Annotated in this window: 49 protein-coding genes and 1 pseudogene (2 of these 50 cut by a window edge); 31 read left to right on the top strand and 19 right to left on the bottom strand. The window is 61.2% G+C overall.

Features of this window, described 5'->3' with window-relative positions:
* From L2D14_16705 to L2D14_16730, 6 genes are all read left to right on the top strand, one after another.
* A protein-coding gene (locus L2D14_16705; protein WNJ99498.1) for a succinate dehydrogenase/fumarate reductase iron-sulfur subunit crosses the window boundary here: on the top strand, positions 1-34 show its 3' portion. The gene continues 695 nt to the left of window position 1, outside the view; the window shows 34 of its 729 coding nt (coding positions 696-729); its start codon lies off the left edge, out of view; the stop codon is at positions 32-34.
* Complete coding sequence (locus L2D14_16710) at positions 34-390, top strand: succinate dehydrogenase (protein WNJ99499.1); 357 nt, start codon at positions 34-36, stop codon at positions 388-390. The genes L2D14_16705 and L2D14_16710 overlap by 1 nt, the downstream gene beginning before the upstream one ends.
* Positions 387-731, top strand: coding sequence for a succinate dehydrogenase (locus L2D14_16715; protein ID WNJ99500.1), 345 nt, complete (start codon positions 387-389; stop codon positions 729-731). Before L2D14_16710 ends, L2D14_16715 begins: the two co-directional genes overlap by 4 nt.
* Complete coding sequence (locus tag L2D14_16720) at positions 721-1,458, top strand: sulfite exporter TauE/SafE family protein (GenBank protein ID WNJ99501.1); 738 nt, start codon at positions 721-723, stop codon at positions 1,456-1,458. The genes L2D14_16715 and L2D14_16720 overlap by 11 nt, the downstream gene beginning before the upstream one ends.
* Position 1,459: 1 nt before the next feature.
* Positions 1,460-3,199, top strand: coding sequence for an FAD-binding protein (locus tag L2D14_16725; protein WNJ99502.1), 1,740 nt, complete (start codon positions 1,460-1,462; stop codon positions 3,197-3,199).
* A gap of 254 nt (positions 3,200-3,453) precedes the next feature.
* Positions 3,454-4,875, top strand: coding sequence for a HAMP domain-containing sensor histidine kinase (locus L2D14_16730; protein WNJ99503.1), 1,422 nt, complete (start codon positions 3,454-3,456; stop codon positions 4,873-4,875).
* A 29-nt stretch (positions 4,876-4,904) separates the two neighbouring features.
* Here L2D14_16730 and L2D14_16735 read toward each other — a convergent pair whose 3' ends face one another.
* The 3 genes from L2D14_16735 to L2D14_16745 form a co-directional block, all read right to left on the bottom strand.
* Positions 4,905-6,080: a hypothetical protein gene (locus tag L2D14_16735; protein ID WNJ99504.1), complete on the bottom strand. Its 1,176-nt coding sequence runs from the start codon at positions 6,078-6,080 to the stop codon at positions 4,905-4,907.
* 128 nt (positions 6,081-6,208) lie between these two features.
* Positions 6,209-8,653 carry an FAD-dependent oxidoreductase gene (locus L2D14_16740; protein WNJ99505.1) on the bottom strand — a complete coding sequence of 815 codons (2,445 nt, stop codon included), beginning with the start codon at positions 8,651-8,653 and terminating at the stop codon, positions 6,209-6,211.
* 36 nt (positions 8,654-8,689) lie between these two features.
* The gene (locus tag L2D14_16745) at positions 8,690-9,289 is read right to left on the bottom strand and encodes a cupin domain-containing protein (GenBank protein WNJ99506.1); all 600 of its coding nucleotides are present in this window, start codon (positions 9,287-9,289) and stop codon (positions 8,690-8,692) included.
* A 118-nt stretch (positions 9,290-9,407) separates the two neighbouring features.
* Between L2D14_16745 and L2D14_16750 the strand changes: the two genes are divergently transcribed.
* Positions 9,408-10,340, top strand: coding sequence for an alpha/beta hydrolase (locus L2D14_16750; GenBank protein WNJ99507.1), 933 nt, complete (start codon positions 9,408-9,410; stop codon positions 10,338-10,340).
* Positions 10,341-10,356: 16 nt separating this feature from the next.
* Here L2D14_16750 and L2D14_16755 read toward each other — a convergent pair whose 3' ends face one another.
* On the bottom strand, positions 10,357-11,862 hold the full coding sequence (locus tag L2D14_16755) for a CoA-acylating methylmalonate-semialdehyde dehydrogenase (protein ID WNJ99508.1): 1,506 nt from the start codon (positions 11,860-11,862) through the stop codon (positions 10,357-10,359).
* Positions 11,863-12,219: 357 nt separating this feature from the next.
* Here L2D14_16755 and L2D14_16760 point away from each other — a divergent pair, with 357 nt between their 5' ends.
* From L2D14_16760 to L2D14_16790, 7 genes and pseudogenes are all read left to right on the top strand, one after another.
* Positions 12,220-13,377 (top strand): extracellular solute-binding protein, encoded by a 1,158-nt coding sequence (locus tag L2D14_16760; GenBank protein ID WNJ99509.1) that lies wholly within the window; start codon positions 12,220-12,222, stop codon positions 13,375-13,377.
* 133 nt (positions 13,378-13,510) lie between these two features.
* A pseudogene (locus L2D14_16765) lies at positions 13,511-14,005 on the top strand (ABC transporter ATP-binding protein).
* Positions 14,006-14,128: 123 nt separating this feature from the next.
* Positions 14,129-14,602, top strand: a complete 474-nt coding sequence (locus tag L2D14_16770) for a TOBE domain-containing protein (GenBank protein WNK01698.1) — start codon at positions 14,129-14,131, stop codon at positions 14,600-14,602.
* Positions 14,595-15,974 (top strand): ABC transporter permease, encoded by a 1,380-nt coding sequence (locus L2D14_16775; protein ID WNJ99510.1) that lies wholly within the window; start codon positions 14,595-14,597, stop codon positions 15,972-15,974. Before L2D14_16770 ends, L2D14_16775 begins: the two co-directional genes overlap by 8 nt.
* Complete coding sequence (locus L2D14_16780) at positions 15,971-16,879, top strand: ABC transporter permease (protein ID WNJ99511.1); 909 nt, start codon at positions 15,971-15,973, stop codon at positions 16,877-16,879. The genes L2D14_16775 and L2D14_16780 overlap by 4 nt, the downstream gene beginning before the upstream one ends.
* A 10-nt stretch (positions 16,880-16,889) precedes the next feature.
* Positions 16,890-17,255, top strand: a complete 366-nt coding sequence (locus L2D14_16785) for a hypothetical protein (GenBank protein WNJ99512.1) — start codon at positions 16,890-16,892, stop codon at positions 17,253-17,255.
* Positions 17,242-17,574 (top strand): hypothetical protein, encoded by a 333-nt coding sequence (locus tag L2D14_16790; GenBank protein WNJ99513.1) that lies wholly within the window; start codon positions 17,242-17,244, stop codon positions 17,572-17,574. The genes L2D14_16785 and L2D14_16790 overlap by 14 nt, the downstream gene beginning before the upstream one ends.
* A gap of 122 nt (positions 17,575-17,696) precedes the next feature.
* On the opposite strand, the gene L2D14_16795 is transcribed toward L2D14_16790, so the two are convergent.
* Entirely contained in the window at positions 17,697-19,007 is a 1,311-nt protein-coding gene (locus L2D14_16795; GenBank protein ID WNJ99514.1) for an aspartate aminotransferase family protein, read from the bottom strand.
* Positions 19,008-19,210: 203 nt separating this feature from the next.
* Between L2D14_16795 and L2D14_16800 the strand changes: the two genes are divergently transcribed.
* The 3 genes from L2D14_16800 to L2D14_16810 all read left to right on the top strand — a co-directional run bounded on the left by L2D14_16800 (position 19,211) and on the right by L2D14_16810 (position 22,753).
* A complete protein-coding gene (locus L2D14_16800; GenBank protein ID WNJ99515.1) occupies positions 19,211-20,683 on the top strand; it encodes a PLP-dependent aminotransferase family protein in 1,473 nt (490 codons plus the stop codon).
* A gap of 79 nt (positions 20,684-20,762) precedes the next feature.
* A complete protein-coding gene (locus L2D14_16805; GenBank protein WNJ99516.1) occupies positions 20,763-21,815 on the top strand; it encodes a 2-dehydropantoate 2-reductase in 1,053 nt (350 codons plus the stop codon).
* Positions 21,816-21,829: 14 nt separating this feature from the next.
* Entirely contained in the window at positions 21,830-22,753 is a 924-nt protein-coding gene (locus L2D14_16810) for a bifunctional enoyl-CoA hydratase/phosphate acetyltransferase (GenBank protein ID WNJ99517.1), read from the top strand.
* A gap of 42 nt (positions 22,754-22,795) precedes the next feature.
* Here L2D14_16810 and L2D14_16815 read toward each other — a convergent pair whose 3' ends face one another.
* Both L2D14_16815 and L2D14_16820 read right to left on the bottom strand, forming a co-directional pair.
* Positions 22,796-23,227 carry a nuclear transport factor 2 family protein gene (locus tag L2D14_16815; protein WNJ99518.1) on the bottom strand — a complete coding sequence of 144 codons (432 nt, stop codon included), beginning with the start codon at positions 23,225-23,227 and terminating at the stop codon, positions 22,796-22,798.
* Positions 23,228-23,238: 11 nt separating this feature from the next.
* A complete protein-coding gene (locus L2D14_16820) occupies positions 23,239-24,879 on the bottom strand; it encodes a thiamine pyrophosphate-binding protein (GenBank protein WNJ99519.1) in 1,641 nt (546 codons plus the stop codon).
* A 278-nt stretch (positions 24,880-25,157) separates the two neighbouring features.
* Here L2D14_16820 and L2D14_16825 point away from each other — a divergent pair, with 278 nt between their 5' ends.
* Both L2D14_16825 and L2D14_16830 read left to right on the top strand, forming a co-directional pair.
* Positions 25,158-26,450, top strand: coding sequence for an ammonium transporter (locus tag L2D14_16825; protein ID WNJ99520.1), 1,293 nt, complete (start codon positions 25,158-25,160; stop codon positions 26,448-26,450).
* 22 nt (positions 26,451-26,472) lie between these two features.
* Positions 26,473-26,811, top strand: a complete 339-nt coding sequence (locus tag L2D14_16830) for a P-II family nitrogen regulator (GenBank protein WNJ99521.1) — start codon at positions 26,473-26,475, stop codon at positions 26,809-26,811.
* 134 nt (positions 26,812-26,945) lie between these two features.
* On the opposite strand, the gene fdhF is transcribed toward L2D14_16830, so the two are convergent.
* From fdhF to sucC, 5 genes are all read right to left on the bottom strand, one after another.
* Positions 26,946-29,708 carry a formate dehydrogenase subunit alpha gene (gene fdhF, locus L2D14_16835; GenBank protein ID WNJ99522.1) on the bottom strand — a complete coding sequence of 921 codons (2,763 nt, stop codon included), beginning with the start codon at positions 29,706-29,708 and terminating at the stop codon, positions 26,946-26,948.
* A complete protein-coding gene (locus tag L2D14_16840) occupies positions 29,708-31,414 on the bottom strand; it encodes an NAD(P)H-dependent oxidoreductase subunit E (GenBank protein ID WNJ99523.1) in 1,707 nt (568 codons plus the stop codon). Before L2D14_16840 ends, fdhF begins: the two co-directional genes overlap by 1 nt.
* 12 nt (positions 31,415-31,426) lie before the next feature.
* Positions 31,427-31,969, bottom strand: coding sequence for a hydrolase (locus tag L2D14_16845; GenBank protein WNJ99524.1), 543 nt, complete (start codon positions 31,967-31,969; stop codon positions 31,427-31,429).
* 166 nt (positions 31,970-32,135) lie between these two features.
* Positions 32,136-33,014, bottom strand: coding sequence for a succinate--CoA ligase subunit alpha (gene sucD, locus L2D14_16850; protein WNJ99525.1), 879 nt, complete (start codon positions 33,012-33,014; stop codon positions 32,136-32,138).
* 14 nt (positions 33,015-33,028) lie between these two features.
* On the bottom strand, positions 33,029-34,192 hold the full coding sequence (gene sucC / locus L2D14_16855; GenBank protein ID WNJ99526.1) for an ADP-forming succinate--CoA ligase subunit beta: 1,164 nt from the start codon (positions 34,190-34,192) through the stop codon (positions 33,029-33,031).
* A 333-nt stretch (positions 34,193-34,525) separates the two neighbouring features.
* Between sucC and L2D14_16860 the strand changes: the two genes are divergently transcribed.
* The 10 genes from L2D14_16860 (at position 34,526) to L2D14_16905 (ending at position 45,960) form a co-directional block, all read left to right on the top strand.
* A complete protein-coding gene (locus L2D14_16860; protein ID WNJ99527.1) occupies positions 34,526-35,281 on the top strand; it encodes a GntR family transcriptional regulator in 756 nt (251 codons plus the stop codon).
* Between the two features lie 30 nt (positions 35,282-35,311).
* Positions 35,312-37,054, top strand: a complete 1,743-nt coding sequence (oxc, locus tag L2D14_16865) for an oxalyl-CoA decarboxylase (protein ID WNJ99528.1) — start codon at positions 35,312-35,314, stop codon at positions 37,052-37,054.
* Between the two features lie 38 nt (positions 37,055-37,092).
* The gene (gene frc, locus L2D14_16870; GenBank protein WNK01699.1) at positions 37,093-38,367 is read left to right on the top strand and encodes a formyl-CoA transferase; all 1,275 of its coding nucleotides are present in this window, start codon (positions 37,093-37,095) and stop codon (positions 38,365-38,367) included.
* A 111-nt stretch (positions 38,368-38,478) separates the two neighbouring features.
* Positions 38,479-39,396, top strand: a complete 918-nt coding sequence (locus L2D14_16875; protein WNJ99529.1) for a methionyl-tRNA formyltransferase — start codon at positions 38,479-38,481, stop codon at positions 39,394-39,396.
* A gap of 45 nt (positions 39,397-39,441) precedes the next feature.
* On the top strand, positions 39,442-41,115 hold the full coding sequence (locus tag L2D14_16880) for a formate--tetrahydrofolate ligase (GenBank protein WNJ99530.1): 1,674 nt from the start codon (positions 39,442-39,444) through the stop codon (positions 41,113-41,115).
* A gap of 12 nt (positions 41,116-41,127) precedes the next feature.
* Positions 41,128-41,991, top strand: coding sequence for a universal stress protein (locus tag L2D14_16885; GenBank protein ID WNJ99531.1), 864 nt, complete (start codon positions 41,128-41,130; stop codon positions 41,989-41,991).
* Positions 41,992-42,197: 206 nt separating this feature from the next.
* On the top strand, positions 42,198-43,181 hold the full coding sequence (locus L2D14_16890; protein ID WNJ99532.1) for a tripartite tricarboxylate transporter substrate binding protein: 984 nt from the start codon (positions 42,198-42,200) through the stop codon (positions 43,179-43,181).
* A 64-nt stretch (positions 43,182-43,245) separates the two neighbouring features.
* Positions 43,246-43,743 (top strand): tripartite tricarboxylate transporter TctB family protein, encoded by a 498-nt coding sequence (locus tag L2D14_16895; protein ID WNJ99533.1) that lies wholly within the window; start codon positions 43,246-43,248, stop codon positions 43,741-43,743.
* A 74-nt stretch (positions 43,744-43,817) separates the two neighbouring features.
* On the top strand, positions 43,818-45,332 hold the full coding sequence (locus tag L2D14_16900) for a tripartite tricarboxylate transporter permease (protein ID WNJ99534.1): 1,515 nt from the start codon (positions 43,818-43,820) through the stop codon (positions 45,330-45,332).
* Positions 45,333-45,396: 64 nt separating this feature from the next.
* The gene (locus L2D14_16905) at positions 45,397-45,960 is read left to right on the top strand and encodes a histidine phosphatase family protein (GenBank protein WNJ99535.1); all 564 of its coding nucleotides are present in this window, start codon (positions 45,397-45,399) and stop codon (positions 45,958-45,960) included.
* A 9-nt stretch (positions 45,961-45,969) separates the two neighbouring features.
* Here L2D14_16905 and L2D14_16910 read toward each other — a convergent pair whose 3' ends face one another.
* From L2D14_16910 to L2D14_16920, 3 genes are all read right to left on the bottom strand, one after another.
* Entirely contained in the window at positions 45,970-47,358 is a 1,389-nt protein-coding gene (locus tag L2D14_16910; protein WNJ99536.1) for a DEAD/DEAH box helicase, read from the bottom strand.
* A 253-nt stretch (positions 47,359-47,611) separates the two neighbouring features.
* Positions 47,612-49,084 carry a hypothetical protein gene (locus L2D14_16915; protein ID WNJ99537.1) on the bottom strand — a complete coding sequence of 491 codons (1,473 nt, stop codon included), beginning with the start codon at positions 49,082-49,084 and terminating at the stop codon, positions 47,612-47,614.
* A gap of 87 nt (positions 49,085-49,171) precedes the next feature.
* A complete protein-coding gene (locus L2D14_16920; GenBank protein WNJ99538.1) occupies positions 49,172-50,326 on the bottom strand; it encodes an acyl-CoA dehydrogenase family protein in 1,155 nt (384 codons plus the stop codon).
* Positions 50,327-50,486: 160 nt separating this feature from the next.
* Between L2D14_16920 and L2D14_16925 the strand changes: the two genes are divergently transcribed.
* Positions 50,487-51,290 (top strand): IclR family transcriptional regulator, encoded by an 804-nt coding sequence (locus L2D14_16925; GenBank protein ID WNJ99539.1) that lies wholly within the window; start codon positions 50,487-50,489, stop codon positions 51,288-51,290.
* A 10-nt stretch (positions 51,291-51,300) separates the two neighbouring features.
* Here the strand turns inward: L2D14_16925 and L2D14_16930 are convergent, their stop codons facing one another.
* Positions 51,301-53,418, bottom strand: a complete 2,118-nt coding sequence (locus L2D14_16930; GenBank protein WNJ99540.1) for an acetate--CoA ligase family protein — start codon at positions 53,416-53,418, stop codon at positions 51,301-51,303.
* 269 nt (positions 53,419-53,687) lie between these two features.
* Between L2D14_16930 and L2D14_16935 the strand changes: the two genes are divergently transcribed.
* Positions 53,688-54,473 (top strand): SDR family oxidoreductase, encoded by a 786-nt coding sequence (locus tag L2D14_16935; protein WNJ99541.1) that lies wholly within the window; start codon positions 53,688-53,690, stop codon positions 54,471-54,473.
* Positions 54,474-54,480: 7 nt separating this feature from the next.
* Here L2D14_16935 and L2D14_16940 read toward each other — a convergent pair whose 3' ends face one another.
* The 3 genes in view from L2D14_16940 to L2D14_16950 are tightly spaced (at most 26 nt apart) and all read right to left on the bottom strand, a layout consistent with a single transcriptional unit that may run on beyond the window.
* On the bottom strand, positions 54,481-55,539 hold the full coding sequence (locus L2D14_16940; protein WNJ99542.1) for a phosphotransferase family protein: 1,059 nt from the start codon (positions 55,537-55,539) through the stop codon (positions 54,481-54,483).
* Positions 55,540-55,547: 8 nt separating this feature from the next.
* Positions 55,548-56,729 (bottom strand): acetyl-CoA C-acyltransferase, encoded by a 1,182-nt coding sequence (locus L2D14_16945; protein ID WNJ99543.1) that lies wholly within the window; start codon positions 56,727-56,729, stop codon positions 55,548-55,550.
* 26 nt (positions 56,730-56,755) lie between these two features.
* Positions 56,756-57,671: the 3' end of a 3-hydroxyacyl-CoA dehydrogenase NAD-binding domain-containing protein gene (locus L2D14_16950; GenBank protein WNJ99544.1), read on the bottom strand. The gene runs 1,187 nt beyond the window's last position; only the last 916 of its 2,103 coding nucleotides appear in the window; its start codon lies off the right edge, out of view — the gene reads right to left on this strand; it ends in the stop codon at positions 56,756-56,758.

The following is a 57,671-nucleotide window of genomic DNA, read 5'->3' on the forward strand; positions in this document are numbered from 1 at the left end:
CGTGCTTAAGGGTCTGCTGGGCGGCGACGACTGATGTCCAGCGCCCGCGTCGAAACCAAGCTCTGGATATGGCAGCGCGCGAGTGCCGCGGTGCTGGCGCTTTGTGTCCTCGTGCATCTGGGCATGATCATCTATGCCGTGCAGGACGGGTTGAGCGCCGCCGAGATTATCTCCCGCGTTTCGGGTAACGTGCTCTGGTTTGTCTTCTACGCCCTGTTCATTATCGCCGTCGCGGTGCACGCGCCGATCGGCGTGCGCACGATCCTCAACGAGATGACGGACCTCAGCCAGAAAACCACACATCTGGTCATGGCCGTTCTGTGCCTCGTCATCCTGGTCATGGGCTTTCGCGCCGTGATCGGCCTGTATCAGGCGGGGGCGGGTATATGAGGACCGGGGCACATCGCAATCATCCGCATTACTGGGCGTTCCTGCTGCATCGGCTTTCGGGGCTGTTGCTGGCGCTGTTTCTGCCCGTGCATTTCTATGTACTCGGCCTCGCCATCGAAGGCGCGGCAACGCTCGACGGGTTTCTGAGCTGGTCGGCGACGCCGCTTGCCAAGCTTGCCGAAACCGCACTGGTGATTCTTTTGGCGGCACATCTGACCGGCGGGCTCAGGCTCATGGCGCTGGAATTCATCGGCACCCGCGAAAGCTCGAAAATCGCCGTCGCCATCGGCACCGGCATTGCCGTCTGCACCGGCCTGATCTTTTTGCTCAATGGGACCTGAGATCGCCATCATCCTGAGCGGCGCCTTTCTGGCAGCCTTTGTCTCCGGCGCCGCCGGGTTCGGCGACGCGCTGGTCGCGGCCGCCATCTGGCTGCAGTTCTTCGCCCCCGCCGAAACCGTGCCGCTGATCGTCGCCTGTTTCTTCGCCATGCATATCGTCATGTTGCTGTTGATGCACAAACGTCTCGACTTCGTGCATCTGTGGCCGTTCGTGATCGGCGGCGCCATCGGTGTGCCGATCGGCACGCAACTGTTGAAGATCATAGATCCCACCACCTTCAAACTGGCCGCCGGCGCCGGACTCATGATTTACGGCGTTGTCATGCTGATGCTTTCGAACCTGCCCGTGATCCGCGCCGGCGGGCGGCTGCTCAACGGTCTTGTCGGCTGGATCGGCGGCGTGCTCGGCGGCTTTGCCGGACTGTCGGGGTTCATTCCCGCGATCTGGTGCACGCAACGCGGCTGGACACGCGAACAATCGCGAGGCGTCACGCAACCCTATATCCTGACCATGCACGGTATGGCGCTGGCATGGCTGGCCATGGGCGGTCTGGTCACGCCGACGACGGCCACACGCTTTGCCATCGCCGTCCCGGCGATTGCGCTGGGGGCATGGGTCGGCGTCAAGGTGTACGGCCATTTCAATGACAAACGTTTCCGCCAATGTGTGCTGATCATGCTGATCGGCGCCGGTGTGCTGTTACTTCTCAATCCGGGAGGACGCTGACATGTCCACGAACATCCAGATCGAAAACCTCAAGACCGATGTCCTGATCCTCGGCTCGGGCGGCGCCGGCCTGTTCGGCGCATTGCACGCCAAGGCCGCGAACCCGGACCTCGAGGTCACGGTCGCGGTCAAGGGGCTCCTCGGCAAGTGCGGCTGCACCCGCATGGTGCAGGGCGGCTACAACGTCGCCATCGCGCCCGGCGACAGCACCGAGCGTCATTTCATGGACACCGTCGAAGGCGGCAAGTGGATCAACCGCCAGGACCTGGCGTGGACGCTTGTCGAACAGGCGCAGGTCCGTATCCGCGAGCTGGAAAACGAGCTGGGCTGCTTTTTCGACCGCAACCCGGACGGCACCGTGCACCAGAAGGCCTTTGCCGGTCAGACCTTCGACCGCACCGTGCACAAGGGCGACCTGACCGGGATCGAGATCATCAACCGCCTTTCCGAACAGGTCTGGGCGCGCGACATCAAGCGCATGGAAGACCACCGCGCCGTGGCGCTGATCCCCGCCAAAGACGGATCGAAGCTGGCCGGCGTGCTGATGATCGACATGCGCACCGGCAACTTCCGTATGGTGCAGGCCTCTGCCGTGCTGCTGGCGACCGGCGGCGGACCGACGATGTACAAATACCATACCCCCAGCGGCGACAAGACGTGCGACGGCATGGCCATGGCGATGCGCCTCGGCCTGACGCTGCGCGATATGGAGATGGTGCAGTTCCACCCGACCGGCCTGATCGCCGGCGAGGATACGCGCATCACCGGCACGATTATCGAAGAAGGCCTGCGCGGCGCCGGGGGCTATCTGCTGGACGGCAACCTTGAGCGTTTCATGCACAAGTACGACGAACGCGGCGAGCGCGCGACCCGCGATATCGTCAGCCGCGGCATGTTCGCCGAAATGCGCACCGGCACCACGGCCAAGCACGGCGGGCTGTACATCACCATGAAGCATCTGGACCCGGCAATGGTGAAGAAGAACTTCAAGGGCATGGTCGAGCGTTGCGCCGACTGCGGCTTCGATCTCGTCGGTGGCAATGTCGAGGTGGTGCCGACCGCACACTACATGATGGGCGGTGTGGTTTTCGAACCGGACTGCACGACGGAACTGCCGGGCCTGTACGCAGCCGGCGAGGATACCGGCGGCGTGCACGGCGCCAACCGTCTGGGCGGCAACGGCGTCGCCAACTCGACCGTGTTCGGCGGCATTGCCGGCGACACCATCGCCCGCGACATCAAGCCCGGCGCGGCCCTTGCCGATCCGGATCAGGGCGCGATCGATGCGGCGGTGGAACTTTGCTGCCAACCGCTGGCCAGGCCGGCGGCCCGGATCGATCAGGTCCGCACCAGGCTCTGGCACCACATGTGGGAAGACGCCGGGATCGTCCGCGATGCCGCAAGCCTGGGGCGCGCGAAGGTGACACTGGATGAACTGGACGCGGAACTCGATACCGTCGGCGTCGCCGGCGACAACCTTGCCTATAACCTGACCTGGCACGACTGGCTCAACCTGAAGAACCTGATCCTTGTTTCCAAATCCGTGGTTGCCGCCGCGACGGCGCGCGAAGACAGCCGCGGCGCACATTACCGCGCCGACTTCCCCGACGTTCGCGACCTTGAAAATTCAACGTTCACGGTTGTCCGCATGAAGGACGGCGAGATCACCCTGGGGACGGAACCGGTTGAATTTTCGCGCGTCAAGCCCGGTCAATCGCTGATTGACGACAGCGCCGCCTGAGCATTCCTGTCCGTATCTCAATTCGGTTACCGGGAATTTCTCTACGGGTAATCCGCAACTGCGGCCAGAAGAATGTTCACGTAATATCACTTCATAGTCGTGAAGTCGGCTGAAGACCCGACTGGCTGGCACTTCCAGCCATAAAACGACGCAACGAATAAGCTCTGCGCCCGACCTAAATTTTAATGCAGTCCAGTGCCTGAACAGGCATGTTTCGCACCCTTTGATTTTGATGCAAACACTCGAAAGCAAACATGCCGCTTGAAAGCGATGATCGTAGCATCTGGATGAAGATTGGCCCGTTGACCGTTGCGTCTGTTGCATCGCTGACGGTGCTCGGGCTCGTCAGCGTCATCATTCTCAACAACATCAGCGAGCACCTGATCCGCCAACAGGCAGAGCGGGAATCGATTGCCTGGGCCGGATACATCGGCTCGTCCGTCGACCGCATCGATGAAATTGCCAAAGGCGACAAACCGACACAGAGCGAACATGCGTTTCTTTTGCGTGTCCGCCGGTTCGGCAATATTTTCCGCTATAAGATTTTCGACCCCTCAGGCGTTCTCCGGCTCATTTCCGACGATCTGTCATTCCAAGAATCGCCATCCCAGGACCTCGGCCAACACAACCCCATCGCCGCCGGCGTACTCGCCAGCGGCAAACCTTTTGCGCAAATTCATGACGGCAGCGGCGTCAAGAACCGCCCGGACATCTATGTCGAGGCTTACGTACCGATTTTCCAAGACGGCAAGATCATCGCCATCTCGGAAGTCTACGTCGACCAGACCAAAACAACGGCGTTGATCAAGGAGGACTTTGCCGTCTTCGGCGTCATCATTGCCGGCCTCACACTGCTGGTACTGCTGGTGCCGCTCTGGGCGCTGCGGCTTTTGACGCAGGAACTGCAAAAGCGAAACCATGATCTGGATATCGAACGCGCGCGCGCCGTCGATGCGGAAAACGCCAAGTCAGCCTTTCTGGCGCACATGAGCCATGAACTGCGCACGCCGCTCAACGCCATTCAGGGGCTATCGGAAATGATGATCCGCGGCGATCTCGGGAAGCTCGAACACCCGAAGTACCTGGAATACTCGAAGGACATTAACTTTTCCGCCGCGCATCTGCTGAAACTTGTCAACGATATCCTCGATCTGTCGAAAATCGATGCCGGAAAATTCGAGCTGATGGAAAGCGAAATCGACCTGAACAAGGCGATCGCCGAAGCGCTCCGCATTGCCCGCGCCTGGCCACGGGCAAACTTGCTGACATTGACAACCAGCATCGAAATCGACCCCCTGATCGCTTTCGCCGATGAACGCGCCATCAAACAGATCCTTCTGAACCTGCTTTCCAATGCTTCGAAATTCACACCGCCCGGCGGCGAAGTCCGTGTTAACGCGCACCTCGATGACGCCGGCAACGGCATCATAAAGGTGAGCGATACCGGTCTCGGCATTCCCGAAAATGACCTGAACAGCATCGTTGAGCCGTTCAGCCAGTTACACCGCCCGGCGGGTTTGCAGCAGGAAGGCACGGGCCTGGGCTTAAGCCTCGTCAAATCCATGGTCGAACTGCACGGCGGTTCGCTTGCCATTGAAAGCACCGAGGGCAAAGGCACGACCGTAACCGTCACGATCCCGGCCGAACGGATGCGGAACAAGGCTGTATCGGACTAGTTTATCCGGGCGCGCTGTATGAACCCCGCTCAGGTCTGGCCTTTTGCCATATCGTCGATATGAAATCCCTGAAACAGGGTAACGCCGAGGTCGTGGCCGACCTGAATGCCGAGATCGTCATCGACACGTGCCAGGATCACCTGCGTCCCTTCGTTCTGCAGTTGCTCGATTTCCTTGTTGAAGCGCTGCAATACGGTCTCTGCACCCTGACGCCAGAATATCTTGGCGTAATCGGCGCTGAGGCGTTGCATGTTGACGATGCCGACGGTTTCCGGAAATACGGCGTCGATGGCGATCCGGCCCTTTCTTGACGAGATCAGGTTCGCCGCGACTTCGTACTCGTCATATTGCTGCAAGACGTTGGCCTGGCGGAATTCAAAGACAAGATTATCGAAGGATTGCTTTTCCGCCTCTTCAAGAAACGTCTGGAAGGCCCGGGTAAAAACGGATTCCACGTTCAGATTGATCGAACACGCCACCCGTTCCGGATTGGCATCGGCGAACGCATCCAGCAAAAGCCGATCCAGCGTGATCGTCAACTGGTTGAAAATGTTGCCGCTGCCGCGCAACTCGACATCAAGAAAGACATGCGACTTCAGCGCATCCATGCCGACAAAGTATTCCCGCATCACATCGCGCGGCGGGCCGCCCGGCAGAATTTCCACCATCTTCTGGTGACGGATAAATACTTTCGCAAAGGATTCCGTACCGATCTGCTGATTGACCTCGACGACGCGGTCGATGTCCTGTTCGCCCAGCCTGCGCAACTTGCGCCGGGGCGCCGCCGGCTTGGACGTTCCCTCTTCCTTTTCCTCGTAGCGTTCAAGGAAGCGGATCGCATTGGCCATTTTGAATCGCAGGTCGATGGGCCTGAGCAGACGCGACTGGTCGATCATGCCGAACTGGTCGGGGAAGTACTGCTGGATCAGACGCAGCAACTCGACCTTGGCGTCGGTAAACAGCGTGACCTGATTATATTCGTTAATTTTGACGAGACAGGCGCGATCCATCTGCGACAGCGTAAATTGCGCGGCATGATGGCGGCGCCGGAAGGCGGCGATCATGTCGTCGAAATCTTTCCAGAATGAAGGGTCCGCATCGTCCGTTGCGAGCATGCCAATAGAAATCAAAAGCAGGGTGTTGTGTTCCTGCGACTGATTTCCCCAATTGCGCAACAAGCCCAGCAAATCGCCAGCGTTTTGCACTCGCTGCGGCGCCACCTCGCTACTCAAATCGCTCCCCCATCAATTATTGAGCGTCACTATGACATAGACGCCTAATCAAGGGTAGGCTTTGAAATACTAAGGAAGTGTAATTGTCTTCGCTTTTTTCACTATAGCCTGATTTTTTCGTTCTTCGGGTCGAACAACGGCTTGAGTGACGCCTTGGCGGCGAATTTTACGCCGGCGACTTCGATCTGATATTCACCCGAGGCCACGAAGGCCGCATCCACACCTTCCGCGTTCTTGACGTAGCCCAGCCCGATGGCGGCACCCAGCGTATGGCCGTACATGCCCGACGTCAGATAACCGACGATCTCGCCGTCCCGATACACCGGCTCGTTGTGATACAGCAGCGGTTCCGGGTCTTCGAGGGCGAACTGCACAAGGCGCTGCGTCACGCCCGCTTCTTTCTGGCGCAAGACGGCATCGCGGCCGATGAAATCGCCTTTGTCCGGTTTGACGGCGAACATCAGCCCGGCCTCCAGCGGCGTTTCTTCTTCCGAAATATCGTGCCCCCAGTGGCGATAGGCTTTCTCCATCCTGAGAGAGTTCAAGGCATGCAGGCCCGCAGGCTTGAGGCCATGCGCGTCGCCCGCTTCCATCACCGTCTCGAAGACATACGGGGCGAATTCGGTGGGCACATAAAGCTCCCAGCCCAGCTCGCCGACATAGGTGATCCGCGACGCACGGACCAGTCCCATGCCCAGCTCGATTTCGCGGGAACGGGCAAACGGAAAGGCCTCGTTCGAAAGATCGTCGGGGCTGAGCGATTGCAGCAACGCGCGGCTGTTCGGCCCCATGACGCTGATCACCGCATAACCCGACGTGACATCCGTGGCGATGCAATTGGCATCTGCCGGTATATGCGATGTCAGCCACTTGAAATCGCGGACCTGCGCACCGGCGCTGGTGACGATCAGGAAGTCGTTTTCAGCCAGGCGCGTCACCGTCAGATCGGCCTCGATCCCGCCGCGGTCGTTGAGCCACTGGGTATAGACGATACGCCCGGCGGCGACGTCGACATCGTTGGCGCAGATATGGTTCAGCACCTTGCAGGCATCGCGGCCCTGCACGCGGAATTTGGCGAACGACGACTGATCGAACACACCGACGTTTTCTCGGACGTTTGTGTGTTCGGCGGCGGAATGTTCGAACCAGTTCTGACGCTTGAAGGAATACTCGTACTCCGGCTTGACGCCGAACGGTGCAAACCAGTTGGCGCGCTCCCAGCCGGCCGTCTCGCCGAAGCAAGCACCCAGCGTCTCAAGGTGGCGGTGCAGGCTCGAGCGGCGCACACCGCGGCTGGTCTTGTACTGATAGAACGGCCAGTGCGTCGCATACAGAAGCCCCAGCGTCTCCGTGACCCGGTCGTGCAGGTATTTGCGGTTGCGCTGGAACGGCAGGTTGCGGCGGATATCGACGCCGTTGAAATCGCCCGGCGGATGACCGTCGACGATCCAGCCCGCCATCAACCGCCCGACGCCGCCGGCGGACTGCACGCCGATGGAGTTCATGCCGGCTGCTATGAACAGGCCGTCCAGCTCCGGCGCCGCGCCGAGATGATAACGGTCATCGGGGGTGAAGCTCTCCGGGCCGCAGAAGAACGTCTGGATACCGGCATTTTCCAATGCCGGCATGCGACGGATGGCGTCTTCGAGAATGGGTGCAAAGTGATCGAAGTCGTCGGGAAGCTGGTCGAAGCAGAAATCTTCGTTGATACCGCCCATGCCCCAGGGCTTGGCCACCGTCTCAAATGCACCGATGAGAATCTTGCCTGCATCCTCCTTGTAGTATGCCTGATGATCGTAATCGCGATACACCGGCAGATCCGGGGTGACACCTTCGAACGGCTCGGTAATGACATAAAAATGCTCGCACGCGTGCAGCGGCACCGTGACGCCGAGCCGGCTGGCCAGTTCGCGCGTCCACATGCCGCACGCCAGCACGACGTGATCCGCCATCACCGTGCCCGCGTCCGTCTCGACGCCGGTCACCTTGTCGCCATCCGTCAGGACACGGCTGACCAGCGTGTTTTCGAAAATCTGGGCGCCGCCCATGCGCGCGCCCTTGGCCAGCGCCTGGGTGATGCCGACCGGGTCGGCCTGACCGTCGGTCGGAATGAAGATGCCGCCGATGACGTCATCGATTTCGATCAGCGGGTGATGGTCCTTGCAGCCCTCGGGTCCCAGCACATCGACCTTGAGGCCGAACACCTTGGCCATGTCGGCGCGGCGCAGAAGGTCTTCCATGCGGCCTTCGTTGGTCGCCGTCGACAGCGAACCGTTGACCTTGTAGCCGACCGCCTGCCCGGTCTCGGCTTCCAGTTCCAGATAAAGCTCGGCGGTATACTTGGCGAGTTCCGTCATGTGATGGTTATCGCGCAGCTGGCCGATCAGCCCCGCCGCGTGCCACGTCGTCCCCGACGTCAGTTGCTTGCGTTCCAGAAGCACCACGTCGCTGACCCCGATCTTGGTCAGGTGATAGGCGATCGAGCAGCCGATGACTCCGCCGCCAACGATGACGACACGGGCTTGTTTCGGTAGTTCCTTGGCCATGAGTATTCCGTCCCTGAAATAAAGCGTTGTTCACAATCAATACGTCGGTGGTGCGACGATCCACAGCACCGTGGTTTCCTTGTCCGTCGGGTTGCGCGACTTGTGCGGCGCCGACAACGGGAAGGTGAAGGAGTCCCCCGCGCGCAGCCGGTGCGCCTTGCCGTCGACGATCAGTTCCAGCTCGCCGGAAATGACATAGCCGCCTTCCTCGCCGGTCTGCGCGTACTTGGCATCGCCGGTTTCCGCACCCGGCTGGAAGCGGCCCAGAATCATTTCGAACATACCGTTGAGGCTCGGCGACAAAAGCTCCTCGGTGACGCCGGTGCCGGGAAAATCGAGCCGGCCGCGGTCCTCGCGGCGCACGATCAACCCCTCCTCGTCCGAGGATTGCGCACCGCCCTCGCCCCGGAAAAACCAGTTGATGCCGATGCCGAGCTGCTCGGCGATGGCTTTCAGATTGGGGATCGTCAACGGCGACAGGCCGCGCTCGACCTGGCTGACATACCCGACCGAGCGGCCGATGCGGGACGCCAGGTCTTCCAGCGTCAGGCCCCGTGCTTTTCTCAGGTCACGGATTTCCGCACCGATCTTTTTGGCGTTGGCGTCGGCATCTTCGATTTTCGGTATCGAGTTCATGGCTTATGAAATCGCCATAATTAATTTCAGTCAAATGAAATTTTTTTCATTTTCGAGATTCCCCTGCTTTTTTGCCGCGCCGATGCATCCAAATGCGGTTGCGCGACGTATCCCTTGTATGAAACGCCTTGTGCACAAATGCCGCAAAGCCGGCCGGGTCGTCTGCGCCGTCGCGGCGGCAGTCCTTTCCACGGGATGCTCCGGCCTCGATCTCATCAATGCCGTCACCCCCAGTGACGGCGTTCTGGTGACCCCTGCCCTTGCCTATGGGCCGCACCCGCGCCAGCAGCTCGATCTTTATCGGCCCGAGGGCATGTCCGGCCCCCTGCCGGTCATTCTTTTCCTCTACGGCGGAAGCTGGAAGGAAGGCGACCGCGCCGACTACGCCTTCGCCGGGCGCACCCTGGCGCGGGCCGGTTTTCTGGTCGCCGTCGCCGATTACAGGGTGTATCCGGAAATCGCCTTTCCGGCTTTCGTCACGGATACTGCCAAGGCCGTGCGTTGGCTGTCCGAACATGCCGGCGAACATGCAGGCATGACCGATCGCATTCATCTGGTCGGCCATTCCGCCGGTGCGCACATCGCCGCCATGACGGCCCTGGACCGGCGCTTTCTGGAAGCCGAGGGCGTTCATCATGATATTCTCGGGCGCTGGGTCGGACTGGCCGGGCCGTATGCGTTCTATCCGTCGAAAACAGCCGCCGTCAGCGCCGTCTTCGAGCACCTCGACGACGAGGATGCGGCGCGCCCGATTACCTTCGTCGATGAAAAATCACCACCGGCGCTTTTACTGCACGGCGCCGACGACAGCATCGTGATCCCGCTGCACTCGGAAAAGCTGGCCCGCGCCATGAACGATGCCGGGGTCGATGCCGAGGCGCATTTCTATGACGGGATCGGGCATGTCAAACTGCTGTTGTCGCTGAGCCCGCCGTTCACGGGCTATGCGTCCAGCCTTGCCGACGCCGCGCGATTTCTGAAAAGCGGCGCGTTCCCCCAGGCCAATCAAACCGGGCAGGCCGAACAAGGCAGCTACGCCGCCCTTCCCTAACCGTCAAGCGTGCGGATCAGACGTCGTGCCCTGACGAGAAGTTGAACACGGCGCCTTCCTTGACGCCGCTGGGCCAGCGTGCGGTCACGGTCTTGAGCTTGGTATAGAACCGCACCCCTTCCATACCGTGGATGGAATGGTCGCCGAACAGCGACGCTTTCCAGCCGCCGAACGAGTGATACGCGACCGGCACCGGGATCGGCACGTTGACGCCGACCATGCCGATGTTGACGTCGCGCACGAAATCGCGCGCCGTGTCGCCGTCGCGGGTAAACACGGCGGCACCGTTGCCGTATTCGTGATCGATGACGAGCCCCTTGGCTTCTTCATAGGTCTTGGCGCGGACCACCGACAGCACCGGGCCGAAGATCTCGTCGGTATAGATCGACATATCCTTGGTGACGTTGTCGATCAGGGTGCCGCCGACGAAAAAGCCGTTCTCGTAGCCCTGCAAGCTGATGCCGCGGCCGTCGACGACGACCTTGGCGCCGTCGGCTTCGCCTTCGGAAATATAACGCTCGATCTTTTCCTTGGACTCTTTGGTGATGACCGGCCCCATTTCCGCGGCACGGTCGGTGTACGGTCCGATCTTCAGGCCGCGCACGCGCGGCGCCATTTTCTCGACGAAGCTGTTGGCCGCATCTTCGCCCACCGCGACGGCGACGGACACCGCCATGCAGCGTTCCCCGGCAGACCCGAACGCGGCGCCGACGGCGGCGTCAACGGCCTGGTCGATGTCGGCGTCGGGCATGATGACCATGTGGTTCTTGGCGCCGCACAGTGCCTGCACCCGTTTGCCGTTGGCGCAGCCGGTCTCATATATGTAACGGCCGATCGCCGTCGAACCGACGAAGCTGATGGCGCCGATGGTCGGATCGGTAAGCAGCGTGTCGACCGCTTCCTTGTCGCCGTTGACGACGTTCAGCACACCTTTCGGCAGTCCCGCTTCGATCAGGAGCTGCGCCAGCAGCATCGGCGCCGACGGATCGCGCTCGCTTGGCTTCAATATGAACGTGTTGCCGCACGCCAGCGCGACCGGGAACATCCACATCGGCACCATGGCCGGAAAGTTGAACGGCGTGATCCCGGCACAGACACCGACCGGCTGGCGCATGCCGACACTGTCGACACCACCGGCAACGCTGTCGGAATACTCGCCCTTGAGCAGATGCGGAATACCGCAGACGAACTCGACGACCTCGAGACCGCGGGCGACTTCGCCCTTGGCGTCATCGAACGTCTTGCCGTGCTCTTCGGAAATAGCCTCGGCGATCGCATCGTGGTTCTGCATCAGAAGATCGCGGTACTTGAACATGACCTGTGCGCGTTTGGCCGGCGGCGTTGCGGCCCAGGCCGGCAGCGCGGCGGCAGCGCTGGCAATGGCGGTCCTGACCTCGTCGGCGCTGGCCAGCGACACCTGCTTGGTGACTTCACCGGTCGCCGGATTGTTGACGTTGCCGGTACGGCCGCTTTTCCCCTCGATGATCCCGCCATCGATGAAATGGTGAATTTGTGCGCTCATGTTTCCACCCCGTTTATTCGTGATCGGCCTATTGCCTTGCCGATAGTTAAGGCCCGGCCTGATTAAATGGCAAGCGGTGCAGGGGCGGAAATCCGGGGTTTTCAATGGTTGGTGCCAAGAATTTGGGACGGTTGGCACTAACGATGATTTCCGATTCCACATGAAGCTAACGCGTGAGTTGCATTAAACCGTCATGGAAGGGCCGTTGACCTCAGAACACATACGGTTTCATAATTTATATAAAACCTTGCGGACAAACGCGGGGAAAAGCTCATCAGGGGGCTGCCAATTCAATATCAGATCACAGCAATGTCCCCTGTTACCGTATTACCTACTCAGACTCAGGGAGCTACATTAATGACCTCTAAAGTGAAAACCAGCGCTCAGAAAACGGTCGAGGCGGCGAAGGCATTCAACCGCCGCACCGTTCTCAAAGGGACGGCAGCAGCCGTTGGCGTTGCCGCCGTTGGGCCGTTCGTGATCCGCGATGCGTTCGCAGCGGGCACCGTCAACGCCATCGTTTGGACCAACTACCTCACCGAAGACTTCCTCAAGAAGTTCGAAAAAGACACCGGCATCAAGGTCAACGTGACCCCGCTCGGTTCGAACGAGGAACTCCTCAACAAGATGAAAGCCTCGAAAGGCCGCGGCTTCGACATGATTACGCCGACCCTCAACCGTAAGGGTCAGTGGATCGATCTCGGCCTGCTGCAGCCTTGGGATCTCGGCAAAATCTCGAACCTGAAAAACGTTGAGCCGGCCTTCGTCAAAGCCTCCGAAGCATGGACCTGGGGTGGCGGTCAGCATCACCTGCCGCACATCTGGGGCACCGAAGCCATGTCGTGGCGGACCGACCTGTGGTCGACGGAATACGGCAAACTGTCGCTCGGCGATCTGTGGATTCCGGAAATGAAGGGCAAGGTTCAGGGCCGTCCGCACTCGATGATGGCCGGCATCGGCCGCTACCTCGAAGGCGCCGGCAAGCTGCCGCCGTTCGTCGATGCCTACAAGGACGAAGACAGCATGCGGAAAATTTGGGAAGAGATCACCAAATTCGCCGTTGAGCACAAGCCTTGGGTGAAGCAGTTCTGGAACGATCACGACACCCAGAAAACCGGCTTCATGCAGAACGGCGTCGTCCTCGGCCAGACCTGGGACGGTCCGGCAATCGAGCTGTTCAAGGACGGCAAGCCGGTTCAGTACATGGCCCCGAAAGAAGGCGCGTTTGCCTGGCTCGACGGTCTGTGCATGCCGGTTGGCGCCAAAAACAAAGCCGAAACCTACGAGCTTATCAATGCCATCTACACCGTCGAAGCCGCCGCGGATTCCGCAATCAAGACCGGCTACAACGGGACGGTTAAAGGCTATGCCGACAAGCTCGATGCCAAGTCGAAGGAAGCGTTCAACCTCGCTTACCCGGGCGATGCGCTTTCCAAGCTCTGGTGGTGGCCGGACGAGCCGGCCTGGTACGCGTCGATCCGCGCCGAGTACCGCGACAAGTTCGTCGCCGCCTGACGATCTGCGTTGCCGCCCGGCCCTGCGCCGGGCGGCACTCGCCGATAACCGCCAAAGGCGGCAAAGACCGTCCGTGACAAAAAAATTGATCGCATTGTGGGAGGACCGAACGACAGGTCCATAAGGGGGACGGATGAGCAGCGTCGAACTTGATCAGGTTACTATCCGCTTCGGTGATTTCGTCGCCGTCGATAACTGCAACCTGACGATTGAATCAGGTGAATTCTTCAGCTTCCTCGGCCCGTCGGGCTGCGGCAAGACAACCATTCTCCGCGCCGTTTCGGGCTTCAACGACCCGACCGAAGGCAGTGTACGCATCGGCGGCAAGGAAATGCGCGGGATCGGCCCGAACAACCGGCCGACCGCTCTGATCTTCCAGAATCTGGCGCTGTTCCCGCTGATGAGCGTTGCCGACAACATCGCCTTCGGGCTTGAGGTTCGCGGCATCCCTTATAATGAACGCCGCCGCCGCGCCGAAGAACTGCTCAATCTCATTGCCCTGCCGGGTCAGGGCGACAAGATGGTTTCCGAACTTTCCGGCGGCCAGCGCCAGCGCGTCGCCATTGCCCGCGCCCTGGCCGTGGAGCCGGAAGTACTGCTGCTCGACGAGCCGCTTTCGGCGCTCGATCTGAAACTGCGCCAGCACATGCGCACCGAGCTGCGCGCCATCCAGCAGCGTGTCGGCATCACCTTCATCTATATCACCCACGATCAGGGCGAGGCGCTGACCATGTCGGACCGCATCGCCGTGATGAGCGCCGGGATCGTGCAGCAGGTCGGCAACGGCTCGGATATTTACAACAACCCGGCGACGTCTTTCGTCGCCTCGTTCGTCGGCGAGAACAATGCCTTCCGTGGCACCGTCAGCCGTGCCGAAGGCGGGCATGCCGTGATCGACACGTCGTTCGGGCCGCTCAGGGGCGTCAACAACCGCGGTCTCAAGGAAGGCGACGATGCGTATCTGTTTATCCGTCCCGAAGTCCTCCGCCCGGCCGGCAACGATGCTTCCGGCGACACGGTGTTCGAGACCGAGGCGCTTAAAGAGGAATTCGAGGGCAGCTTCCTGCACGTGTTCCTGAAATCCGACAATCCCGACAAGCCGTTCAAGATGGCCATCGTCAACGACGCCAACGTGACGCGCCACAGCGCCGGTTCGACCGTCAAGGTCGCGTTCGACGCCGATCGCGCCGTGGCCCTTCCGTTCGGGGAACTTGCCGATGAGTGACGGCACCGCCACAGCACCGGTGACCCCGGACATCACACTGGCACAGCTGCAGATCACCCCCAGCTTACCAGAGCCGTCACAACCCGCAGCACCGGCACCCGCACCGGCGCCGAGTTCCGGCGGCGGGCTGGGGATCTCGCCATCGCTGCCGGGCGCAGGCTCGTCGGGTATTTCACCGTCGCTGCCGGGGTCGAGCGCACCGGCGCCGTCTGCCCCCACGACGCCGATGCCCAGCGGTTCGGGCAGCAACCTCAACATCACCATCACCAATCCGGACAACCTGCCGCAACTGCCGCCCGGTCAGCATGAACTGAAACTGGTGATCGCCGACCCGGCGAAGCAACAGCCCGTCGACAGCGGCCTCGGCTTTGTCGAGATTTTCATCGCCATCGTCGCCGCCCTGCTGATTGCGCCGTTCGTACAGCGCGAAGCCGGCAAATGGACGGCGAACGTCAACGCGCTGGCGTTCGTGCAAAAGAACGGCATGGCGATTTCCGCCTATCTGCTGATTTTCACCATCGGCTGGATCGTCTTCATGATCATCCTGCCACAGCTTTACATGTTCGACTTCTCGTTCCGTCACAACCTGAACCCGTCCGAAATCGGCGGCCCGGCGGACACCTACACACTGAAGAACTACAAGTACCTGGTCTTCGGCCGCGAGAGCGATTCCGACATGTTCAACTGGCTGCATCTGGAAGTCTTCACCAAGACCATTTTCGCCAGCGTCATCGTGACCTTGATCAACTTCGCACTCTGTTATCCGCTGGCGTTCTTCATGGCGCAGATGGTTCGCGGCCGCAGCCAGCGCCTGCTTTTCCTGTGCCTGTTGCTGCCGTTCTGGGTCAACGAAATCCTGCGTGCCTTTGCCTTCAAGCTGATCTTCGCCGATCTCGGCCTGATCAATAATCTTCTGGTCGGCCTCGGCATTCTCGATCAGCCGTATGACTTCCTCAGTGCCAACGTCGCGCTGTATACGGGCCTGACATACGCTTATATCCTGTTGATGATCTTGCCGCTGTATAGCGCCATCGAAAGCCTCGATCCGAACCAGGTCGAGGCGGCCCGGGATATGGGCGCATCGTGGATTGCCATTCACCGCCGCGTCGTCATGCCGCATGCCAAGCCGGGCATCGCGTCTGGCTGCACCATGGTCTTCATGCTGACCGCCGGCGCCCTGGCGGCACCGAACATTCTCGGCGGGCCAAGCTCGCTGTGGTTCACGCAGATCATTTACCAGTGGTACAATACCGGCGGCAACTGGCCGCAAGGGTCGGCGTATGCCTTCGTGCTGCTGATTTCGTGCATCATCTTCGTTCGGATCATGATGCGGGTGTTCAAGGTCGGACTTGGGGATATCGCGAAACGATGAGTACCAATCAACTCCGCACCTGGGTTGTCAGAGGGTACATCCTTCTGTTCTTCCTTTATCTTTTCGGCCCCCTGCTGATCATGTCGGCGTCGGCGTTCAACGCGTCGAGCTATCCGACGATCACGCCGTGGGAAGGCACGACCGTCAAATGGTTCGGCGAACTGGCGGCCAACGACCGGCTGGTCAACGGCTTCTTCAACAGCCTATGGGTCGGCGCCGGTGTGGTTGCACTATCCGTCCCCACGGCGCTCGCCGGTGCGATCATGCTGATGCAGGTCTCCGAGCGCGTGCGTCCGATCTATTACACCATCGTCGTCTCGCCGGTGCTGGTGCCGGGCGTCATTATCGGTATTTCGACGGTGATCTTCTGGGAAAGGTTCGGCTCGCTGGTCGGCCTGGATTACGAGACCACCAACAACCCGTTCTTCCTGACCATCGTCGGTCAGTCGACGTTCATTTCAGCGTATTGCATGCTGGTCTTCATCGCCCGGTTGCAGCGGTTCGACAAAACGCAGGAAGAAGCGGCGCTGGATCTCGGCGCAACGCACGTGCAGGTGTTCTGGAAAGTCCTGATCCCGTTCCTGCGCCCGGCGATCCTGTCATCCATCGTGCTGGCGTTCCTGACCTCGTTCGAGAACTACAACACCACCGTCTTCACGATGGTCGCGCGCGGCACCCTGACGACCGAACTGGCCGGTCTGGCGCGGTTCGGGGTCAATCCGTCGATTTCGGCGCTCGCCGTCGTCATCATGGGCTTTACACTGATCGGCGCGGTCATCTATGAGGTCAAGAAGCGCCGCGAGGAAGCGATTGTCGAAGCCTCGAAAAGACGCGCCGCCATGAAACGCATGAAAGACACCGAAGCCGCCGCCGAGCAGGTCGCTGTTGCCGCTGCTGCCGGCTAGGGAGAACAAGATGCCGTCCACGGTCCAGAAGATATCCCGCTACGCCGTCCAGGTGCTGAACAAGCGCACCGGCCCGGCGCCGCGCCCGTCGATCATCGTCCGGCTGTATCTGGACGACGGCAAGATGGTCGGTACCGCGGTTTTCAAGAACTACGGCAATTTGGAAGCCGAGCTGCCGTTCGGGCAGAACGAAAATGAAAACGTCACGGCGTTTTTCGATATCAGCTTTTACGAGGCCTTTGTCGGCTTGCTTCGGACCGAAGAAGACCTGTACTGGAAAATCCAGTGGACACAGCTCGGCGCGCGCCGGGAAGTCGCGGATGTGTCCCTCGACACCAAAGAAGAAATCATCGGCGAGTACTTTGCCAAGGGCTGAGATCGCCGCATTCTCGGTGCTGCTTCTGTTCGCCGTCCCGGCCGACGCCGGTCCGGACGATCCCTATTACCGCCTGATGTACGATTACGAGGTCGCGAGTTTCTGCGGCCTCGTCAAATCCCCCGTGCACAGCGCCTACAAGGAAAAGCGCGCGGATATTGAAGCGTCGTCGGACCTGTCGTTCCAGGAGCTGACGAAGATCCGTATCGGCGCCATGGCCGACGCCGAGCGCGAATACATCAATCGCGGGCTGGGCGGACACAAGCCCTGGTGCCGTTCGGACGGCGTGGCGGGAGTGCAGCGGATTTTAGCGGAATAACCCCCTCACCTGTCCTCTCCCCCACTCCGTAGGGGAGAGGGACTCTCGCATAAATGCACAGTTCCTCTTATCCCTCTCCCCCTTTCAGGGGGAGAGGTTAGGTGAGGGGGTGTTGAACGGTTTCAGATCTTCGACAGCGTGGCGCGCAGCTTGTCGACCATTTCGTCGATATGCTTTTCCTCGGCGATGAACTGCGGCGCGATGATGCCGGCGTCGCCGGTGAACTTCACGTGCAGGCCGTTCCAGAACAGATCCTTCTGCAACTGCGTGCCGAGCGCGCCGGGCGCGCCCTGCGGCTTGACCTCGACCGCCGCCAGCAGGCCATAGCTGCGGATGTCCTTGAGGCATTCCAGGTCTTTCAGGCTGTGGATCGCTTCGCCGAAGTAGCCGGAAAGCTTGCCGGCGCGTTCGAACAGGTTCTCGCGCTGATAGATGTCCTGCGCCACGTTGCCCGCCGCGCACGCCGCCGGGTGACCGGAATAGGTGTAGCCGTGGAAGAACTCGATGGCGTTTTCCGGCGAGGCATTGGTGATGGTGTCGTAAATCTCGTCCTTCACCGCGACCGCACCCATCGGCTGCGCGCCGTTGGTCAGGGCTTTGGCCATGGTCATGATGTCCGGGGTCACGCCGAAGGCATCGGCGGCGAAGCTGTGGCCGAGGCGGCCGAAGCCGGTGATGACTTCATCGAACACCAGAAGGATGCCGTGCTGGTCGCAAATTTCACGGAGACGCTCAAGATAGCCCACCGGCGGCACCAGGCAGCCGGTCGAGCCTGCAATCGGCTCGACGAAGACGGCGGCGATGGTCGAGCCGCCATAGGTTTCGCAGATACGCGCCAGGTCTTCCGCCAGTTCCACACCGCGTGTCGGCTGGCCCGGGACGAAGGCGTTTTCTTCCATCCAGGTGTGACGCATGGTGACGACGTTCGGCATGACGTTGGTAAAGGTCTCGCGGTTCTTGACCATGCCGGCAAGGCTGACGCCGCCCATGTTGACGCCGTGATAGGCGCGTTCGCGCGACACGAAACGGGTGCGATGCCCCTCGCCGTTGGCCCGGTGATAGGCCATCGCCATCTTCAGCGCGGTATCGATGGACTCGGACCCCGAGTTGACGAAAAACACGTGGTTGATCGGTTCCGGCGTGATGCGTGCGACCTTGCTCGCCAGTTCGAACGAGCCCGGGTGACCGAGCTGGAACGGCGGCGTGTAATCGTTGGTCAGAAGCTGTTCGCGCACGGCGTCGGCGATTTCCGGACGGCCATGGCCGAGCGGCACGCAGAACAGGCCGCTTGAACCGTCAATCACGGTGCCGCCTTTATGATCGATGAAATACACCCCTTCCGCCTTCACGACGATCCGGGGATCGGCCTTGAATTCGCGGTTGGCCGTAAACGGCATCCAGTGCTGCTCGAGCGAGTTCGTCGTGAATTCCATGGTATCCTCCACAATCCAAAAGCCGCGCCGGTTCGCCGCGGGCCTGTAAACATCATTGCTGATCGTCGACATGTACAGGCCAAAGCGGGCCGGGTCTGTCGTTATTCCTAGACATTAACCGTAGACGTTTGACCTGGACCCACAATAGGGCCAGATTCCAGCATTATTCCAGACCACGCAAAGCCACGGGGGAGGTTTCAGGCGTGCGAGACGCGATTTTTCATCTGAAGCGGAACAGGAATATCAGCCTGCAGGCGCAGATCCGCGAGACGCTGGTCGACGCGATCCTGGGCGGTCAGCTCGGCGGCGGAGAACCCCTGCCCTCCAGCCGACGCATGGCGGAAAACCTCGGCGTTTCCAGAAATACCGTCGTGCTGGCGTATCAGAACCTGGTCGATGACGGCTACCTGATCCCGCGTGAACGCAGCGGCTATTACGTAAACGAGGAAATGTGCGGCCAGACGGTCCACTCGCCCGCCGGCCCGCCCCGCCCGCTCAATGACGGCATCGACTGGGAACGGCGGTTCCGCGTCCACCCGAGCCGCCAGGAAAACATCGAAAAAGCCATCGACTGGTCGTCGTACCCGTATCCGTTCGTCTATGGGCAGGTGGACCAGCAGCTTTTCCCGCTGGCGGCGTGGCGCGAGTGTGCCCGCCAGGCGCTCGGCCGGCGCGCCATGGATGCATGGACCGGCGACCGTCAGATCCACGATGACCCGATGCTGATCGAACAGATCAGAACCCACATCCTGCCGAGACGGGGCATCACCGCCAGCGCCGATGAAATCCTTGTCACCATGGGCGCGCAGAATGCCCTGTATATTCTGGCCAGCCTGCTGTTCACGGAAAGCACCACGGTCGGCCTCGAAGATCCCGGCTATCCGGACATGTTCAACATCGCGCGCCTGAAAAGCGATCGCGTGGTGCCGATCCCCGTCGACCAGCACGGCTTGCCGGCGGACCAGCGGATCGACGGCTGCGAATACCTGTATGTGACGCCGAGCCACCAGTTCCCGACAACGGCGACGATGCCGATGTCGCGCCGCGAAGAACTGCTGGCCCGCATCGAACGCAACGACGCGATCCTGATCGAGGACGATTACGAGTTCGAGACCAATTACGTCGGCCGCCAGACCCCGGCGCTGAAATCGATGGACGATGCCGGGCGGGTGATCTACGTCGGTTCGCTGTCGAAGTCGCTGTTTCCGGGGCTGAGACTGGGCTACATGGTTGCGTCGCCGAACCTGATCGCCGAGGCGCGTGCGCTTCGCCGCCTGATGCTGCGCCACCCGCCGACGGTCAACCAGCGCCAAACGGCGCTGTTCCTCTCGCTCGGCCATCACGACGCCCTGATCCATCGCCTGCACCGGGAATTCCGCATCCGCTGGGAAAAGATGGACCACGCGCTGCAGCACTTCCTGCCGGCCTCGGCGACCCGCCCCGGCTTCGGCGGCACCAGCTTCTGGGTCAAGGGACCGGATAAACTGGACGCCCGCGAACTGGCCGAACGCGCGCGCGAGGAAGGCGTCCTGATCGAACCGGGCCGCGTGCATTTCCTTGGGGCTGACAGGCCGAAGAACTACTTTCGCCTCGCCTTCTCGTCGCTGCCGGCCGAGCGGATCGAGCCCGGCATCCGCATCCTCAGCGAACTGATTTACGGTTTCGGACGGCTGTAAGCCTGATCCCCGCTTGACCCGCCCGGGGCATGCCTCTTCTAATACGCGCCGGGGAAACGACAGATCGGGGACATCCATAATGAGCAAACGCATCGCCATCATGGGCTGCGGCGCGCTCGGCGGCTACGTCGGCGGCTATCTGACACGGAACGGCCTCGACGTCACCATGATCGACCCGTGGCCGGCACATGTCGCGGCCATGCGCGACCCCGGCCTGAAACTCGAAGGCGTCACCGACGAGGAATGTTTCGACGTCGCATGCAACACGGTTCTGCAATCGGAATTGCCGCCGCCGGGCGGGATCGGCCCGTTCGATATCGTCTTCATCGCCGTCAAATCCTATGACACCCATGACGCCGCCCAGTTCATGCAGCCGTATCTGGCGGACGGCGGGTTCGCGGTGTCGTTGCAGAACGGCATCAACGAACACCTGATCGCCGCCGTGCTGGGTGCCGAACGCACCGTCGGCTGCATCGCCAGCCAGATTTCCTTGTCGTTGCCGGGGCCCGGCAACATCCAGCGCAAGATCAAGAAGGGCGGCGACCAGCACACCGTGTTCCGGGTCGGCGAAATCAACGGCGACGTGACGCCGCGCGTCCGCGAAGTGGCGGACATGCTGTCCATGATCGACAGCACACGGGCGACCGATAACCTGATGGGCGAACGCTGGTCGAAGCTGGCCGCGAACGCCATGCGCAACCCGGTTTCCGCCGCCACCCAGCAGGGCGCCAATACCAACGACAAGGATGCGAACATGCGCCGCATCACCATCGGCCTGGCCGCCGAAGCCGTCCGCGTCGCCCGCGCCGAGAATGCGAAACTGGTCAAGATCATGGGCCTCGATCCCGATCAACTGCTCGCCGCCGATGAAGGCGACGCCGCCGCGCTTGAAGCCATCACCGCGAAATTCCATGACGACATGACGCGCCGCAAGGACAGCCAGCGCCCGTCGATGGCGCAGGACGTGGAAAAGGGCCGGCCGACCGAAATCGATCACATCAACGGCCTGATCGTCGAGCGCGGCAAAAAGCACGGCATTCCGACACCGTTGAACGCCGCGATCTGCACCGTCATCCGCCGTATCGAGAGCGGCGAAAGCACACCCGGGCCCGACGCGCTCGGCGATCTTTGAGGACATGATACACCATGCTGAGTGACCACCCCTTCGAAGTCCCCGACGCCCTGATCGCCAAGGCAAAAGCGCTGCCGGCCGTCGAGATGGCGGTTGCCGGCGCCGATCATCCGGTGGCCATGGAAAGCGCCAGGCAGGCGGCGGAACATGGCTTCATCATCCCGACGCTGGTCGGCGACAAGGCGGACATCGAACGTATCGCCCGCGATCTCGGCTGGGATATTTCCGGGATCCGCATCGTCAACTCGAAGCCCGAAGGACATGCCGCCGACGCCGCCGTGCAACTGGCCTCCGCGGGCGAGGTGCAGGCGCTGATGAAGGGCCAACTGCACACCGACGCCATCATGCGCGCCGTCGTCGCGCGCGAGGCCGGGCTCAGGACCGAGCGCCGGATCAGCCATGTCTTTCACATGACCGCGCCCGGCTCCGACAAGGTGCTGATGATCACCGACGGCGCGGTCAACGTCGCACCCGATGAAAAGACCCTTTTGCATATCGTGCAGAACTCGGTCGATCTGGCGCATGCGCTGGGCTACGAGATGCCGAAGGTAGCCATGTTGTCGGGATCCGAAAGCGTTATCGAGAGCATGCCGTCAACCATGCTGGCGCGCCAGATCGTCGAGCGCGCCAATACCGGCGAGGTTGCAAACGCCCACGTCGACGGGCCGTTCGGCTTCGACAACGCGGTCTCGCCCGATGCGGCGAAGCTCAAGGGCATCGGCGGCCCGGTCGCCGGTCAGGCGGATATTCTCGCGGTGCCGAACATCGAAATGGGCAACGGGCTGTTCAAGATGCTGGTGTATTTCCGCTCCGCGCTGGCTGCCGGGGTCGTGCTCGGCGCCAAGGTGCCGATCGTCCTCACCAGCCGCGCCGACCCGCCGGAAGCCCGCCTCGCCGCCAGCGCCATCGCGCAGATCAGGGCGAATTATAAGGGCTGACAATTCATCCTTCGAGACGGCCTGACGGCCTCCTCAGATCGCCTAATGCAGTCTCGGCGCCGGGCTGTCCCCGTCGTCGTCGCTGTCCTGTTCTTCGTCGGGTGCGTCGGGGCAGGGTCCGGCATGATGCGAAATCATCCGCCACTGCCCGCCTTCCCGGGCGAAACCGTTGCTCGCGACCAGCGTCCCGCCGCCCAGCGTTTCGTAACAGATGACCAGCGCGAAATCGCCATGGGCGACGATGCGGGCGGTATGCATCTGCATCTCGCGGACCCCCGGATCGGCGAGGATGTGCGCCCAGCTGCGCATGATCTCGGCACGGTCATAAATCGGCGTCGCGCCCGGATGCAGACAGACGCAGGGAACCTCCCTGGCCCAGATGCCGTCCATCGCCTCGATATCGCCGGCGGCGAAGGCGGCATAAAACGCTTCGTTCGCAAACAGGATCAGCGTGTCATCCGTACCCTTGGCCATGCGGGGCTCGCTTACAGCTCGCTGAGACGGCGGCCGGGGGCGATGTCCTCGGGATCGATGCGGATTTCGATCAGCGCCATCCGGTCGCTGGCGATCGCATCTTCGAGGGCCGGTCGGAACCCCGCCGTCTTCGTCACCAGATAGCCCTTGCCGCCGTAGGCTTCGCACAACGCCGGGAAGTTCGGGTTAATGATGTCGGTGGCGGAAATGCGGTCCGGGAAACGCCGCTCCTGGTGCATGCGAATGGTGCCGTACATCGAATTGTTGACGACGATGAAAATCACATTGGCGCCATATTGCATCGCCGTGCCGAGCTCGTTGCAGTTCATCTGGAAGCAGCCGTCGCCGGCGAACGAAACGACGACGCGGTTCGGGTGTTCGAGCTTCGCCGCCACCGCCGCCGGCACGCCATAGCCCATGGCGCCGGACGTCGGCGCGAGCTGCGTGCCGGGTTTCCTGTAACGGTAATAGCGATGCACCCAGATCGCATAGTTCCCGGCACCGTTGGTGACAATGGCGTCGTCGGGCAGAAGCTCGCGAACGGTTTCCATCACCGATCCCATGTCGACGTCGCTGCTGGACGCCGCCGGGGTCGTGAAAGCCATGTAATCGGCGTGTGCGGCTTTTGCATCGTCGGCCCACGCCACACTGTCGAGCGGTGCCATATCCGCGCAGGCTTCCAGAAACTGCGTCACATCCGCCTGGATCGGCAGCTCGGCGGCATAGACCCGGTTCAGTTCCTCGCCCGACGGATGCACGTGCACCAACGGCTGATCCGCGTGCAGCGGCTTCAGAAGCTCATAACCGCCGGTCGTCATTTCGCCCAGCCGGGGGCCGATGACGATCAGCGGATCGGCGGTCCTGACGCGGTCGATCAGCTTCGGGTCGGCGCCGATGCCGACATGGCCGGCGTAAAGCGGATGCGTGTTATCGAAACAGTCCTGGCGGCGGAATGCGCACGAAACGGCAATGTTGTTGGCCTCGGCAAAGCGGGTCAGGGCGGCCGTTGCCTGCGGTGTCCAGCCGCCGCCGCCGGCCATGATCAGCGGGCGTTTCGCCGTCGCCAGACGGGCGCGGAATTTCTCAACGTCCTTCGCCGCGACGCCGGGCCGGGCAATCGTCACCGGCTTGGTTTCCGGCGCATCGGCCTTGTTCGACAGCATGTCTTCGGGCAACGCCAGCACCACCGGACCGGGACGACCGGCCAGCGCCGTCTGGAAAGCGCGGCTCATATATTCAGGTACGCGCGACGTATCCTCGATCTCGGCAACCCATTTCGCCATTTGACCGAACATGCGGCGGTAATCGATTTCCTGGAACGCCTCGCGGTCGGCCTGATCGCGCGCCACCTGACCGACGAGGACGATCATCGGCGTCGAATCCTGAAACCCCGTATGCACGCCGATCGACGCGTTGGTCGCGCCGGGTCCCCGCGTCACCATGACGACGCCGGGCTTGCCGGTCAGCTTGCCATAGGCCTCGGCCATGTTGGCGGCGCCGCCTTCCTGGCGGCAGACCGTCACCTTGATCTGGTTGGAGACGTCATACAACGCGTCGAGGACAGCCAGATAGCTCTCGCCGGGCACGCAGAAAACCCTGTCGACACCATTGGCGACCAGCGCCTCGACCACCATCTGACCACCTGTACGCATGTCTTATGTCCTCATTTTGCGGAAAATCAGCGGCCATATTCGCCAAGCCCCGCCCGCTTGGCAATGCCCGCAATCGACTACAGTCAAAACAACCGGGCAAAGTTGGCCCCGGTTTTGCTGTTATCCCTGTGTTACGGGAGAAACCAACGGTCAGCGCGGAATTATGCCCTCGTTTTAGGCATTTTCCGAAAAAGCTGATCAAGGGATATGCAACGAAGCGGTGTGCCGAGCGGCTTGGGAGAGCCAAATCACCGTTTCGACAAATCGGAGGGAACACTATGTCGGGTACAATAAACCGGTGTGGCGGCGCTGCGATCGCGCTGGCCATGATGCTGATCGCCTTTCCGGCGGCGGCACAGGAAGTTAACGGCGCCAACACGGCGTGGATACTGACGTCGACGGCGCTTGTGCTGTTCATGACGTTGCCGGGACTGGCGCTGTTCTATGGCGGTCTGGTTCAGGCCAAGAACGTGCTTTCGGTGCTGATGCACTGCTTCGCCATTGCCTGCCTTGCCTCGATCCTGTGGTTCGCGGGCGTTTACAGCCTCGCTTTCGATGCAGGCAACGGTCTCGTCGGGGGCCTCGGCAAAGCGATGCTCAACGGTGTCGGCTTCGATAGCCTGTCCGGCGATATTCCGGAAAGCGTGTTTTTCATGTTCCAGATGACCTTCGCCATCATCACCCCGGCGCTGATCGTCGGCGCCTATGTGGAACGCATTAAGTTCTCGGCGGTGCTGCTGATCAGCGGCTTGTGGCTGATCTTTGTCTATGCGCCCGTCTGCCACTGGGTGTGGGGCGGCGGATTTCTTGCCGGCATGGGTGTGATGGATTTCGCGGGCGGGCTGGTCGTGCATGCCACCGCCGGTACATCGGCACTGGTCATCGTCAAGGTCCTGGGCGCCAGACCCGGATACCCGACGCAACTGCATCCGCCGCACAGCCCCGGCATGACCATGATCGGGGCGTCCATGCTGTGGGTCGGCTGGTTCGGCTTCAATGCCGGCAGCGCGCTTGCCGCCAACGGCAGCGCCGGCATGGCCATGGCCGTGACGCACATCTCGGCCGCCACGGCGTCTCTGGTGTGGATCTTCATCGAATGGAAGAAATTCGGCAAACCGAGCCTCGTCGGTGTCGTCACCGGCATGGTCGCGGGGCTGGCGACGATCACCCCGGCGTCGGGTTTCGTCGGCCCGCTCGGCGGGCTTTGCATCGGGCTTCTCGGGGGCTTCGTGTGTTACGGCGCCGTCGTTCTGATCAAGGAGAAACTGAAATTCGATGACTCCCTCGACGTCTTTGCCGTGCACGGTGTCGGCGGGATCCTCGGCACACTGGCGGCCGCCGTGTTCGTCATCGAGGAACTGGGCGGGGCCGGTCTTGCCGAGGGCATGACGGTGACATCGCAGCTCGGCGTACAGGCACTGGGCGTCAGCGCCACGGTGGTCTGGTCCGCGGTCGCGACCCTGATCATCGCCTATATCGCCAAGGCTGTTTGCGGTATTCGCGCCGACGACGATGAAATGGAAGAAGGGCTCGACCTTTCGTATCACGGCGAACGCGACTACAATTTCTAACCCAGGGACAGAGGAGAGACAGATGAAACTCATTATGGCGGTCATCAAACCATTCAAGCTCGAAGCTGTCCGGTCGGCGCTGACGGAGCTTGGCGTCGAGGGCATGACGGTTTCCGAGGTCAAGGGCTTCGGACGCCAGAAAGGCCAGACGGAAATCTACCGCGGGGCCGAATACAACGTCGAGTTCGTGCCCAAGGTCCGGCTCGAAATCGTCACCGATGACGAACGCGCCGAACGCGTGGTCGAAGCGGTGCGCGAAGCGGCGCAAACCGGCAAGATCGGCGACGGCAAGATATTCGTTCTCGATGTCGAACAGGCGGTGCGCATCCGTACCGCCGAAACCGGCAACGACGCACTTTAAGATACGCGACTTAATCGTCAGGGCCGTCCACGCCTTCGGGCAGCGGGCGGCCCTTGCGATTCGGGGTCCCGCGGAAATGTAATATCGTCACCCCGGCCTTCGCCGGGATGACGATAAAGTCCGAACCCGCCCCCCTAGCGCAGCGGCTCCACCTTGGCGGCACAGTACTTGAACTCGGGGATCTTGCCGATCGGATCGAGCTGCGGGTTGGTCAGTTCGTTGGCCGAGGCCTCGACGTACGCGAACGGGATGAAGATCGTTCCCGGCGCCACCGCATTGTCGGCGCGCACCGCGATTTTGACCTCGCCCCGGCGCGTCGACACCTTCACCTTGTCGCCCGGCTCGATGCCGAATTTGGCGATGTCGATGGTGTTCATCTGCACCGTCGGCGTCGGCTGCACCTGGTCGAGCACATACGAGCGCCGCGTCATCGCGCCGGTATGCCAGTGTTCGAGTTGACGCCCGGTGATCAGGATGTAGGGGAATTTCTTGTCCGGCACTTCGTTGGGCGGCGTGACGTTGGCCGGAACGAACTTGCCGAGCCCGTCGTCGGTCACAAAACGGTCGGCAAAAACGATGTCCTCGCCTGGATGACCCGGCGCCGGGCACGGATAGGTGACGGAGTTCTCGTTCTCCAGCCGCTGCCAGGTAATGTTGTCGAGCGACGGCATTGCCTGTTTCATCTCCGCGAACACATCGGCCGGCGACTTGTACTTCCACTTCAGACCCAGACCCTTGGCCATCTGCACCGTGATCCACCAGTCCGGCTTGGCGTCGCCCGGCGCATCCAGCGCCTTGCGGCCCATCTGCACCTGGCGGTTGGTGTTCGATACCGAGCCGTCCTTTTCCGGCCATGCCGTCGCCGGCAGCACGACATCGGCGAACATCGCCGTTTCGGTGAGGAAAATGTCCTGCACCACCAGATGATCGAGCTTGGCCAGCGCATCGCGCGCATGGTTGGCATCCGGGTCCGACATCGCCGGGTTTTCGCCCATGATGTACATGCCGTGAATTTCATCGTCATGAATGGCGTGAATGATCTCGACCACGGTCAGGCCCGGATCGGGATCGAGTTTGGTCTGCCACAGTTCCTCGAAGCGGCCCCGCAGGTCGTCGTTGCCGACCTTCATGTAATCGGGGAAGACCATCGGGATCAGACCCGCATCGGACGCACCCTGCACGTTGTTCTGACCGCGCAGCGGATGCAGACCGGTACCGGGACGCCCGGTGTGGCCGGTCATCAGCGCCAGCGAAATCAGGCAACGCGCATTGTCCGTGCCGTGCGTATGCTGCGACACACCCATACCCCAGAAGATGATCGACCGTCCTGAGGTCGCGTATTTGCGGGCGACCGTGCGCAGTTCATCGGCCGCGATGCCGCAAACGGCTTCCATCTTCTCGGGCGAGAAGTCCTTCAGGTGCTTCTTGATCTTGTTGAAACCCTCGGTGTGCGACTGGATGTACTGCTTGTCGTACAGGCCTTCCTCGACGATCACGTGCATGATCGCGTTCAGCATGGCGACATCGCTGCCCGACTTGAATTGCAGCATGTGCGTGGCGTGGCGTTTCAGGGCCTGGCCGCGCGGATCCATGACGACCAGCTCGGCGCCGCGTTTGACGGCCTGCTTGAAATAGGTCGCGGCGACCGGGTGGTTTTCGATCGGGTTGGCACCGATGACGACAATCACGTCCGCGTCCTTCGCCGCCATGAACGGCGCGGTCACGGCACCGGAACCGATGCATTCCATCAGCGCAGCCACCGACGATGCATGGCACAGACGCGTGCAGTGATCGACGTTGTTGGAGCCAAAACCGGTCCGCACCAGCTTCTGGAACAGATACGCTTCCTCGTTCGAGCATTTGGCCGAACCGAACCCGGCAAGGGCCTTCGGCCCGTGCTTGGTGCGGATGCCCTTCAGGCCCTTGGCGGCAAGCTTCAATGCTTCGTCCCACGTCGCTTCTCGGAAGTGGGTATAGGGATTGGCGGGATCGACATTGATGCCCTTGGGCTTGCCCGGCTTGCGGATCAGCGGCTTGGTCAGGCGCTCCGGGCTGGTGACGTAATCGAAGCCGAAGCGGCCCTTGACGCACAAGCGGTTTTCATTCGAACGCCCGCCGGCGCCCTCGACCCAGGCGATTTCATCGCGGCCGGTCTTCTTGTTCTTCTTGATGTTGTAGGTGATCTGACAACCGACACCGCAGTACGGACACACCGACTGCACCTGCTTGTCGGCGACACGCCCGCCCCGGCCCTTGTCATCGATGATTGTCTTCGGCATCAGCGCGCCGGTCGGGCAGGCCTGCACGCACTCGCCGCAGGCGACACAGGTCGAATTGCCCATCGGATCGTCGAAATCGAAGACGATCTTGGCGTCGTGCCCACGCGACGCCATGCCGATGACGTCGTTGACCTGCACTTCGCGGCACGCGCGCACACACAGATTGCAATGGATGCAGGCATCGAGATTGACCGCCATCGCCGAATGCGAGACGTCCGGCTTGGGACGGTTGCCCTTGGGGAAGCGCGACGTCTTGACGTTCATCGCTTTGGTCCAGCTCAGGAACGCAGACTGGCTGTCATGCGCGTCCTTGGTCTTCGGCTGATCGGCCATCAAAAGCTCGATCACCATTCTGCGGGACTTCTTGGCACGTTCCGACTGGGTGAAAACTTTCATGCCATCCGCCGGGGTGCGCACGCACGACGCCGCCAACACGCGCTCGCCTTCGATCTCGACCATGCAGGCGCGGCAGTTGCCGTCGGCCCGGTAACCGGGCGCGTCCTTCCAGCAGAGGTGCGGAATCGTCTTCCCCCGACGTTTGGCGACCTGCCAGATCGTTTCGTCGGGTTCAGCAGTGACTTTCTTGCCGTCGAGCGTGAAGGTAATTTGGTCCGACATCACGTAATGTCCTTCTTGAAGTATTTGATCACCGAGCGGATCGGGTTCGGCGCTGCCTGCCCCAGACCGCAGATCGATGCATCCATCATGGCATCCGAAAGTTCACCAAGCAGTTTGGTGTTCCACTTCTTGGTATCCATCAGTTTGACCGCTTTCTCGCAGCCGACACGGCACGGTGTACACTGACCGCAGCTTTCATCTTCAAAGAATTTCAGAAGATTCACGGACACGTCGCGCATGTGATCCTTGTCCGACAGGATCACCACGGCGTGCGACCCGACGAAGTGCCCGTACTTTTCAAGCTGGCCGAAATCGAGCGCAAGATTGCCCATCGACGCGGGCATGATCCCACCGGACGGCCCGCCCGGCAGATAGCCCTTGAAGGTATGCCCGTCGAGCATCCCGCCACAGGCTTCGATCAGTTCTTCCGCCGTCGCACCGGCCGCGGTCAGCACCACACCCGGGTTCTTGACGCGCCCGGAAACGGAATAAGACCGGTTGCCCTTGTGGCCGTCGCGGCCCTGCTTGATGAACCAGTCGGCCCCCTTGGCGAGGATTTCCGGCATCCAGTAAACGGTTTCGACGTTGTGAACCAGCGTCGGGCGGCCGAAGACGCCGACCTGTGCCACATACGGCGGGCGGTGACGCGGCAGGCCGCGTTTGCCCTCGATGCTTTCGATCATCGCGCTTTCCTCGCCGCAAATATAGGCACCCGCGCCACGGCGCAGATGCACATAACCGGGCTCGATGATCTTCTTCTTTTCGAGTACCGCGATTTCCTTGAGCAGAACGTTGCGGATGTGCGGATATTCATCGCGGAGATAGATATAGACCGCCGTGGCATCCACACCCCAGGCGCCGATCAGCATCCCTTCGAGGAATTGGTGCGGTTTGGTTTCCAGATAGAGCTTGTCCTTGAACGTCCCCGGCTCGCCTTCGTCGGCGTTGATGCACATGTAACGCGGCCCCTCGGCCGCACGCACGAACTTCCACTTCTGCCCGGACGGAAACCCGGCGCCGCCCAGCCCGCGCAGTCCGGCTTCGAGAAACGTCTCGATGACCTGATCGGGCGTCTGCTTGCCCTTGCGCAGACCCTTCAGAACTTTGTAGCCGCCCGCCTTCACATAGGCATCATGGCTCTGGTATTTGACTTTCGCAGGCTTGATGTCGCGGTTTTTGGCGGCTTTCAACAACGACGCAACCGACACGTTGCCGGTATAATTCTGGCCGATCGCCGCCGCCGGCGCCTTGTCGCAAAGTCCCATGCACGGCGCGTGCTGGACTCGCACATACTTGGGCGCCTTGTTACCAAGCGATTTGATGATGTCCTTGGCGCCGGCCATTTCGCAGCTCAGCGAATCGCAGACCCGGATCGTCACTTCGGCCGGGGCATCCTCGCCTTCGCGGACCACGTCGAAGTGATGATAGAATGTCGCGACCTCGTACACCTCGGCCATTGCCAGCTTCATTTCCTCGGCCAACGCCGCCAGATGCGCGGCTGACAGATGCCCGTACTTGTCCTGAATCAGATGCAGGTGCTCGATCAGCAGATCCCGTGCGCGGGACTTGCCTTTCAAAAGCTTCTGCACGTCCCCCCGTGCATCGGGCTGAACCTGTCGGCCTTTCGGGAAGGCCCGCGATTTCTTGCGATTGCCGCCGCCCGGGCGAACAGGCTTGGTTTTCTTTCTTTTCTCGAATGTATCCATAATGCCGTAAACCTATTTCACCAATGGCAGCAGTTTCTTGAAAGCGTCCGTCCCGGCTTTTCCTAGCCATTCGAACACGACCATTTCCGTCGTAACAATGCCCGCTCCGCAAGCCCCCAGACGGTCGAGGCATGCCCGCTCGCTTTCCAGCGTGCGTGACGACGTCGCATCCGTCACGACAAACACCTCATAGCCTTCGTCCATCAGGTTGACTGCTGTCTGCATGACGCAGATATGCGCCTCCATCCCGGCTATGACGGCCTGTTTGCGCCCCAGGGCGTGGAATGTATCGGCAAAGTGTTGATCTTCCATGCAGGAAAAATGCATCTTTTCCAACACCGGCAGGCCGCTCGACACCGAAGCAATTTCCTTCACTGTCTGGCCCAGTCCCTTTGGGTACTGTTCCGTCAGCAGAACAGGAATTTCCAGCTCGCGGGCCACGGAAATCAGAAGCTTCGCATTCTTGATGGTGCGCGCCGGCGCCTGCATGGCCGGCACAAGCCGCTCTTGCATGTCGATGACGATGAGGCATGAATCGCTTGATCGTATTAGCATGGATGCCGTCCGGCTTTGATGCCTTTACCCATTGCAACCGATGAACGAGAACGCCGTTCACGACCGCTTCCTCCGTTGCCATTCCGCTCAATGGCGCGCGACACACCATATGGCGCGTCTTGCCCGGTGGTCAAACATACATCGAACGCCGTTTCGTTGACGCACATTAGGCACGCACCATTGCATCGGCCATCGCCGGCGCGACAGAGACTACGTTCTCGACGACACTCGCGCCCGCAGCCTTGAGAGCCGCGTTCTTCGTAACGGCATTGCCGCTGCCGAACACGGAAAGCGTTCCGGCATGGCCCATGCGGCGTTGCGCCGGGGCATGGCGCCCGACAACCAGGGCGATGACGGGCTTTTCGTAGGACTGCGCCTTCAGAAATGCCGCCGCCTGTTCTTCCTCGCTGCCGCCGATTTCACCGATCAGCACGACGCCATGCGTGTCCGGGTCGGCCATGAAAAGTTCAAGGCAGCGGACAAAGCCTATCCCGTGCACGGGATCACCGCCGATGCCGACCGTTGTCGACTGGCCGAGGCCGAGGCTGCTAAGACTGGCGACGACTTCGCTGGTCAGTGAGGCCGACCTGGAGGCAATGCCGATGTGGCCGGGCTTGGCATCGGCCGTCGACATGACGCCGATTTTGCAGGCCCCCGGGGTCAGAACGCCTTGCGAGTTCGGCCCGACCAGTTCGCTTTTCGAGCCCCGGAGTGCATCTTTGACACGCACCATATCAAGCACCGGAATGCGTTCGGTGACGCACACGATCAAAGGCATTTCCGCCTCGATCGCCTCGATCATGGCCTGCGCGGCGTTGTGCGCCGGCACCATGATCATGCTCGCATTGGCAGCGGCTTCGCGCATCGCTTCACCGACCGTGTTGAACACGGGACGGCCGATATGGTTCTTGCCGCCCTTGCCGGGGCGCACGCCGCCGACAACGTTGGTGCCGTAGTTGATGGCCTGATCGGTATAGAACGTGCCGGATCGCCCGGTCATACCCTGTACGATCAGTTTGGTGTTTGCATTTGCAAGAATGCTCATGTTTCCGTTCCCCCTCAGGCCGCGCGCGCGATTGCGGTCTGAACCGCATCGCTTATCGAATCGCAGCGCTCATGCGGCACGTTCCGGTCGACCAGCATTTGCCGCGCATAGTCGGCATTATGTCCGGCAAGGCGGGTCACGACCGGCACCTTGCGGTCCGACCAGGCGAGCGCAAGCGCCAGCGCTTCGGCAATGGTGTCGCAAGGCGTCATGCCGCCACCGTGAATGTGCACGAGTATCGACTTCACGTTCGGGTCGCTCAGCAGCATGCCGATCCCGCGCGCCACCTGCAGGCTCGTCGCGGTGGTGCGGATATCCATGAAGTTGGCGGCACGCCCGCCGGCATCGGTGATCATGTCCTGGGTCGCCAGGGCAAGCCCCGCACCGTTGACGACGACGCCGATATTACCGTCGAGGCGGACCAGATTGATCTCGTCCTTCTGTGCCTGCATCTCGATTTCATCCCCTTCCGCGCCGGAAGAGAGGGTGGCGAATTCCGGATGCCGGTAGAGCGCATTGTTGTCGATGCTGATCTTGGCATCGACCGCGCAGAACGTGCCGTCGCGGGTCAGCGTCAGGGGATTGACCTCGATCAGGGTTGCATCCGTGCGCAGAAACACCTTGACCAGAGCGGCGATGATATCGCGCGCCTCTGCCGCCGGTGTACCGGAAATCCCGAGCTTGTCGAGGAACCCGGTACAGGCGGCATCGTCGAACGCGCCGTCATAGGAGACGCTCAGGGCCTCGACGATCCCGGGTTCGCGTTTGACGCGTTCCTCGAAATCGACACCGCCCGCTTTCGAGCCGAGCACCGAAACAGTGCCGCTCGACTGATCGACAATGACGGCAAGAAAAAAATCACGTTCGGAATCGACAGCCGTTTCGACATACACCCGCTCGACGGTTTCGCCGTCGGCGCCGGTTTGCGGCGTCACCAGCCGGGCGCCGATCAGGCGCTTGGCGATTTCACCGACCTTGCTCGGCGTTGCCGCCAGCTCGACGCCGCCGGCCAGACCGCGCCCGCCGGCCAGGATTTGAGCCTTCACGGCAAATTTATGTCCCGGCAGTACGCGCGCCTGCGCTTCCGCGTCGGCGGGCGTCGTGGCGATATGTCCCTCGGGCACGGGCACGCCGTATTGCGCCAGGATTTCCTTCGCTTCGTGTTCATATAAATTCATGGGCCACCTCCCGGTCTGCTGGGGATAAAACCTGCATGCAGTTGTTATTGCGATTTTTTTGCTTGCAATTCAGTCTGATTTATCCCTTCAATCTGGTATACCATATACCAGTGAAGAAGTTTCGGCAATTCAAAAAACTGCAGAAAACCAAGGGTTACAGAGGGAACTTTAGGTGCACCGCAACATAAAAATGTTCAGATTCAGCTATTGCGGCTGCATGGGAGGTGGCATATGGTATACCAAGTACATATGAAGCGGCCGGGCGGGCGTCAGGTGCGGATAACGCATCGTCACCCGATAAAAAAGCAATCCGGCGGCAATCAGGAGGGGGCGATGGCGCGGAGCTTGAAGCTCAAGGCAGTCGGCACGAATTTCAGCCTCAAGGATCATATCTATGAGGTGCTGAAAGAAGCCATCACCGGCATGAATATCTATGATGCCGATGCCAACCTGAAGCTTGAAGAACGGAAAATGGCCGAGCAGCTCGGCATTTCCCGCACCCCGATTCGCGAAGCCCTGGCCCGTCTCGAACAGGAAGGCTTCGTAGATATCCAGCCCCGCAAGGGCATCTTCATCAAACGCAAGTCCAGAGAAGAAGTCCTCGAGATGATCACCGTCTGGGCGGCACTGGAAAGCATGGCGGCGCGCCTGACGACGACCCATGCCAGCGACGACGAAATCAGTTCGTTGCGCCGCATGGTCGCCGATTACACCAAAAACGAAGCGCGCGAACACATGGACGAGTATTCGGAAGCGAATATCCGCTTTCATCGCCGCATTCTCGAACTTTCAAAATGCTCGATGCTGCATTCCATCGCCGACGGATTGTTCTTGCACATGCGCGCCATCCGCGCCCGCGCCATGGCCGAGGCCGACCGGGTCAGCCTTTCGGTCGACGACCACATGCACATCATCGAGGCGCTGGAAAAGCGCGACGGCGATCTCGCCAGCAAACTGGTGCGCGAACATACCATGCAGTTGCATGCGCATATTCGCCAGAGCTGGCACGAATTCACGGACCACGCCCCGGAAGACGACGACAAGTCCGAACCGGCGCCAACCCGGTCCAAACGCAAAACTGCCGGCTGAAAACAGCCGCCCGACCACGGAGGATACGACATGTCGTCGACCGCGACGGAAGTCCAGGCAACTGAAGCCACCGATGACGCACAGGCGCTCACCGATGGGTTCCATCTTGTCATCGATGCGCTGAAACTTAACGGTATCAGCACAATATATAATGTCCCGGGGATTCCGATCACCGATCTCGGCCGCATGATGCAGGCCGAAGGCTTGCGTGTCCTGTCGTTCCGCCACGAACAGCATGCCGGGTATGCCGCCGCGATCGCAGGCTACCTGACGAAAAAGCCCGGTGTCTGCCTGACGGTGTCCGCGCCCGGCTTCCTCAACGGTCTGACCGCGCTGGCGCACGCCACCACCAACTGTTACCCGATGATCCTGATTTCCGGTTCGTCGGAGCGTGAAATCGTCGACCTGATGCAGGGCGACTACGAGGAAATGGACCAACTCGCCATCGCCAAGCCGATGTGCAAGGCGGCATACCGCGTGCTGCACGCCGAAGACATAGGAATCGGCATTGCGCGTGCCATCCGCGCCGCGGTTTCCGGCCGTCCGGGCGGCGTTTACCTGGATCTGCCGGCAGCGCTGCTGGGTCAGGTCATGGATGCCGAAGCAGGCGCCAAATCGCTGGTCGAAGTCATCGACCCGGCACCGGCGCAGCTACCGGCACCGGATTCCGTCAAACGCGCGCTGGATGTTCTCAAATCCGCCGAGCGGCCGCTGATCGTTCTCGGCAAGGGCGCCGCCTATGCGCAGGCCGATGACGCCATCCGCGCGCTGGTCGAAAAAAGCGGCATTCCGTACATCGCCATGAGCATGGCCAAGGGCCTTTTGCCGGACGATCACGATCTGTACGCCGGCGCCGCCCGCTCGCTTGTGCTGAAAGAATCCGACACCGTGATGCTGATCGGTGCCCGGCTCAACTGGCTGCTGTCGCACGGCAAGGGCAAAACCTGGGGCACGGCGCCGAAGAAATTCATCCATATCGATATCGAACCGAAGGAAATGGACTCCAACGTCGAAATCGTCGCCCCGCTGGTCGGCGATATCGCATCGTGCGTCGATGCCCTTCTGGACGGCATGGGGAACGGCTGGACACCGCCGCCCGCGGCATGGACCGACGCCGTCAAGGCGAAGCGCGACACCAACGTCGAGCGCATGGCGCCGAAGCTGCAAAACAACAACGTGCCGATGGATTACCACGGCGCACTCGGCGCGCTGAAACGGATCATCGCCGCCAACCCCGACGTGATCCTGGTCAACGAAGGCGCCAACACGCTCGATTTCGCACGCTCCATCATCGACATGTTCAAGCCCCGCAAGCGGCTTGATGTCGGCACCTGGGGTGTCATGGGCATCGGCATGGGCCAGGCCATCGCGGCGGCCGTGGAAACCGGTCATCCGGTGCTCTGCGTCGAGGGTGACAGCGCCTTCGGGTTCTCCGGCATGGAGGTCGAGACGATCTGCCGTTACAACCTGCCGGTCTGCGTCGTTGTCTTCAACAACGGCGGCATCTACCGCGGCACCGACACCAATCCGACCGGCGGCGCCGACGTGGCACCGACGGTGTTCGTCAAGGACGCGCGTTATGACAAGATGATGGAAGCGTTCGGCGGCGTCGGCGTGTATGCGACATCCCCCGACGAGCTGGCACAGGCGGTCGAAGAAGCCCTGAAATCGGGCAAGCCGACCCTCGTCAACGCCGTCATCGACGGAAACGCCGGTACCGAAAGCGGCCGTATCGGCAATCTCAACCCGCAAAGCGTCGTGTCCAAGAAATAAGAACACGTCATGGCATTCACACCAATAAGCAGGAGCAAATTATGAAAGCTCTAGAAGGCGTCAAAATTCTCGATTTCACCCACGTCCAGTCCGGGCCGACCTGTACCCAGTTGCTGGCCTGGTTCGGTGCCGACGTCATCAAGGTCGAACGCCCCGGTGTCGGCGATGCGACGCGCAAGCAACTGGTCGACGTGCCGGGCGCGGATTCGCTCTACTTCACCATGCTCAATCACAACAAGCGTTCGATCGAGCTGAACTCGAAGAACGAGACCGGCAAGGAAGTGCTGGAGCGTCTGATCAAAACGTGTGACGTGCTGGTCGAAAACTTCGCGCCGGGCGCGCTGGACCGTATGGGGTTCACCTGGGAACGCATTCAGGAACTCAATCCCCGCATGATCATGGCGTCCGTGAAAGGCTTCGGCCCCGGCAAGTACGAAGACTGCAAGGTCTACGAGAACGTCGCCCAGTGCGCCGGCGGTTCGGCATCGACAACCGGCTTCGTCGACGGCATCCCCGTTGTGACCGGTGCGCAGATCGGCGATTCCGGCACCGGACTGCACCTGGCGCTGGGCATTGTAACCGCGCTGTTCCAGCGCGAGAAAACCGGCAAGGGCCAAAAGGTTCTGGCCGCCATGCAGGACGGCGTCATCAACCTTTGCCGCGTCAAGCTCCGCGATCAGCAGCGTCTCAAGGCCGGTCCGCTCAAGGAATACTCCCAGTTCGGCGAAGGCATCCCGTTTGGCGATGCGACGCCGCGCGCCGGCAACGATTCCGGCGGCGGTCAGCCGGGCCGCATCCTGAAGTGCAAGGGCTGGGAAACGGACCCCAACGCGTACACGTACTTCATCACCCAGGCGGCTGTCTGGGAAAAGATCTGCGACGTCATCGGCGAGCCGGACTGGAAAACCAAGGAAGGTTACGCCACGCCGCCCGAACGCCTCGACAAACTGAACGAGATTTTCGCACGCATCGAAGAGTGGACGATGACCAAGGACAAGTTCGAAGTCATGGATATCTGCAACCCGCTCGACATCCCCGTCGGCCCGATCCTCAGCATGAAGGAAATTGCCGAGGATGAAGGCCTGCGCGCGACCGGCACGATCGTTGAAGTCGATCATCCGGAACGCGGCCCGTACCTGACGGTCGGGTGTCCGATCAAGCTTTCGGGCTCGCCGGTCGAGGTCGAACGTTCGCCGCTGCTCGGTGAACATACCGAAGAAATTCTGACGCAGGTTCTGGGCTACGCGGACGGCGATCTGGAGCGGATCAAGGCATCCGGCGCCGTCGGCCAGGTCAAGGCCGCGGCCGAGTAATTCAGGCCGCCCGGTCTTTCGGGCGCGCCGTAACGATAAGCCCGGCAAACCGGGCGCTGTACGAAATGATTTGAAGGGGCGCCAGCGTGTGCCCCTGACAGGAGAGGAAATATGCGCGTTATCGTCATGGGTCAGCAGGCGTTCGGCAAGGATGCCCTGGCCAAGATTCTGGAAGCCGGAGTCGACGAAGTAGTGGCCGTTTACTGCGAGCCTGACAAGGACGGTAAGCCGCTCGACCCGATCAAGGAATTCGCCCTGGAACAAGGCCTGACTGTCCATCAGCCGGCGCACTTCAAGGATCAGGAAAGCCTCGACGAGTTGGCCGCGCTGAACGCCGACCTGATGGTCATGGCGTTCGTCAACGTGTTCGTGCCGGAAGCTGCACGCAATACCCCGAAGCTCGGTTCGATCTGCTTCCATCCTTCGCTGCTGCCTCTGCACCGCGGTCCGTCCGCAGTCAACTGGCCGATCATCATGGGCAGCACCAAGTCGGGTTATTCCTGGTTCTATCCGACGGATGGCCTCGACGAGGGCGATGTCCTGATGATGTGGGAATGCCCGATCGAGCCGGACGACACGGTGATCGATCTCTACTTCAAGAAGATATATCCGGCGGCCATCGATTCTGTTCTCGAGGTCTGCGATCTGTTCCGTTCGGGAAATCCGCCACGCATCGTCCAGGACGAAGCCGGTGCGACTTACGAACGCCGGTGCACGGCGAAGCATGCCCACATCGATTGGAACAAGCCGGTCAAGCAGGTTTACGATCTGATCCGCGGCACCAACCCGTCGCCCGGTGCGTGGACGACCTTCGGCGGTGCCGAAGTCGGCGTCTTCGATTGCCAGCGGGTCGAGGGTGATGGCGTCAGCAGCCGCGTCGTCGACGTGTCAGAAGACGGCGTGACCGTGCAATGCATAGGTGGGCGTATTCTGCTAAAGCGTGTACGCCCTGCCGGTGGGGGCAAGGTATCCGCCGCCGAATGGGCCAATGACGCCGGCTTAGAGGCCGGCACCAACCTGGGCGACTGAACGGCCGCCGGTACAAACAACTGATTGAATTGGGAATCTCTAACTATGGCAAAAACCGATATCGAAATCGCCCGCGAAGCCTCGCCGAAGCACATCAATGACATCGGCGCTAAGCTCGGCATCAAGGAACAGCATCTGCTGCCTTACGGCCACGACAAGGCAAAGGTTTCCGCCGATTTCATCAAAAGCATTGAAGGCAACGATACCGGCAAGCTAATCTTGGTGACGGCCATCAATCCGACCCCCGCCGGTGAAGGCAAGACGACGACCACCGTCGGTCTCGGCGACGGTCTCAACCGTATCGGCAAGAAAGCGACGATCTGTATTCGCGAAGCATCCCTCGGCCCGAACTTCGGCATGAAGGGCGGCGCCGCCGGCGGCGGCTATGCACAGGTCATCCCGATGGAGGACATGAACCTCCACTTCACCGGGGATTTCCACGCCATCACGTCGGCGCACAACCTTCTCTCGGCGATGATCGACAACCACGTCTATTGGGGCAACGAGCTTGAGATCGACGTCCGCCGTATCGTCTGGCGCCGCGTCCTCGACATGAACGACCGCGCACTGCGCCAGATCAACTGCTCGCTCGGCGGCGTCGCGAACGGCTTCCCGCGCGAAGCCGGGTTCGACATTACCGTGGCCTCCGAAGTGATGGCCATTCTGTGCCTGGCTTCCGACCTCGCCGATCTGGAACAGCGCCTTGGCGACATGATCGTCGCCTACCGCCGCGACCGCACGCCGGTGTATTGCCGCGACATCAAGGCCGAAGGCGCGATGGCGGTCCTGCTCAAGGACGCCATGCAGCCGAACCTGGTGCAGACGCTGGAAAATAATCCTGCCTTCGTGCACGGCGGCCCGTTCGCCAACATCGCGCATGGCTGCAACTCGGTCGTCGCCACCAAGACCGCGCTCAGGCTCGCCGACTATGTCGTCACCGAAGCCGGGTTCGGCGCCGACCTGGGGGCCGAGAAGTTCTTCGACATCAAGTGCCGCAAGGCCGGCCTCAGCCCGAACGCGGTGGTCATCGTCGCCACCATCCGGGCGCTGAAATCGAACGGCGGCGTCGGCAAGGACAAGCTCAACGAGGAAAACGTCGACGCCCTCAAGAAAGGCTGCCCGAACCTCGGCCGCCACCTCGAGAACCTGAAGAAATTCGGCGTGCCGGTCGTGGTTGCGATCAACAACTTCTACACCGATACAGATGCCGAGGTCGAAGCCGTCAAGGAATACGTCGCCTCGCAGGGCGCCGAAGCAATCCTTTGCGAACATTGGGCCAAGGGATCGGAAGGCACGGTGGCGCTCGCCAACAAGGTCGTCGAACTCGTCGATTCCGGCGCCGCCAACTTCAAGCCGCTGTACCCCGACGACATGTCCCTTTTCGACAAGATCAACACCGTGGCGAAGGAGATCTACCGCGCAGACGAGGTCATCGCCGACACGAAAATCCGCAATCAGCTCAAGGACTGGGAAGAAGCCGGCTATGGCAACTTGCCCGTCTGCATGGCGAAGACGCAGTATTCGTTCTCGACCGATCCGAACCTCAAAGGCGCGCCGACCGGCCATTCCGTGCCGATCCGCGAAGTCCGTATTTCAGCCGGTGCCGGCTTCATCGTCGTTGTCACGGGTGAAATCATGACCATGCCGGGTCTGCCCCGGAAGCCTGCATCGGAATCGATCCGGCTCAACGCTGAAGGCCTGGTCGAGGGTCTGTTTTAAGGAGCACGGAAGATGGCGTTCCGCACGATACTCGTTCCGATCCGCGGTGACGGCAGAGGTGAATCCGTGCTCGATCATGCATGTGCATTGGGCCGGCACTTCAACGCGCACATTCGTGCGGTGCACTGCAAGCCGAGCGCCAAGGATCTGATTCCTTTCGGCGTCGCGGTCCCGTCCCTGGTCAGGGATCAGATCAACAAGTCCGCCTCACTGATCACCGACAACGAAGTTGAACGCCTGAAATCCCTGTTCGACGCCTATGTCAAAAAGAATGACATTGCCGTCTGCGATACGCGCCCGCCTATGCATGACACACTGACGATCTCGTGGAGTGTCACGGACGGCAAGCAGGCCGACATCGTCGGCATTTGGGGCCGCCTGGCCAGTGTTGTCGCCGTCGCACAGCCGGAACTCGATACCAATCTCGGCCAGCACACACTTGAATCGGCGTTGCTCAATACCGGGCGTCCGGTGCTTTTGTGCCCCAAGACCCCGCTTACCACACTAGGTGATAATGTCGCCATTGCCTGGAACGGGTCAGCGGAATCGGCACGTGCCATCGCTATGTGCGGGTCCATCATCGCCGAAGCGAAATCCGTCACCGTGCTGTGCGCAGAGGATGCGCAAAATCTTGAACTCAGCGCCGAAGACCTGATCCTGCACCTGCAGGATCATGACATTACGGCAACCGCGAAGACCGTGAAGTCGAAAGAATCATCCCTCGGACAAAGTCTCGTGACCGCCGCCAAGGAAAGCGGCGCCGACGTTATCATCATGGGCGCTTACGGCCGTAGCCGCGGACGCGCCATGGTTCTGGGCAGCGTTACGCAATGGATCATCGATCACACGGATATGCCGGTCCTTTTGGTGCACTAGGCCTGGAATTAACAAGGTTAAGGCATGAATTTGATTTGATCGAACGAAGGACAGTAACTTATCATTGGTATACCTAACACCAAGATTAGGTCCCAAAGGGCAACGTCACCAACAGAAGTGACCATAAATGAACATCCAGTTTTGACCATGTTGCCGGTTTATCCGCTTATGCAGTGCCGGCAGAGAATATAACTTGGGAGGTTATTATGGCTATCTCTAGACGTCACATTCTTGGCTTAGCCGGTGCACTCAGCATTGGCGCAATGGTTGCCGGCATGCCCGGCACGGCTGCCGCTTGGGAGCCGACAAAACCAATCGACTTCATCATCATGGCCGGCAAGGGTGGGGGCGCCGATAAAATGGCGCGCCTGATGCAGGCAATCGTTGAGCAGGAAAAGCTGGCTTCGAAGCCGCTGGTTCCCGTCAACAAATCCGGTGGCTCGGGTGCAGAAGCACTGATCGCCGCCAAGGGTGCAAACGACCCCGATCACACTATCATGGTGACGCTCAACTCGTTCTTCACGACGCCGCTGCGTCAATCGAAGCTCGGCATCGACATCATGACGTTCGCACCTGTCGGCCGCATGGCGGAAGACACCTTCCTGCTTTGGGTGCACAAGGATTCCGGCATCAAGACGTTCGAGGAATTCCTCGCCAAAGCCAAAGCGGACGGCAACAAATGGGTGATGGGCGGTACGGGTAAAGCGCAGGAAGACGAACTCCTGACGGAATACCTGAACAACAACTTCGGCCTGAAGATCAAGTACGTGCCGTACAAGGGTGGCGGAACCGTTGCCAAGCAGTTGGCCGGCAAGCACATCAACTCCAGCGTCAACAACCCTTCGGAAGCTCTTGGCTTCTATGAGTCGGGTGACGTCGTGCCGATCCTCACCTTCACCGCAGAACGTCTGCCGCTGTTCAAGGATGTCCCGACCCTTAAAGAAAAAGGCAAGGACTTCTCATATGGCATGCAGCGTGCCGTTGTCGGTGCGCCTGGTATGAGCGCCGATGCCCTGAAGTACTATCAGGATCTCTTCTCCAAGGTCTATCACTCGGCCAAATGGCAGAAGTACCGGAAAGACAAGTCGCTGTTCGGCGATGAGTTGTCCGGCGCTGCGCTGAAAACCTATTGGGACGCTCAGCGCGAACGTCACCGGAAGATGCTCGTTGAAATGGGTGCGATCAAGTAAGCAGCCATAACATCAAGGCTTAGCACAGACAGTATCATCAAGAGATCGGGAGCAAGTTTTCATTATGAGACGTGCAGAAATTATCACGGCCGGTTTAATGGCACTTCTCTCGATCTACTTGATGTACAAAAGTACGGAGCTGGATATCGGCTACGTGCGAGGAGAAGGCCCCGGCGGCGGCTTCTGGCCGTTCTGGCTTGCAGCCTGCATGCTGTTGTCGACCATCTGGATCGCCATCAACTGGGTCCTCAAAAAATCACCGCCGTCGCAATCGACCGAGAAATTTCTCGACAGCTACGGATTGCGCATGCTTCTGCTGGTCGGTGGCGGTGTTACCGCGTTTATCGCCCTGACCCATATTCTCGGGTTTTACGGCGCCATCTGCGTGTTCCTTATTTACTACATCCATTTCCTTGGCCGCCACAGTTGGGGGGTCACACTGGCCATCGCCCTGACAACCCCGGTCGTGACATTTTTGTTTTTCGATATTGCGATGCGGATCGTGCTCCCGAAGGGCTATCTCGAGCCGCTGTTCCTGCCGCTGTACGATTTCTTCTTCTAATCGAACCTGCTTCCAAATTAGCCAACAGGCATTTCATTCGCAACACCACGAGCTAAAGGATAGGCGACGAAACCATGGAAATTCTCGGGCATCTCGTAGACGGCATTTTCATCGCGCTGGAACCCCTTAACATCATGCTGATGTTGATCGGTGTTGCACTCGGCCTGTTCATCGGCGCCATGCCGGGCCTCGGCTCCGTCAACGGCGTCGCCATTCTGCTCCCGGCGACGTTCCTGGTGCCGCCGGCATCGGCGATGATCTTTCTCGCGGCAATCTACTACGGGGCCATGTACGGCGGTGCCATATCCTCGATCACGCTCGGGATACCAGGCGCGTCAACGGCCGTGGCGACAACGTTCGACGGGCGCCCGCTGGCTCTCAAGGGGCGCGCGGACCTGGCACTGGTCACGGCTGCCGTCGCATCGTTTGTCGGCGGCAGCGTCGCCAACGTGCTGTTCACCGCTTTCGCGCCGCCGCTGGCCCACGTCGCCCTGGACTTCGGCGACCCGGAGATCTTCGCCCTGATGCTGCTGGCCTTTGCGACCTTCGTCGGTCTCGGCGGCGACGACATCCCGAAAACCCTGTTCTCGATCTGCTTCGGCCTGGTCATGGCGTCCGTCGGCCTCGACATCATGACCGGCGAGCCGCGCCTCGTGTTCGGCGACATCACCGGGTTCATGCACGGCATCAACTTCCTGGTGCTCGCCATCGGCGTCTACGGCATCGGCGAGATGCTGTGGACCATCGACAGCACACGCGGCGAAATGACCATGACCAGCGCGGTTCTGACCGTTAAGGGCATTCTCAGGGCAATCCGCGAAACCGCCACATCGTGGAAAGGCACAACGATCGGATCGTTCCTCGGGTTCTTCGTCGGCATCCTGCCGGCAGCCGGCGCGACCCCCGGCTCGCTGATGGCCTATGGCATCACCAAGATGGTCGACAAGCATCCCGAAACGTTCGGCAAGGGCAACATCAACGGCATCGCCGCCCCCGAAGCCGCCAACAACTCGGCCTCGACCGGTGCCATGCTGCCGATGCTGACGCTCGGCATTCCCGGCTCGCCGACTACGGCCATCCTGCTCGGCGGCATGGTCATCTGGGGCTTGCAACCGGGGCCGCTGCTGTTCACCAACCAGACCGAATTCGTGTGGGGCCTGGTCGGTTCTTTCTACATCTCGAATTTCTTCGCGCTGGCCGTCAACCTCGCCTTCATCCCGCTGTTCATCTGGATGCTGCGGATGCCCTTCACGGTGCTGGCGCCGATGATCTTCGTGCTTTCCGTGGTTGGCGGTTATGCCGCGACGCAGGACATGCACGATATCTGGCTGATGCTGATCTTCGGTGTCGGCGCATATCTGCTGCGCAAGCTGGATTACCCGGTGGCACCGGCAGTGCTGGCCATCGTGCTCGGCCCGATCGCCGAGCCGAAACTGCGCCAGTCGCTGCTGTTTTCCAGCGGCGACCCAATGATCTTCCTTGAGCGTCCGATCTCCGGACCGATCACCATCATCGCGATCATTCTGATCCTGCTGCCGCTGTTCAAGCTGATCCGCGACAAGATGAAGGCCCGCAGCGCCGCCGCATAGTCATCCGAAACGCGGTCCGGCGCGTATAGCATCATGACAAACCAGAATCCTTATGGAGGACGTCATGAAGCTGCGCCGTTACGTTCTGAGTGCGATTTTCTGTCTGTTCGGCTTTGACGCCGCTGCCGATACAAGCCTCTGGCTTAAACTGAACGAACCCGGACATTTTGCCGTCATGCGCCACGCCCAGGCCCCCGGCACAGGCGATCCCGGGAACTTCCGCATCGGTGACTGTTCGACACAAAGAAACCTGAACCGGGCCGGCCGCGATGCCGCCGCCGCCACAGGACAGGCAGCGCGCAACGCCGGCATCATGGCCGCGTCGGTGTATTCAAGTCAGTGGTGCAGGTGCCTGGATACGGCAAGGGCGTTGAAGCTTGGCGCCGTTCAGGAACTGCCGGCGCTGAATTCATTCTATCAGCGCGAAAGCGAGCGGAAGGGCAATATGAAGGCGCTTCGTGAATTCGTCGAAAAAAATGCCGATGCGGGCGGGGCAAAAATTCTCGTCACGCATCAGGTGACGATCAGCGCCCTGACGGGTCAATTCACACGCCAGGGCGAAACGCTGATCTTCCGTCATGCCGGGCAGGGCGAGGTCGAGGTTATCGGCTCGATCCCGCCCGGCTGAGCGGTTCGGTTAGCTGGCGAGACGCTGACGCGGGGCGTCTGCGGACTGGCGGCGGCCCTGGGACTGACCATGTGATTTGCCCTGGGACTGGCCCTGGGGCTTGCCCTGGGACTGGCCACGGTGTGCCTTCTTCGGCTTGTTCGGTTTCCAATTCGAGCGATTTCTCGGCTTTTCCGATCTATCGTCTTCCGTGCCTTTGCGTTCCTGACGCGGGCGGAGTTCCGTTGCCAGCTGCCGGTCGGCCGGCGTTACCGGATTATACGGCTTGCCGCTGTCGGGGGTATCGTCGCGCTGCACGGCATTGCCGATCAGGCGTTCGATATCGCGCAGCAGACCGCGTTCGGAATGTTCGCACAGTGAAATCGCGATGCCGCTGTTGCCGGCGCGTGCGGTACGGCCGATCCGGTGTACATAGGCTTCCGGTACGTTCGGCAGTTCATAGTTGATGACATGCGAAATGCCATCGACATCGATGCCTCTGGCGGCGATATCCGTGGCCACCAGGACCTTGGTCCGCGAGCCGCGGAAATCGGCCAGTGTGCGTTCACGCTGCGGCTGGCTCTTGTTGCCGTGAATGGCGCCGGAGTTGATGCCCGCCTTTTGCAGGAATTCGCAGACCTTGTCGGCACCGCGCTTGGTGCGTGTGAAGACGATAACCCGTTCCACGTCCTTGCCGCGCAGGATACCGACCAGGGCATCGCGTTTGCGGTCACGTTCGACGTGCATCACGCTTTGCTCGATACGTTCGATCGGGCGTGCCGTCGGGGCAACGGAAACCTCGGCGGGACGGTTCAGGAAGTCATCGGCAAGACCGCGGATCTGCTGCGGCATGGTCGCCGAGAGCAGCACCGTCTGGCGTTCTTTCGGCAGCTTGGCGAGGATTTTGCGGATCGTCGGCATAAAGCCGAGATCGAGCATCTGGTCGGCCTCGTCGAGGATCACCGTTTCGGTTTTATCGAGACGGATAACACCGGTCTGCACGTGATCGAGCAAACGGCCAGGCGTTGCGACGACGATGTCCGTGCCGCGTGCCAGGGCGCGGATCTGACCGCCCGGCTTGACGCCGCCCAGAACAACGGTGACGGAAACCCGCATCTCTTTGCCGTATGTGCGGATGCTGTCGGCAATCTGCGACGCCAGTTCGCGCGTCGGTGCCAGGATCAGGGCGGAACAGTTCTTTGCACCCGGCCGTTCGGCTCGGGCGTGAATGCGATTCAGCAAAGGCAGCACGAAGGCCGCCGTTTTACCGGTACCCGTCTGGGCGATGCCGACAAGGTCCTTGCCGGACAGCATGATCGGAATGACCTGCGCCTGGATCGGGGTCGGTTGTGTGTAACCTTCGTTCGATACCGCACGAAGAATAGGCTCGGCGAGGCCGAGTTCGTTGAAGTTTTTCAAAACATAACTTTCATGTATAGACACCCGCCGGAATCCCCAAGGAATCCCGGTGGCATCTGAATTTCAATTTGGGAGCTTGCGTAGATCAGCAACCATGTTCATGTGCCGGATGGCACGACCGGTCCGTTTATTTGCGGAGACGGCGACTGCTGACAACAGATGAGGTCATCTACACGCAGTTTGCTGAGGGGGTTGTGTCACACCCCGTTAAAATTAGCAAGGTTATTCGCGTCCGGCTGTTTGCGGCGAAAGCTTACGCGGCGTTGAAATCGGCGATCATGCCGTCCCACGCCGGCACCAGATCCATCAGGCCGTCCCAGAACGCCTGATCGCGGCGGACCGTGAATTCCTCCAGCGAAACGCCCTGCTGCTCGACCCACGTGTAGTATCCGAGATTGAAAATCCGCTCTTTGCCCGGACGGTCCAGTTCGATCATGTTGTCCGTCGCGCAGCCCAGCAGATAACGCCCGAACGTTTCCGCCGCCGCGATTTCATCGACCCCGCCCTCGAAGTATTTGCTTTCGGCCAGGCCCAGTTCGGTTTCGTAAAGCGCGGCCCCGTCGGTGGCGACGGACAGCACCACGTCATCCGGCCCCAGTTTGTTGTATTTGGCGTATTTGACGGCGCCGAGAATATTCGCCAGCGACGAAAGACCGAGATTGCCGAGGGACGCGATGGCTTCCTGGCCGAGACCGAGCCGTGACGACAGATAGTTCCGGCCCGCCGTCGTGTTATAGACGACGTTCAGCCCGTCGGTGGCGTGATCGGAAACGCCGATGACATAGTCGGTGGCCATCACATTGTGGATGAACGGCACGTGCTTGTCGCCGATGCCCTGAATGTTGTGATCGCCGAAACCGTTGTACAGCAGCGTCGGGCATTCCAGCGCCTCGACCGCGCAGGTATCGGTGCCGAGCACCGCCTTCAGGTGATCCCCGGCGGCCAGCGTGCCGGCGGAACCGGATGCGGAGACATAGGCCCTCGCCGTCAGGTTGCCGTCCTTGTTCACGTCCTCGAAGATTTTCTGCAACGCAGGCCCGGTGACGGCGCGGTGGATGATGTAGTTACTGAACTCGGAAAACTGGTTGAGAATGACGTTCGCCGGGTCCTTGGCCAGTTCATGACAGGCGTCGTAGATTTCCTTCACGTTACTTTCGGTGCCGTGCGTGCGCACGATATCCGACGGATCCGTGACCCAGTTTTCGAGCCAGTTGAAACGCTCCGCGCTCATGCCTTCGGGCAGGACCGCGACCGAGCGGCAGCCGAGAATACGTGAAATCGCCACCCCGCCCCGGCAATAGTTCCCGGTCGACGGCCACACGGCGCGATGATTCTCGGGATCGAACTTGCCCGACATCAGCCTCGGCACCAGACAGCCGTACGCCGCCAGCACCTTGTGCGCGTTGATCATCGGGAAGCGGTTGCCGAGCGCGACGACGATCTTCGCATCGACGCCGGTCAGTTCCTGCGGCACCACCATGTACGCGGGGACATCGCTGAGCCCCCGGCGATCCGGCGCATTGTACCAGTGCACGCGGAACAGGTTGCCCGGGTCGGCAATGTCGGGATCGACCCCGGCGACGTCTTCGGCCTTGGATTTCAGATGACGGGGCGGATCGGCCAATTCGGAAATGCTCGGCAGGCGCACGCCGCGGTCCTTCAGATGGCGGACGGCTTTCTCGTACGTTGCGCGGTCGACGATTTCGCGTTCAAGCCCGAATGACATGGCAGTTCCCCCAAACCCATAAACACCTGTATCCGGGTTTGTTGTCGGTTATCTGGCGCAAATGATCAAGGGGACCGGGCGATTTCCTCAGCCGGCGGCTTCTTTCAGCATCTCGCGGGCGATAATGAGCTGCTGAATCTGCGACGTGCCTTCATACAGGCGATACAGCCGGACATCGCGGTAGAACCGCTCGATCCCGTAATCGGCGATATACCCGGCGCCGCCATGGATCTGCACGGCCCGGTCGGCGACGCGGCCGACCATTTCCGAACTGTAGTATTTGCAGATCGCCGCCTGCTTGGTGACGTTCTCGCCTTTGTCCTTCAGGCGGGCCGCGTCGAGGACCATGGATTTCGCGGCATAGAGTTCCGTCTCGCAATCGGCAAGCATCGCCTGCACCAATTGGAAATCGGCGATCGGTACGTCGAACTGCTTGCGTTCCATGGCATAGGCGACGCTGTCGCGGATCAGCCGTTCGGCATTGCCGATACAACTGCCGGATATGACCAGCCGTCCACGGTCGAGAACCTTCATCGCCGTCTTGAAGCCCTGCCCCTCGACGCCGCCGATCAGCGCATCCGCCGGAATCCGGCAATCGTCGAAGATCACGTCGCAGACCGGCGCGCCCTGCTGGCCCATTTTCTTGTAAGGCTTGCCGAGCGACAGCCCCGGCGCATCCGCCTCGACAAGGAACGCCGAAATCCCGCCGGCGCGCTTGTTCTCGGGGTCGGTCCGCGCCATCACCGTGAACACGCCGGCGTTGGGGGCGTTGGTGATGAAACGCTTGGTGCCGTTCAGAACGTATTCGTTGCCGTCCTTCCTGGCCGTGGTCCTGAGCGAGGCGGCATCGGAACCGGAATCCGGCTCGGTCAACGCAAAGGAGCCGGTAATTTCACCGCTGGCCAGCTTCGGCAGGTACTTTTGTTTCTGTTCCTCGGTGCCGTCGATAACGATCCCCTGGCTGCCGATGCCGTTGTTGGTCCCGAACACCGAGCGGAACGCGGGCGACGTATGACCCAGTTCGATGATCACCCGGACTTCTTCCTCGACACTCAGGCCGAGCCCGCCGTAGGCCTCGGGGATCGACAACCCGAACAGGCCGAGCGCGCGCATTTCATCGACGACATTATCGGCAACCCGGTCGTTGTCGCCGGTCTCCGCTTCGAGGGGGATGAGCCGCTCTTCGACAAACCGTGAAACCGTGTCCAATAACTGCCTGAAAGTGTCTTCGTCCAATGACATGTATCTGCTCCTGCAATTTCGCCTTGCAGAATAATGTTCCATTAGCAGTTTGGCGAGGATAACTTTGTCGTGTACAAAGCATTTTCAACGGCCAATATCTATGGCACGACGATTTTCGTCATATGAAATCTGACAGCACTCGAACCCGGTACGGTAGTATATGTCGCGCAGCTTGGAATTCGATGCCCACGAACTTGAAGACGACAGCAAGGACCGCCGCTTCGTCACCGCTCTGGCGCGCGGGCTTGATGTGCTCAGATGTTACCAGCAGGGCGATGTCGGCCTCGGCAATCTGGAAATCGCCAGGCGCACCGGCCTGCCGAAACCGACCATTTCCCGGCTGACCTATACCCTGACCAAGCTCGGTTATCTGATCTATTCCGAGCAGCACGGCACTTACCAACTCGGCCCGGGCGTTCTGCAGTTGGGATACGTCATGCTGTCCGGCCTGGATATCCGCGAACGCGCCCGCCCGCTGATGCAGGATCTTGCCAATCAGGTCGATGCGACGATTGCGCTGGGTGCCCGCGACAGACTGGAAATGGTGTACCTGGAAGCCTGCCGCGGTCCCGGCGCGGTCACGCTGAGGATCGATGTCGGCTCTCACATCCCGCTTTCCGTGACCTCCATGGGGCGCGCCCTGCTGGCGGCGCTGCCCGAAAGCGAACGCAATTACCTGATGTCGCACATTCGCAGAAAGGCCGAAAGCGCCAAGGCGTACGGGGTCATCGAAAAGGGTGTGAAACGCGCGATCGAGGATATCGGCACACGCGGTTACAGCATGTCGCTCGGTGACTGGCGGCCGGATGTGAATGGCATCGGCGTGCCGCTGATCACGCACGACAATCAGGTCTTCGCGCTGAATTGCGGCGGACCGGCGTTCCGGGTATCCAAGGATTTTCTGGAAAAGGAATGCGCGCCCCGGCTGCTCGAACTGGCGGCCCGGATTTCGGCGCTTTCCTAGAACCCGGCCTTCAGCTTTTCGCCGGTTCGGGGACGACCAGGCAATCGAGGGCGAGGCACCCCTGCCCTTCGGGTAAAACCACGAACGGATTGAGATCGATACTCTGCAGCTTATCGGCGTGGTCGCTGGCGAACCGCGACAGACAAACCAGGGCCTCGGCGAGGGCATCGATATCCGCCGCCGGGCGTCCGCGCACGCCCCGCAACAGCTTCGCGCCCTTGGTTTCGCCGATCATCTGCAGGGCTTCGTTCTTGTCGAACGGCGCCAGGCGGAACGACACATCCTTGAAGACTTCGACAAACACACCGCCCAGACCGAACATCACCGCCGGGCCGAAAACGGGATCGATCTGTACGCCGAGAATCGTTTCAACGCCGCCTGAAACCATCGGCGCGACGATCACGCCTTCATGTCCGCCGCCCGGTACGGCTTGCTCCGTGCGCTCGGTGATTTCCACGAACGCGGCCCGGGCCGCCTCGGGCGTTTCGATGCCGAGCATCACGCCGCCGATCTCGGTTTTATGCGCAAAGCGGGCACCGTTGATCTTCATCGCCACCGGCCGGTCGAAGCCGCGCGCGGCGTCGGCGGCTTCCTCGCCGATCGCGCAAAGAACCGCCTCGACGACGGGCAAGCCGGCGGCAGACAACAGATTGCGGGATTCCCACTCGCTCAAGTCCCGGGCCGGGATCGCCGCTTCGGGCAAGGCTTTGCTGTCCGGGGCTGCCTGCATCGGCGGGCGGACGAAAGCTTCGCCGATCCGCGTCAGCGCAGCGATCGCGCCGATGGCGCGGCAGGGGTCCTCGAAAATCAGATAACCGGCATTGCTGTAGGTCGCCACCATATCCTCGGAGCCGACGAGCGACAGGATAAGCAGCCGGTCCGGAAACTTGGAACGGATCGCGTCGAGTTCCTTCAACAGCGGCTCGACCACATAGGGCGAACACGCGGCAAGGGTGAAAAAGGCGACCGCGGAATCGTAGCCGCCCTTGTCGAGCATGATGTCGAAATTGAGCCCGACCAGCTTCATGTCATTGAAAAACTGCGCCGTTGTATCGACCGGGTTACGCGACGAGGCAAACGGCAGATATTCCTTCAGCAGTTTCTGCGCATCTTCCGGCATCGGCGCCACGTCGAGGCCGAGCTTGACGGCATGATCGGCCATCTGTGCGCCGACGCCGCCGGAAATCGTCACCAGCCCGACGCGGTTCGCCTTCGGGAAAATACCCGCCGTGCAGGCATAGGCGGCATCGAGCATATCCTCGGTCGTCTCGGCGCGGTAAACGCCGTACTGGCGGAATACGGCGTCGTATATCTCATCGGCGCCGGCCAGGGACGCCGTGTGCGACGCCGCCGCCGCCGCCCCCTCCTCGCTTTGCCCGACCTTGAGAAGTATAACCGGCTTCTTGCGGGCCCGGGCCTTTTCGAAACTCCGGATCAGTGCGGCGCCGTCCTTGACGCCTTCCACATAGGCGGCGATGACCTTGATGTCATCGTTGTCCACGGCCCAGTCGATGCACTCGGCCACCGACACATCGCACTCGTTGCCCGTGGTGATGACGTGACTGACACCGATCCCCCGGCCCTTGGCGACGGCAAACAGGTGGGTGCCGTAAGCCCCCGACTGGCTGATGATCGCCAGCGGACCCGGTTCGGGATATCCCTGATCCCCGGTGCTCGAGAACGTCGCGAAAAAACGGCTGTGGAAGTTCAGTACGCCCAGGCAGTTCGGGCCGAGCAGGCGCATGCCGGTCCGTTTCGCAAAAGCCGTAAGTTCGTCCTGCGCCAATGCGCCGGCATCGCCCACTTCCGCGAACCCGGAGCTGAAGATGACGGCCGATTTGACACCGCTGGCCGCGCAATCCTCAAGCGTCTCCAGGACGAGTTTGGCGGGCACCGCGACAAGCGCGCAATCGACGGGCTGGCCGACATCCTTGATCGACGAATAGGCCTTCACGCCCTGAACCGTTTCGCGGTTCGGGTTCACCGGATAGAACGTGCCCTTGTAGCCCAGGTCGATCAGATACCGCAGCGGCCGCCCGCCGATCCGCGCCGGATTATCGGAAGCGCCGATGATCGCCACGGAGCTCGGATTTATAAGAGACTGCAATCCTGCCCGCGGATCGTTCATCGGATGATATCCCCCCTTGATGCCCCACGCCGTAACGCATGGTGCGCCGGATGGTGTTAACGAGCTTCTCCGGCTTTCCGTCTTTTTTAGCGGCTCGCATATGCCCTGCACCAGCCTTCTGATTGCTTTACATGCATAATTAATGGATGCAAAACTTAATTTTACCATGCAGAACATAGCGCGAATTTACCGCACCGCATAGTCGTGGCATTTGACGCCGTCATGTAAAATCGTGCGTCCCGCAAGACACTTGAGATGAAGGATTGGACGTGAACGCATCTGAACTTTTTGACCTGAGCGGCAAGGTCGCGCTGATCACCGGATCGACCAAGGGGATCGGCAAGGCCATCGCAAAGACCTTTGCCAGTGCCGGCGCCAAGGTCGTCGTCTCGAGCCGCAAGGACGAACGCTGCCGCGCGGTCGCTGCGGAAATCTGCGCCGACGGCGGTGAAGCCATCGGCATTCCCTGCAATATTTCCGACAAGGAGCAGCTTCAGGCACTCGTCAATGCGACCCTGAAAGCCTGGGGGCACATCGATATTCTGGTCTGCAATGCGGCGGTCAATCCGTACTTCGGGCCGCTCGCGGGCATAACCCAGGAAGCCTATGACAAGATCATGGACGTCAACATCGGCTCCAATCTGTGGCTGTGCAACATGGTGCTGCCGCAAATGGCCGAACGAAAGGACGGCGCGGTCATCATCGTCTCCAGTATCGGCGGCCTGAAGGGCAGCGAGAATCTCGGCGCTTATGGCATTTCCAAAGCCGCCGACATGCAGCTTGCGCGTAATCTCGCCGTCGAGTGGGGCCACGCCAACATTCGCGCCAACTGCATCGCGCCGGGTCTGGTGAAGACCGACTTCGCGCGCGCGCTGTGGGAAGACCCGGAAGCGACGAAGCGCGCGCTTGCCGCCTACCCGATCGGCCGCCTGGGTGAACCCGAGGACATTGCCGGCGCGGCGCTGTTCCTGGCCGGCAAGGCAGGCAGTTTCGTCAGCGGGCATACGCTGGTCGTCGACGGCGGCAGCACCATCGGTTCGAGCCGCTATAGCTGAGTTGCGCCTAAAGTCCGGCCAGCACACGTCCCTTGTCGGTCAGTCCGGCGATCCGCTCGCCGAAAATGGCGAACCGCTCGTCACTGGTCTGACCGCGCAGGTAGCGGATATAGATCTGCTGCAGGATCACGGCGATCTTGAAGACGCCGAAAACCTGATACCAGTGCACCGCCGAGCAGTCGAGGCCGCTCAGCGTTGCATAGCGCTCGATCACCTCGGCGCGCGAAGGGAAGCCGGGCGCCCATGTCGGCATCGACGCGCCTAAAATCCACGCCGGGTCGTCGTCACTCTGCCCCCAGAAAGTCAGCGTGTAGCCAAGATCGAGCAGCGGATCGCCGCGCGTGCACATGTCCCAGTCCAGCACCGCGCGCGGGATCGCGGGGTCGTCCGCATCGAGCAGCATGTTGTCGAGCTTGAAATCGTTGTGCAGCAGGGACACCCGCTGGCTTTGCGGCACGCCCCGGTGCAGCCAGGCGATGATGCTGTCCATCAGCGGATTTTCTTCGTGTACCGCGGCGGCCCAGCGTTTTTGCCATCCCTCAAGCTGCCGCTCGACGAAACCCTCCGGGCGGCCCAGATCCTGAAGACCGGCGGCGGCCGGATCGACCCCATGCAGGTCCGCCAGCACATCGACCAGCATGTTCCCCATACGCGCCAAAAGTTCCGGCGTCCAGTCGCGGTCATCGGGCAGCTCGCGGCGCACGACGATGCCCTGCCGTCGTTCCATGACATGAAACGGTGCACCGATAACGGTGTCGTCTTCGCAGACCGCGAAACTGCGCGGCGCCAACGCGAACGCCTGCCAAAGATCCTTCAGCACCCGGTGTTCGCGCAGCATGTCGTGCGCGGACGGCGCAACCGGCCCCAGCGGCGGCCGGCGCAGCACGTATTCCGCATCGCCGAACTTCACCAGGTACGTCAGGTTCGCGTGACCGCCGCCGAACTGTGCGAGATCGAACGCGCCGCCGGTATCGGGCAAATGGCGGCGCAGCCACGGCTCAAGCAACGTCGTGTCGAGCCGTTCGTCGGCGCGGATTTCGATGACTTCCCGGTCCGGCGCGCTCATCTTTGGGCTCAGACGACTTCGAACAGACCCGCGGCGCCCATGCCGCCGCCGATGCACATCGTCACGACGACGTTCTTCGCCCCCCGGCGCTTGCCTTCGATCAGAGCATGCCCCGTCAGTCGCGCCCCGGTCATGCCGAACGGGTGGCCGATGGCAATCGACCCGCCGTTGACGTTCAGCTTGTCGTTCGGAATGCCGAGTTGGTCGCGGCAATACAGGACCTGCACCGCAAACGCCTCGTTCAGTTCCCACAAGTCGATGTCGTCCATCTTCATGTCGAAGCGTTCCAGCAGGCGCGGCACCGCGAACACCGGGCCGATCCCCATTTCGTCAGGTTCGCACCCGGCGACCGTGAAGCCCTTGAAGATGCCGAGCGGTTCCAGCCCGCGCTTTTCGGCAAGTCTGGAATCCATGACGACGCACGCCGACGCCCCGTCCGACAACTGGCTGGCGTTGCCCGCCGTGACGAAATTGCCCTCGCCCATGACCGGTTGCAGCTTGGCCAGGCCCTCGGCATTGGTTTCCGGGCGATTGCCTTCGTCCTTGTCCAGCGTCACTTCCTGAACGGAAACCTCGCCGGTCTCCTTGTTCTTCACTTCCTTGTTTGTGGTAATCGGCACGATCTCGTCATCGAAGTAGCCGGCCTGCTGAGCGGCGGCGCAGCGCTGCTGGCTCTGCAGCGCATACGCGTCCTGCGCATCGCGGCTGACGCCATAACGCTTGGCGACGATATCCGCCGTATCGATCATGGCCATCCACAGCTCGGGCTTGTGCGCCATCAGCCACTCTTCCTCGAAGTGATGACGGTTGAGGCTGGGCTGCACCAGACTGACGGATTCGACACCGCCCGCCACCATCACCGGCACCTTGTCGACGATGACGCGTTGCGCCGCCATGGCGATGGCCTGCAATCCCGACGAACAGAAGCGGTTGACCGTGGTGCCCGACGTGGTGACCGGCAGCCCGGCCCGGTACGCCGCAAGCCGTGCGATGTTCTTGCCGGTCGCGCCTTCGGGATAGCCGCAGCCGATAATTACGTCCTCGACCTCTGCCGGGTCGATCCCGGCCCGCGCCACGGCGTGCTCGATGCAATGCCCCTGCATGACGGCGCCATGGGTGATGTTGAATGCGCCCCGGTGGGCTTTGCCGATCGGCGTGCGGGCGGTGGAAACGATGACGGCTTCGGACATGATCTCTCCTTGTTGAATACAGTCCTTCAGGACTGATAATCGGCGAATGACTTACCTGATTTCGCCAGTTCCTCGAGCAGCGGTGCCGGGCGCAGCATGTCGCCGTGGGCATCGTGCAGTTTTTTCATGGTCTCATAGATTTTTGCAACACCGGTCAGGTCGGCATAGAACATCGGTCCGCCGCGGCCGACCGGATACCCGTAACCGTGCACCCAGACCAGATCGATATCGCTGGCGCGCGTTGCGATCCCTTCGCCGAGAATCTTCGCCCCTTCGTTGATGTGCGTGTACATGCAGCGCTCAAGGATTTCCTGATCGCTGACGGGGCGGCGCTGGATACCGAACTCCGCCGAAACCCTACAGATCAGTGCCTCGATTTCCGGATCGGGTTCGGGTGTGCGGCTGCCTTCGGCGTAGGTGTACCAGCCCTTGCCGTTTTTCTGACCGTAGCGTCCCATCTCGTAAATGCGGTCGGCGATCGTCGAGGAATAGCGGTCATTGCTCGGTGTCGTTTCACGGCGGTGCTTGCGCACCATGTAGCCCACATCCATGCCCGCCAGATCGCCCATGGCGAACGGCCCCATGGCAAAGCCGAAGTCGTAAAAGACCCGGTCCACCTGTTGCGGCAAGGCCCCCTCTTCGAGCAGGAATTCTGCCTGCGAGCGGTAGGCATAGAGCATGCGGTTGCCGACGAACCCGTCGCAGACGCCGACCATGACGCCGACCTTGCCGATGTCCTTGGAAAGCTTCATGACCGTCGCGATCACGTCAGCGGCGGTTTCCCTGCCGCGCACGTTTTCCATCAGTTTCATGATGTGCGCCGGGCTGAAGAAGTGCGTGCCGATCACGTCCGCCGGGCGGCTTGTGGCGGCGGCGATTTCGTCGACATCCAGCGTCGATGTATTTGTCGCCAGGATCGCGCCGGGCTTGCAGACCTCGTCC

This window comes from Thalassospiraceae bacterium LMO-JJ14 (assembly GCA_021555105.2).
Taxonomy (GTDB): Bacteria; Pseudomonadota; Alphaproteobacteria; order Rhodospirillales; family Casp-alpha2; genus UBA4479.

Coding starts and splice junctions, on each gene's coding strand:
- L2D14_16710 (WNJ99499.1), top strand. CDS start 34: ATGTCCAGCGCCCGCGTCGAAACCAAGCTCTGGATATGGCAGCGCGCG.
- L2D14_16715 (WNJ99500.1), top strand. CDS start 387: ATGAGGACCGGGGCACATCGCAATCATCCGCATTACTGGGCGTTCCTG.
- L2D14_16720 (WNJ99501.1), top strand. CDS start 721: ATGGGACCTGAGATCGCCATCATCCTGAGCGGCGCCTTTCTGGCAGCC.
- L2D14_16725 (WNJ99502.1), top strand. CDS start 1,460: ATGTCCACGAACATCCAGATCGAAAACCTCAAGACCGATGTCCTGATC.
- L2D14_16730 (WNJ99503.1), top strand. CDS start 3,454: ATGCCGCTTGAAAGCGATGATCGTAGCATCTGGATGAAGATTGGCCCG.
- L2D14_16740 (WNJ99505.1), bottom strand. CDS start 8,653: ATGGCCAAGGAACTACCGAAACAAGCCCGTGTCGTCATCGTTGGCGGC.
- L2D14_16745 (WNJ99506.1), bottom strand. CDS start 9,289: ATGAACTCGATACCGAAAATCGAAGATGCCGACGCCAACGCCAAAAAG.
- L2D14_16750 (WNJ99507.1), top strand. CDS start 9,408: ATGAAACGCCTTGTGCACAAATGCCGCAAAGCCGGCCGGGTCGTCTGC.
- L2D14_16755 (WNJ99508.1), bottom strand. CDS start 11,862: ATGAGCGCACAAATTCACCATTTCATCGATGGCGGGATCATCGAGGGG.
- L2D14_16760 (WNJ99509.1), top strand. CDS start 12,220: ATGACCTCTAAAGTGAAAACCAGCGCTCAGAAAACGGTCGAGGCGGCG.
- L2D14_16770 (WNK01698.1), top strand. CDS start 14,129: ATGAGCGCCGGGATCGTGCAGCAGGTCGGCAACGGCTCGGATATTTAC.
- L2D14_16775 (WNJ99510.1), top strand. CDS start 14,595: ATGAGTGACGGCACCGCCACAGCACCGGTGACCCCGGACATCACACTG.
- L2D14_16780 (WNJ99511.1), top strand. CDS start 15,971: ATGAGTACCAATCAACTCCGCACCTGGGTTGTCAGAGGGTACATCCTT.
- L2D14_16785 (WNJ99512.1), top strand. CDS start 16,890: ATGCCGTCCACGGTCCAGAAGATATCCCGCTACGCCGTCCAGGTGCTG.
- L2D14_16795 (WNJ99514.1), bottom strand. CDS start 19,007: ATGGAATTCACGACGAACTCGCTCGAGCAGCACTGGATGCCGTTTACG.
- L2D14_16805 (WNJ99516.1), top strand. CDS start 20,763: ATGAGCAAACGCATCGCCATCATGGGCTGCGGCGCGCTCGGCGGCTAC.
- L2D14_16810 (WNJ99517.1), top strand. CDS start 21,830: ATGCTGAGTGACCACCCCTTCGAAGTCCCCGACGCCCTGATCGCCAAG.
- L2D14_16815 (WNJ99518.1), bottom strand. CDS start 23,227: ATGGCCAAGGGTACGGATGACACGCTGATCCTGTTTGCGAACGAAGCG.
- L2D14_16820 (WNJ99519.1), bottom strand. CDS start 24,879: ATGCGTACAGGTGGTCAGATGGTGGTCGAGGCGCTGGTCGCCAATGGT.
- L2D14_16825 (WNJ99520.1), top strand. CDS start 25,158: ATGTCGGGTACAATAAACCGGTGTGGCGGCGCTGCGATCGCGCTGGCC.
- L2D14_16830 (WNJ99521.1), top strand. CDS start 26,473: ATGAAACTCATTATGGCGGTCATCAAACCATTCAAGCTCGAAGCTGTC.
- fdhF (WNJ99522.1), bottom strand. CDS start 29,708: ATGTCGGACCAAATTACCTTCACGCTCGACGGCAAGAAAGTCACTGCT.
- L2D14_16840 (WNJ99523.1), bottom strand. CDS start 31,414: ATGGATACATTCGAGAAAAGAAAGAAAACCAAGCCTGTTCGCCCGGGC.
- L2D14_16845 (WNJ99524.1), bottom strand. CDS start 31,969: ATGCTAATACGATCAAGCGATTCATGCCTCATCGTCATCGACATGCAA.
- sucD (WNJ99525.1), bottom strand. CDS start 33,014: ATGAGCATTCTTGCAAATGCAAACACCAAACTGATCGTACAGGGTATG.
- sucC (WNJ99526.1), bottom strand. CDS start 34,192: ATGAATTTATATGAACACGAAGCGAAGGAAATCCTGGCGCAATACGGC.
- L2D14_16860 (WNJ99527.1), top strand. CDS start 34,526: ATGGCGCGGAGCTTGAAGCTCAAGGCAGTCGGCACGAATTTCAGCCTC.
- oxc (WNJ99528.1), top strand. CDS start 35,312: ATGTCGTCGACCGCGACGGAAGTCCAGGCAACTGAAGCCACCGATGAC.
- L2D14_16875 (WNJ99529.1), top strand. CDS start 38,479: ATGCGCGTTATCGTCATGGGTCAGCAGGCGTTCGGCAAGGATGCCCTG.
- L2D14_16880 (WNJ99530.1), top strand. CDS start 39,442: ATGGCAAAAACCGATATCGAAATCGCCCGCGAAGCCTCGCCGAAGCAC.
- L2D14_16885 (WNJ99531.1), top strand. CDS start 41,128: ATGGCGTTCCGCACGATACTCGTTCCGATCCGCGGTGACGGCAGAGGT.
- L2D14_16890 (WNJ99532.1), top strand. CDS start 42,198: ATGGCTATCTCTAGACGTCACATTCTTGGCTTAGCCGGTGCACTCAGC.
- L2D14_16895 (WNJ99533.1), top strand. CDS start 43,246: ATGAGACGTGCAGAAATTATCACGGCCGGTTTAATGGCACTTCTCTCG.
- L2D14_16900 (WNJ99534.1), top strand. CDS start 43,818: ATGGAAATTCTCGGGCATCTCGTAGACGGCATTTTCATCGCGCTGGAA.
- L2D14_16905 (WNJ99535.1), top strand. CDS start 45,397: ATGAAGCTGCGCCGTTACGTTCTGAGTGCGATTTTCTGTCTGTTCGGC.
- L2D14_16915 (WNJ99537.1), bottom strand. CDS start 49,084: ATGTCATTCGGGCTTGAACGCGAAATCGTCGACCGCGCAACGTACGAG.
- L2D14_16920 (WNJ99538.1), bottom strand. CDS start 50,326: ATGTCATTGGACGAAGACACTTTCAGGCAGTTATTGGACACGGTTTCA.
- L2D14_16925 (WNJ99539.1), top strand. CDS start 50,487: ATGTCGCGCAGCTTGGAATTCGATGCCCACGAACTTGAAGACGACAGC.
- L2D14_16930 (WNJ99540.1), bottom strand. CDS start 53,418: ATGAACGATCCGCGGGCAGGATTGCAGTCTCTTATAAATCCGAGCTCC.
- L2D14_16940 (WNJ99542.1), bottom strand. CDS start 55,539: ATGAGCGCGCCGGACCGGGAAGTCATCGAAATCCGCGCCGACGAACGG.
- L2D14_16945 (WNJ99543.1), bottom strand. CDS start 56,729: ATGTCCGAAGCCGTCATCGTTTCCACCGCCCGCACGCCGATCGGCAAA.